The organism is Roseivivax marinus, assembly GCF_900109705.1.
Taxonomy (GTDB): Bacteria; Pseudomonadota; Alphaproteobacteria; order Rhodobacterales; family Rhodobacteraceae; genus Roseivivax; species Roseivivax marinus.
The window spans coordinates 56018-111401 of record NZ_FOAI01000004.1 but is presented as its reverse complement, the minus strand read 5'-3'; the positions used below and the strand labels follow the sequence as shown (position 1 = coordinate 111401).

Annotated in this window: 53 protein-coding genes (2 of these 53 cut by a window edge); 37 read left to right on the top strand and 16 right to left on the bottom strand. The window is 68.3% G+C overall.

Annotation, left to right across the window (positions count from 1 at the left end; translation table 11 throughout):
• A protein-coding gene (locus tag BMX29_RS06790; protein WP_043842124.1) for a DUF302 domain-containing protein crosses the window boundary here: on the bottom strand, positions 1-444 show its 5' portion. Its footprint begins 3 nt before the window's first position; only the first 444 of its 447 coding nucleotides appear in the window; it begins with the start codon at positions 442-444; the stop codon falls past the left edge of the window.
• A 145-nt stretch (positions 445-589) separates the two neighbouring features.
• Here BMX29_RS06790 and hisF point away from each other — a divergent pair, with 145 nt between their 5' ends.
• Positions 590-1357 (top strand): imidazole glycerol phosphate synthase subunit HisF, encoded by a 768-nt coding sequence (hisF, locus tag BMX29_RS06785; protein ID WP_092811419.1) that lies wholly within the window; start codon positions 590-592, stop codon positions 1355-1357.
• On the top strand, positions 1354-1665 hold the full coding sequence (locus BMX29_RS06780; RefSeq protein WP_092811417.1) for a phosphoribosyl-ATP diphosphatase: 312 nt from the start codon (positions 1354-1356) through the stop codon (positions 1663-1665). The genes hisF and BMX29_RS06780 overlap by 4 nt, the downstream gene beginning before the upstream one ends.
• 24 nt (positions 1666-1689) lie before the next feature.
• On the opposite strand, the gene BMX29_RS06775 is transcribed toward BMX29_RS06780, so the two are convergent.
• The 8 genes from BMX29_RS06775 to tldD all read right to left on the bottom strand — a co-directional run bounded on the left by BMX29_RS06775 (position 1690) and on the right by tldD (position 10902).
• Positions 1690-2088 carry an acyl-CoA thioesterase gene (locus BMX29_RS06775; RefSeq protein WP_043842550.1) on the bottom strand — a complete coding sequence of 133 codons (399 nt, stop codon included), beginning with the start codon at positions 2086-2088 and terminating at the stop codon, positions 1690-1692.
• An 81-nt stretch (positions 2089-2169) separates the two neighbouring features.
• Positions 2170-2472 (bottom strand): GNAT family N-acetyltransferase, encoded by a 303-nt coding sequence (locus BMX29_RS06770; RefSeq protein WP_240476913.1) that lies wholly within the window; start codon positions 2470-2472, stop codon positions 2170-2172.
• Positions 2465-3094, bottom strand: a complete 630-nt coding sequence (locus tag BMX29_RS06765) for a CoA transferase subunit B (protein ID WP_043842118.1) — start codon at positions 3092-3094, stop codon at positions 2465-2467. Before BMX29_RS06765 ends, BMX29_RS06770 begins: the two co-directional genes overlap by 8 nt.
• Positions 3095-3100: 6 nt before the next feature.
• Entirely contained in the window at positions 3101-4159 is a 1059-nt protein-coding gene (locus BMX29_RS06760; RefSeq protein ID WP_244889170.1) for a PAS domain-containing protein, read from the bottom strand.
• A 22-nt stretch (positions 4160-4181) separates the two neighbouring features.
• Positions 4182-4880: a CoA transferase subunit A gene (locus BMX29_RS06755; protein WP_043842117.1), complete on the bottom strand. Its 699-nt coding sequence runs from the start codon at positions 4878-4880 to the stop codon at positions 4182-4184.
• A 91-nt stretch (positions 4881-4971) separates the two neighbouring features.
• The gene (gene topA / locus BMX29_RS06750; RefSeq protein WP_092811416.1) at positions 4972-7716 is read right to left on the bottom strand and encodes a type I DNA topoisomerase; all 2745 of its coding nucleotides are present in this window, start codon (positions 7714-7716) and stop codon (positions 4972-4974) included.
• Between the two features lie 95 nt (positions 7717-7811).
• Positions 7812-9368, bottom strand: coding sequence for a DNA-processing protein DprA (gene dprA / locus BMX29_RS19890; RefSeq protein ID WP_244889168.1), 1557 nt, complete (start codon positions 9366-9368; stop codon positions 7812-7814).
• Positions 9369-9480: 112 nt separating this feature from the next.
• Entirely contained in the window at positions 9481-10902 is a 1422-nt protein-coding gene (gene tldD / locus BMX29_RS06735) for a metalloprotease TldD (RefSeq protein WP_043842113.1), read from the bottom strand.
• 195 nt (positions 10903-11097) lie between these two features.
• Between tldD and coxB the strand changes: the two genes are divergently transcribed.
• The 11 genes from coxB (at position 11098) to BMX29_RS06680 (ending at position 21335) form a co-directional block, all read left to right on the top strand.
• Positions 11098-12000, top strand: a complete 903-nt coding sequence (gene coxB, locus BMX29_RS06730; RefSeq protein ID WP_043842111.1) for a cytochrome c oxidase subunit II — start codon at positions 11098-11100, stop codon at positions 11998-12000.
• Positions 12001-12112: 112 nt separating this feature from the next.
• The gene (gene cyoE / locus BMX29_RS06725) at positions 12113-13057 is read left to right on the top strand and encodes a heme o synthase (protein WP_043842110.1); all 945 of its coding nucleotides are present in this window, start codon (positions 12113-12115) and stop codon (positions 13055-13057) included.
• Positions 13057-13251, top strand: coding sequence for a hypothetical protein (locus BMX29_RS06720; protein ID WP_043842109.1), 195 nt, complete (start codon positions 13057-13059; stop codon positions 13249-13251). The genes cyoE and BMX29_RS06720 overlap by 1 nt, the downstream gene beginning before the upstream one ends.
• Positions 13248-13835 (top strand): cytochrome c oxidase assembly protein, encoded by a 588-nt coding sequence (locus tag BMX29_RS06715; RefSeq protein WP_240476911.1) that lies wholly within the window; start codon positions 13248-13250, stop codon positions 13833-13835. Before BMX29_RS06720 ends, BMX29_RS06715 begins: the two co-directional genes overlap by 4 nt.
• 25 nt (positions 13836-13860) lie before the next feature.
• Complete coding sequence (locus BMX29_RS06710) at positions 13861-14661, top strand: cytochrome c oxidase subunit 3 (RefSeq protein WP_043842108.1); 801 nt, start codon at positions 13861-13863, stop codon at positions 14659-14661.
• 273 nt (positions 14662-14934) lie between these two features.
• Positions 14935-15621 carry an SURF1 family protein gene (locus BMX29_RS06705; protein WP_092811415.1) on the top strand — a complete coding sequence of 229 codons (687 nt, stop codon included), beginning with the start codon at positions 14935-14937 and terminating at the stop codon, positions 15619-15621.
• A complete protein-coding gene (gene thrC / locus BMX29_RS06700) occupies positions 15618-17009 on the top strand; it encodes a threonine synthase (RefSeq protein WP_092811414.1) in 1392 nt (463 codons plus the stop codon). The genes BMX29_RS06705 and thrC overlap by 4 nt, the downstream gene beginning before the upstream one ends.
• Positions 17006-18268, top strand: coding sequence for a M16 family metallopeptidase (locus tag BMX29_RS06695; RefSeq protein ID WP_092811413.1), 1263 nt, complete (start codon positions 17006-17008; stop codon positions 18266-18268). The genes thrC and BMX29_RS06695 overlap by 4 nt, the downstream gene beginning before the upstream one ends.
• On the top strand, positions 18268-18852 hold the full coding sequence (locus BMX29_RS06690; RefSeq protein ID WP_092811412.1) for a GNAT family N-acetyltransferase: 585 nt from the start codon (positions 18268-18270) through the stop codon (positions 18850-18852). The genes BMX29_RS06695 and BMX29_RS06690 overlap by 1 nt, the downstream gene beginning before the upstream one ends.
• Before the next feature lie 122 nt (positions 18853-18974).
• Positions 18975-19850, top strand: coding sequence for an MBL fold metallo-hydrolase (locus tag BMX29_RS06685; RefSeq protein ID WP_092811410.1), 876 nt, complete (start codon positions 18975-18977; stop codon positions 19848-19850).
• Between the two features lie 66 nt (positions 19851-19916).
• Positions 19917-21335: an FAD-binding oxidoreductase gene (locus BMX29_RS06680; RefSeq protein ID WP_092811408.1), complete on the top strand. Its 1419-nt coding sequence runs from the start codon at positions 19917-19919 to the stop codon at positions 21333-21335.
• A gap of 12 nt (positions 21336-21347) precedes the next feature.
• Here the strand turns inward: BMX29_RS06680 and BMX29_RS06675 are convergent, their stop codons facing one another.
• Positions 21348-22211: a lytic transglycosylase domain-containing protein gene (locus tag BMX29_RS06675; RefSeq protein ID WP_092811406.1), complete on the bottom strand. Its 864-nt coding sequence runs from the start codon at positions 22209-22211 to the stop codon at positions 21348-21350.
• Positions 22212-22577: 366 nt separating this feature from the next.
• Here BMX29_RS06675 and BMX29_RS06670 point away from each other — a divergent pair, with 366 nt between their 5' ends.
• The 12 genes from BMX29_RS06670 to BMX29_RS06615 all read left to right on the top strand — a co-directional run bounded on the left by BMX29_RS06670 (position 22578) and on the right by BMX29_RS06615 (position 33455).
• Entirely contained in the window at positions 22578-22763 is a 186-nt protein-coding gene (locus tag BMX29_RS06670) for a Flp family type IVb pilin (protein WP_092811404.1), read from the top strand.
• 139 nt (positions 22764-22902) lie between these two features.
• On the top strand, positions 22903-23106 hold the full coding sequence (locus tag BMX29_RS06665; RefSeq protein WP_043842098.1) for a hypothetical protein: 204 nt from the start codon (positions 22903-22905) through the stop codon (positions 23104-23106).
• Between the two features lie 232 nt (positions 23107-23338).
• Entirely contained in the window at positions 23339-24202 is an 864-nt protein-coding gene (cpaB, locus tag BMX29_RS06660; RefSeq protein WP_092811402.1) for a Flp pilus assembly protein CpaB, read from the top strand.
• A gap of 193 nt (positions 24203-24395) precedes the next feature.
• Entirely contained in the window at positions 24396-25811 is a 1416-nt protein-coding gene (locus BMX29_RS06655; RefSeq protein WP_092811400.1) for a type II and III secretion system protein family protein, read from the top strand.
• Positions 25812-25834: 23 nt separating this feature from the next.
• Positions 25835-26497 (top strand): OmpA family protein, encoded by a 663-nt coding sequence (locus BMX29_RS06650; protein ID WP_043842095.1) that lies wholly within the window; start codon positions 25835-25837, stop codon positions 26495-26497.
• A 290-nt stretch (positions 26498-26787) separates the two neighbouring features.
• Complete coding sequence (locus BMX29_RS06645) at positions 26788-28062, top strand: CpaE/TadZ family protein (protein WP_092811398.1); 1275 nt, start codon at positions 26788-26790, stop codon at positions 28060-28062.
• Between the two features lie 11 nt (positions 28063-28073).
• A complete protein-coding gene (locus tag BMX29_RS06640) occupies positions 28074-29522 on the top strand; it encodes a TadA family conjugal transfer-associated ATPase (RefSeq protein ID WP_092811396.1) in 1449 nt (482 codons plus the stop codon).
• 4 nt (positions 29523-29526) lie between these two features.
• Positions 29527-30489: a type II secretion system F family protein gene (locus BMX29_RS06635; RefSeq protein WP_043842091.1), complete on the top strand. Its 963-nt coding sequence runs from the start codon at positions 29527-29529 to the stop codon at positions 30487-30489.
• A gap of 10 nt (positions 30490-30499) precedes the next feature.
• Positions 30500-31459: a type II secretion system F family protein gene (locus BMX29_RS06630; RefSeq protein WP_092811394.1), complete on the top strand. Its 960-nt coding sequence runs from the start codon at positions 30500-30502 to the stop codon at positions 31457-31459.
• A 4-nt stretch (positions 31460-31463) separates the two neighbouring features.
• Entirely contained in the window at positions 31464-32024 is a 561-nt protein-coding gene (locus BMX29_RS06625; RefSeq protein ID WP_175471147.1) for a tetratricopeptide repeat protein, read from the top strand.
• 32 nt (positions 32025-32056) lie between these two features.
• Positions 32057-32935, top strand: coding sequence for a tetratricopeptide repeat protein (locus BMX29_RS06620; protein WP_043842088.1), 879 nt, complete (start codon positions 32057-32059; stop codon positions 32933-32935).
• Between the two features lie 25 nt (positions 32936-32960).
• The gene (locus BMX29_RS06615) at positions 32961-33455 is read left to right on the top strand and encodes a prepilin peptidase (RefSeq protein ID WP_092811392.1); all 495 of its coding nucleotides are present in this window, start codon (positions 32961-32963) and stop codon (positions 33453-33455) included.
• A 118-nt stretch (positions 33456-33573) separates the two neighbouring features.
• Here the strand turns inward: BMX29_RS06615 and hisG are convergent, their stop codons facing one another.
• The 3 genes from hisG to hisS are packed head-to-tail and all read right to left on the bottom strand — an operon-like array spanning position 33574 to position 36979.
• Complete coding sequence (hisG, locus tag BMX29_RS06610; RefSeq protein WP_043842085.1) at positions 33574-34266, bottom strand: ATP phosphoribosyltransferase; 693 nt, start codon at positions 34264-34266, stop codon at positions 33574-33576.
• A complete protein-coding gene (locus tag BMX29_RS06605) occupies positions 34263-35348 on the bottom strand; it encodes an ATP phosphoribosyltransferase regulatory subunit (protein WP_092811390.1) in 1086 nt (361 codons plus the stop codon). Before BMX29_RS06605 ends, hisG begins: the two co-directional genes overlap by 4 nt.
• Positions 35345-36979, bottom strand: coding sequence for a histidine--tRNA ligase (hisS, locus tag BMX29_RS06600; RefSeq protein ID WP_092811388.1), 1635 nt, complete (start codon positions 36977-36979; stop codon positions 35345-35347). Before hisS ends, BMX29_RS06605 begins: the two co-directional genes overlap by 4 nt.
• A 109-nt stretch (positions 36980-37088) precedes the next feature.
• Between hisS and BMX29_RS06595 the strand changes: the two genes are divergently transcribed.
• On the top strand, positions 37089-37292 hold the full coding sequence (locus tag BMX29_RS06595) for a SlyX family protein (protein WP_092811386.1): 204 nt from the start codon (positions 37089-37091) through the stop codon (positions 37290-37292).
• A gap of 295 nt (positions 37293-37587) precedes the next feature.
• Here the strand turns inward: BMX29_RS06595 and dnaE are convergent, their stop codons facing one another.
• The gene (gene dnaE, locus BMX29_RS06590; RefSeq protein WP_092811384.1) at positions 37588-41088 is read right to left on the bottom strand and encodes a DNA polymerase III subunit alpha; all 3501 of its coding nucleotides are present in this window, start codon (positions 41086-41088) and stop codon (positions 37588-37590) included.
• Between the two features lie 114 nt (positions 41089-41202).
• Here dnaE and BMX29_RS06585 point away from each other — a divergent pair, with 114 nt between their 5' ends.
• The 9 genes from BMX29_RS06585 to BMX29_RS19165 all read left to right on the top strand — a co-directional run bounded on the left by BMX29_RS06585 (position 41203) and on the right by BMX29_RS19165 (position 51465).
• The gene (locus BMX29_RS06585; RefSeq protein WP_043842076.1) at positions 41203-41388 is read left to right on the top strand and encodes a hypothetical protein; all 186 of its coding nucleotides are present in this window, start codon (positions 41203-41205) and stop codon (positions 41386-41388) included.
• A 225-nt stretch (positions 41389-41613) separates the two neighbouring features.
• Positions 41614-42978 (top strand): xanthine dehydrogenase small subunit, encoded by a 1365-nt coding sequence (gene xdhA, locus BMX29_RS06580; RefSeq protein ID WP_092811383.1) that lies wholly within the window; start codon positions 41614-41616, stop codon positions 42976-42978.
• Positions 42975-45440 carry a xanthine dehydrogenase molybdopterin binding subunit gene (locus BMX29_RS06575; RefSeq protein ID WP_092811381.1) on the top strand — a complete coding sequence of 822 codons (2466 nt, stop codon included), beginning with the start codon at positions 42975-42977 and terminating at the stop codon, positions 45438-45440. The genes xdhA and BMX29_RS06575 overlap by 4 nt, the downstream gene beginning before the upstream one ends.
• Positions 45430-46359: a xanthine dehydrogenase accessory protein XdhC gene (gene xdhC / locus BMX29_RS06570; protein WP_092811379.1), complete on the top strand. Its 930-nt coding sequence runs from the start codon at positions 45430-45432 to the stop codon at positions 46357-46359. Before BMX29_RS06575 ends, xdhC begins: the two co-directional genes overlap by 11 nt.
• Positions 46335-47855, top strand: a complete 1521-nt coding sequence (locus tag BMX29_RS06565; RefSeq protein ID WP_092811377.1) for an ABC transporter ATP-binding protein — start codon at positions 46335-46337, stop codon at positions 47853-47855. Before xdhC ends, BMX29_RS06565 begins: the two co-directional genes overlap by 25 nt.
• Positions 47856-47888: 33 nt before the next feature.
• Complete coding sequence (locus BMX29_RS06560; protein WP_092811375.1) at positions 47889-48974, top strand: ABC transporter permease; 1086 nt, start codon at positions 47889-47891, stop codon at positions 48972-48974.
• Positions 48974-49897: an ABC transporter permease gene (locus BMX29_RS06555; protein WP_175471146.1), complete on the top strand. Its 924-nt coding sequence runs from the start codon at positions 48974-48976 to the stop codon at positions 49895-49897. The genes BMX29_RS06560 and BMX29_RS06555 overlap by 1 nt, the downstream gene beginning before the upstream one ends.
• A gap of 153 nt (positions 49898-50050) precedes the next feature.
• Positions 50051-51130, top strand: coding sequence for a BMP family ABC transporter substrate-binding protein (locus tag BMX29_RS06550; RefSeq protein WP_092811373.1), 1080 nt, complete (start codon positions 50051-50053; stop codon positions 51128-51130).
• Positions 51131-51297: 167 nt separating this feature from the next.
• The gene (locus tag BMX29_RS19165; RefSeq protein WP_157835865.1) at positions 51298-51465 is read left to right on the top strand and encodes a hypothetical protein; all 168 of its coding nucleotides are present in this window, start codon (positions 51298-51300) and stop codon (positions 51463-51465) included.
• A gap of 384 nt (positions 51466-51849) precedes the next feature.
• On the opposite strand, the gene BMX29_RS06545 is transcribed toward BMX29_RS19165, so the two are convergent.
• Positions 51850-52833 carry a hypothetical protein gene (locus BMX29_RS06545; RefSeq protein ID WP_092811371.1) on the bottom strand — a complete coding sequence of 328 codons (984 nt, stop codon included), beginning with the start codon at positions 52831-52833 and terminating at the stop codon, positions 51850-51852.
• Positions 52834-53122: 289 nt separating this feature from the next.
• Between BMX29_RS06545 and BMX29_RS06540 the strand changes: the two genes are divergently transcribed.
• Positions 53123-53713, top strand: a complete 591-nt coding sequence (locus BMX29_RS06540) for a VOC family protein (RefSeq protein ID WP_092811369.1) — start codon at positions 53123-53125, stop codon at positions 53711-53713.
• Positions 53714-53804: 91 nt separating this feature from the next.
• Here BMX29_RS06540 and BMX29_RS06535 read toward each other — a convergent pair whose 3' ends face one another.
• A complete protein-coding gene (locus BMX29_RS06535) occupies positions 53805-54380 on the bottom strand; it encodes a YqgE/AlgH family protein (RefSeq protein ID WP_092811368.1) in 576 nt (191 codons plus the stop codon).
• 358 nt (positions 54381-54738) lie between these two features.
• On the opposite strand from BMX29_RS06535, the gene BMX29_RS06530 reads away from it, so the two are divergent.
• On the top strand, positions 54739-55384 hold the 5' portion of the coding sequence (locus BMX29_RS06530) for a protein-disulfide reductase DsbD domain-containing protein (protein WP_092811366.1). It continues 149 nt past the right edge of the window; the window shows 646 of its 795 coding nt (coding positions 1-646); it begins with the start codon at positions 54739-54741; its stop codon lies beyond the right edge, outside the window.

Here is a 55384-nt window from a genome sequence, read left to right as displayed (position 1 = left end):
CTCGGAAACTGCCTGCTCGGTCAGCCTGTTGAGCGCGCCCTCGATCTCTTCGATGTAATTGGCGTCGTCGTCGATATCGAGATCGTCGAACATGTCCTCGGGCTCCTGCCAGCCGAGATAGACCTGCCCGTCCCATTCGTAGGCCAGGACCCGCATCGGCAGCACGAGGCCCGCGCGGATGTCGTCCTGCATGGCCTGCGTGCCGAGCTGCGGGTTTCCGAAGATCAGAAGTTCCGCCGGATCCAGCTCCATGTCCGCGGACGCGGCCCCCTCGGCGTGGTTCACGCGGGCGAAGACCGTTGCACCGGCCTCCTCGACCGCGGATTCGAGACGGTCCATGGTTTCGGCGACGGAATACGGGCTTTCGACGCTGATCTGGTCGGCGAGCGTCGGGGTGGCCACGAGCGCGAAGGCGGCGGCCGCAAGGGTCGTCAGGCGGGTCATGGTCGGGGTCCTCCGGGATGGCGACGCCGGGACGGGCCGCCTCTGCCGGGGCAACGCCGGCCCCTGCCCCCGGTTCCGCCGTGCCGTCCCGGTTGCGCTGCGCGGGCGCGTTCGGATACTCCGTGACCAAGCCAAGGAGTGGACCATGCTGAAGACCCGCATCATCCCCTGCCTCGACGTGGCCGACGGGCGCGTCGTGAAGGGCGTCAACTTCGTCGACCTGCGCGACGCGGGCGACCCGGTCGATGCCGCGCGCGCCTATGACGACGCCGGGGCCGACGAAATCTGCTTTCTCGACATCACCGCCACCCACGAGGACCGCGAGACGATCCTCGACGTGGTGCGGCGCACCGCAGAGCAGTGCTTCATCCCGCTGACCGTGGGCGGCGGCGTCCGCACCGTGGAGGACGTCCGCAAGTTGATGCTCGCGGGCGCCGACAAGGTCAGCTTCAACTCGGCCGCCGTGAAGGACCCGGACGTGGTGACAGCCGCCGCCGACCGCTTCGGCAGCCAGTGCATCGTCGTGGCGATCGATGCCAAGCGGAAGGAGAACGCTCCGGGCTGGGAAATCTACACCCACGGCGGCCGTAACGCGACGGGCATCGACGCGGTGGAGTTCGCGCTCGACATGACCGCCAAGGGCGCGGGCGAGCTGCTTTTGACCTCGATGGACCGTGACGGCACCAAGTCGGGCTTCGATCTCGAGCTGACGCGGACCATCGCCAACGCGGTGCCGATCCCGGTCATCGCGAGCGGCGGGGTCGGCACGCTCGATCACCTCGTCGAGGGCATCACCGAGGGCGGCGCATCGGCGGTGCTGGCCGCGTCGATCTTCCACTTCGGCACCTTCACCATCCAAGAGGCCAAGGCCCACATGAAGGCCGCCGGCATTCCCGTGCGCGAGGCCGCATGACGCTGGAAGAGCTGGAGCGCGTGGTCGCCGCCCGCGCGGAGGCCTCGCCGGACGAAAGCTGGACGGCCAAGCTTCTGACCAAGGGCCCCGAGAAATGTGCCGAGAAGTTCGGCGAAGAGGCGGTCGAGGCGATCATCGAGGCGGTGAAGAACGACCGCGCGCGCCTGACCTCCGAAGCCGCCGACGTGCTTTTTCATCTTCTGGTGATGCTGCGCGCCCGCGACGTGCCGCTGTCGGAGGTGATGGACGAGCTGGCCCGGCGTCAGGGCACGTCGGGCATCGCCGAGAAGGCCGCGCGGCAAGGCTGACATCGGCCCGCCCTGCCCTGTATCTCAAGCCTCGGGCGGCTCTTTCACCGGGCGCGCGTTGCCCTCTTCGTCGAGCGCGACGAAGGTGAACAGGGCCTCGGTCACCATCTGCGTCAGGGTGGAACGGCGTTCCCGCCGCCATGCCTCCACGTGGATGTGCATGGAGGTGCGGCCCACGTGCCGGATCTCGGCATAGAGCGACACCTCGTCGCCGACTTTCACCGGGCTGTGGAACTTCATCCCCTCGACCGCGATCGTCGCGCTGCGGCCGCGCGCGGCGAGCGCCGCGACGGTGCCCGCGGCAAGGTCCATCTGGCTCATCAGCCAACCGCCGAAGATGTCGCCCGCCGGGTTGGTGTCGGCGGGCATGGCGATGGTCCGGATGGTTGGCTGGACCGTAGGCAGGTCGTGCCCGTCATGCATGGCCACGCGATCAGGCAAAGTGGTGTCGGTGGTCTTGTCGGTCATGCGGAATGTCTCTGCTTCGACGGCGGGCGGCGCGGTTCAGGCCGCGAAGGCGTCCGCCCAGTCCGGGTGTCGTCGCCGCATGGCGTCGACAAAGGAGCAGGCCGGCACGATGCGCACGCCCTCGGCGCGGGCATCGTCGACCAGCCGGGCGACCAGCGCCTTGCCGGCGCCCGTGCCCCCCATCTCGCGCGGGACGCCGGTATGCTCGGCGACGATCCGGTCGTCGCCCAGCGCGCGGTAGGTCAGTTCGGCCTCGTGGCCGTCACGGACGAGGACGTAGCGCCCCCGCCCGTCGCGGTGTTCGCGCGCGATGCCATTGGCGTCGGGCGCATCAGCCAACGATCGTGGCCTCGGTCTTTTCGCGGATCTCGTCCTCGGTCACATCGGGCGCGGTCTCGACGATCTTCAGACCGCCCTCGACCACGTCCATCACACCGAGATTGGTGATGATCCGGTTCACGACGCCCGTGCCGGTCAGCGGCAGCGTGCACTCCTTGAGCAGCTTCGGCTCGCCGGCCTTGTTGGTGTGGTCCATGACCACGATCACGCGCTTCACGCCGGCCACGAGGTCCATCGCACCGCCCATGCCCTTCACGAGCTTGCCGGGAATCATCCAGTTCGCGAGGTCGCCGTTCTCGGCCACTTCCATCGCGCCGAGAATCGCCATGGCGATCTTGCCGCCGCGGATCATCCCGAAGCTGGTGGCGCTGTCGAAATAGGAAGTGTGCGGCAGCTCGGTGATGGTCTGCTTGCCGGCGTTGATGAGGTCCGGATCCTCTTCCCCCTCGACGGGGAACGGCCCCATGCCCAGCATGCCGTTCTCGGACTGGAGCGTCACCTCGACCCCCTCGGGGATGTAGTTCGGCACCAGCGTCGGGATGCCGATCCCGAGGTTCACGTAGGTGCCGTCTTCCAGTTCCTGCGCCGCCCGTGCGGCCATCTCATTGCGATCCCACGGCATATTCGGTCAGGCTCCCTTGTTTTCCAAATCATGCAGGTCGACCGGAACGTCGATCATCACGACGGTTCCGGCAGCGCCCCGCGCCACGTTGATGGTCACGTCCAGCCCGTCGAGCAGGGACGCGATGAGCCGGCCACCGCGCGTGGCGGCAGACGGCCAGTCGATTTTTGCCGGGATGCCGACCCCGTCGTCCGAGATCGTCATCCGAAGTCCACCGGCGGCCAGCCGGGCAATGCGCAGCTCCACGTAGCCCCGATCCAGGCCATCGAAGGCGTGCGTGAACGCGTTCGACACGGTTTCCGAGAGGATCAGGGCAACGCGCACAGCGGTCTCGAGCGAAACCTGCATCTGATCGACCTGCTGGACGAACCTCACCCCGGGTCGCCCCTCGTGATGGGCGACATTGCTCGCGATCCGGCTCATGAGGGCGCCAAGCTCGATCCCCGCGCGGCCGGTGGCGGTGTCCTCGTCGTTCAGCCGCAGTTCCTCGTAGACAAGCTGAAGACATTCGAGACGCCGCGGCAGGGCGTCGATCTCGGTCAGCGGATCGTCGATACTAAGCCGCCGCTCCGGCTCCCCGATGCTGGACAGGATCATCGCCAGGTCCTCACGGACCCGGGACCGGATCGCATGCAGCCGCATGTCGGACAGACTGGTCTCACCGCTGGTGTCCCGAAGCTCTTTCTGAAGGCCGAGAAAGTAGATCGGGCGCCCGGTTTCGTCCGCGATTGGGGCAATGATGAGCCGATTGGTGAACGGCTCGCCGCTGGCACGGTAGTTGAGGATATCCACCGCCACGTCGTCGCCCGTCGCGATGGCCGCACGCAGCTTGTCCACGTCGCGCTTGTCGGTCCGCTCGCCTTGGAGGAACCGGCAGTTGCGCCCGATGACGGCCGTGCGCGAATACCCGGTCGTCCGCTCGAACGCGTCGTTGACGTAGACGATCGGATTGTCCGGCGCCAACGGGTTCGTGATGATCATCGAGATCGCCAGACGCGAGAACCCGTCCAGCGCATCCCGGTCATCGAGGATCGCCGACAGGGCGCGTCTCTGTTGCTCTGCCACCGTCACCGGTCCGGGACTCCGATCAGGCCGCCGGGCGCGTGGTGCGCTGCTCGATCCGCTTCTCGTGCTCACCTTCGATGAGACGATGGACGTAGATGCCCGGCAGGTGGATGTGATCGGGATCGAGTTCGCCCGGCTCGACGATCTCTTCGACCTCCATCACGCAGACCTTGCCGCACATGGCGGCCGGCGGATTGAAGTTGCGCGCGGTCTTGCGGAAGATGCAGTTGCCGGTGGTGTCGGCCTTCCACGCCTTCACGATCGAAAGGTCGGCGAAGATTCCACGTTCGAGGATGTAGTTCTCTCCGTCGAACTCCTTGACCTCCTTGCCCTCTCCGATCTGCGTGCCGTAGCCGGTCTTGGTGTAGAAGCCCGCGATGCCCGCACCCCCGGCACGCATGCGCTCGGCCAGGGTGCCCTGCGGGTTGAATTCCAGCTCGAGTTCGCCGCCGAGGTACTGGCGCATGAACTCCTTGTTCTCGCCCACGTAGGAAGACATCATCTTCTTGACCTGCTTGCTTTCAAGCAGCAGCCCGAGGCCGAAGCCATCGACGCCCGCGTTGTTCGACGCCACGGTCAGGTCCTTGGGCCCCGCGTCGCGGATCGCCTGGATCAGAAGCTCGGGAATGCCGCACAGGCCGAAGCCCCCCGACGCGATGGTCATGCCGTCGAACAGCAGTCCGTCGAGCGCCTCTGCGGCAGAGCCGTAGACTTTCTTCATGGTTCACTCCCTCGTGCGCTGGTTGCTGGATATGTGACCCGGCACAAGGGTGAAGTCAAACTTGATCGCCCCGCGAGGGAGCGTGCCACGCTCACTCGGCGGCATCGCTTCCTTTTGCCGCCGACCCCTTGGCCGCGGTGGACTTTTTCGCGGCGGGCTTCTTGGCCGCGGTAGTCTTCTTCGCGGTCGAGGCCTTGGCCGGAGCCTTCTTTGCGGCGGCCTTCTTGGCCGGGGCCTTCTTCTTGCCCTTGCCGGTCTTGGCCGCCTTTTCGTCCACCAGAGCGACCGCTTCCTCGAGCGTCACGTCCGCGGGCTCGGTCCCCTTCGGAAGGGTAGCGTTGACCTTTTCCCACTTCACGTAAGGCCCGTAGCGCCCGTCGAGGATAATAACCGGCCCACCGTGTTCGGGATGCTCGCCCAGTTCCTTGAGCGGTTTCGCCGCCGCGCCGCGCCCGCCACCGCGCTTGGCGGCCTTCTCGGCGAGCAGATCGACCGCGCGGTTAATGCCGATCTCGAAAACCTCGTCCACTTCCTTGAGGTTCGCGTAAAGGCGATTGTGCTTCACGAACGGGCCGTAACGCCCGATGCCCGCCTCGATCGGCTCCCCGTCCTCGGGGTGGATGCCCACCTGGCGCGGCAGGGACAGCAGCGTCAGCGCCTTCTCGAGGTCCATCGCGTCCGCGGACCAGCCCTTGGGCAGGCTCGCGCGTGGCGGTTTCGGTTGCTCTTCTGTCGGTTCGCCGCGCTGGACGTAGGGGCCGAACCGACCCGATCGCAGCGAAATCTCGTCGCCATTGTCGTAGCCGAGCACGCGGTCGCCCTGACCCTCGTCCCCGCCGAGGGGGCGGGTGTAACGGCATTCGGGATAGCGCGAGCAGCCCACGAAGCCGCCCGAACGCGAGGTCTTGAGGTGCAGGCTGCCCTCGCCGCAAAGCGGACAGGTGCGCGGGTCAGACCCGTCGTCGCGCGGCGGGTAGAGCTGCGGCGCCAGCGCCTCGTCCAGCACGTCGAGCACCTGCGCGATGCGCAGCTCGGAGGTCTCCGAGATCGCGGCGTGGAAGTCGCGCCAGAACTTGGCGAGCAGCTCCTTGTAGTCCATCTCGCCGGCCGAGACATCGTCGAGTTCGTCCTCCAGCGCGGCGGTGAAGTCGTATTCCACGTAGCGCTTGAAGAAGTTGAGCAGGAAGATCGTGACGATCCTGCCCTTGTCCTCGGGGATCAGGCGGTTCTTGTCCTTCCGGACGTATTCGCGGTCCTGGATCGTGGTGATGACCGAGGCATAGGTCGACGGCCGGCCGATGCCGAGCTCTTCCATCTTCTTGACAAGCGTGGCCTCGGTGTAGCGCGGCGGCGGCTGGGTGTGGTGCTGAAGCGCCAGAACCGCGTCGCCGCCCCCGATCACGGCCTTGCCGTTGCGGTCGGGCCCCGGACCGGTATCGGCCTCGAGGACAGCGCCCTCCTTTTCGCCGACCTTGTCGAACTCGGACCGCAGCCCGGCCTTCGCAAACGCGGCGGCCTCCCCCTCCATGATCTGGGGGAGGCGCTTGTCGTCCTCGTCCTGCGGCTCGTCGCGGCCTTCTTCGTAGACGCGGAGGAAACCGTCGAACAGCACCACCTGCCCGGTGGCGCGCAGGCCCACCTGCTTGTCGTCAGACGCGATTTCGACCGTGGTGCGCTCGAGCCGCGCGGCCTCCATCTGGCAGGCCAGAGTGCGCTTCCAGATCAGGTCGTAGAGCTTCTTCTGATCGGCCTCGCGCAGACCCAGCGACTCGGCGTCCTTGGTCATGTCCGTGGGGCGGATGCACTCGTGCGCTTCCTGCGCGTTCTTGGCCTTGTTCTTGTAGATGCGCGGGCTGCCGGGGACATAGTCCGCACCGTAGCGGTCCTTGATCGCATCGCGGGCAGCCTGCACGGCCTCGGGCGCCATGTCGATGCCGTCAGTCCGCATGTAGGTGATGTGCCCGGCCTCGTAGAGCCGCTGCGCCGTGGACATGCAGATCTTGGCGCCCATGCCGAACTTGCGGCTGGCCTCCTGCTGCAGTGTTGATGTCATGAACGGCGCCGAGGGATTGCGGCTGGCCGGCTTCGCCTCGACCGAAGCGATGTGCAGCTTGCGGCTGGACACCGCCTGGACGGCCATCTCGGCCTGGGTCTCATTCGACAGGTCGTAGCGCTCGAGCTTCTTGCCGGCGAGCGTGGTCAGCCGCGCCTCGAAGTCCTGCCCGCGGGGGGTGGAGAGCAGCGCCTTCACCGACCAGTATTCGCGGGCGTCGAACGCCTCGATCTCCATCTCGCGTTCGACGATGAGGCGCAGGCACACCGACTGCACGCGGCCCGCCGACTTGGCGCCGGGCAGCTTGCGCCAGAGCACCGGGCTAAGGTTGAAGCCGACGAGATAGTCGAGCGCGCGGCGGGCGAGGTAGGCCTCGACCAGCGGCGCGTCGATGTCTCGCGGGTTGGCCATGGCCTCGGTCACGGCCTGCTTGGTGATCGCGTTGAAGGTGACCCGGCGGACGTCGGTATCCTTCTTGATCGACTTGCGCTTGGTCAGCGCCTCCTTGAGGTGCCAGCTGATCGCCTCGCCTTCCCGGTCGGGGTCCGTCGCGAGGATCAGCGCGTTGTCGTCCTTGAGCGCGTCGGCGATGGCCTTCACGTGCTTCTTGGAGTCGTTGCCCACCTCCCAGGTCATGTCGAACCCCTCGTCAGGGTTCACCGACCCGTCCTTGGGCGGCAGATCGCGGACGTGTCCGTACGAGGCCAGGACAGTGTAGTCGGAGCCCAGATACTTGTTGATGGTCTTGGCCTTGGCCGGGGACTCGACGACGACGACGGGCATGTCTCGGGGCACCTCTCTGGGGGAACGGGCCTGTCTTTGGCCGCGCAGCATGTGGGGTGCAAGCCCGAATTGTCAATCGAGCCGGGGGTCGCCGGTCACGGGGCGAGCGCCAGCAGACCGCCCGGTTGGCGACGGATCCGGCCGTCGAGTTCAAGGTCGGTGAGCGCAGGCGCGACGGTCCCGCTGGGCTGGCCGAGATCGCGGATCAGCTGATCCTCGGCCAGTGGGGAGGGCCCGAGCCGGTCGAGAATCCGCGCATGAAGCGCCGCCGTCTCCGAGAGGGTGCGCGCCTCCTCTCCCCGTGCGGATTGGTCGCGCCGTGCGTCCGCCGAGGTTCCGGTGGGCGCCGTGGGCCGGCGGGCGACGCTGCGGGAGCGGCGCGGGGCTTGTCCGGACGGACCGCCTGCAGCCTCACGCCGGTCAGCACCGCGTGCGCCATCCTCCGTGAGGTTTTCAGCCTTCCCGCAGGTAGCGCCGCCGCCTTGTGTCGCAGCGTCCCCTGCGGCAGTTCCCTGAACCGTGTCCGGTCGCGTTGCGAGCGCATGGGACTTCCCTCCACCGTCGCGCTGGTGAGTAGTCTGAGCCCCATCCGGCGCGGCACCCGCCTGCATCCTGGACGTCGAGACCTGGCTGGCGACGCTATCCCCCGGCTTCGCCTGAGACGTCTCCGGCCCGGTGTGCGCGCCCCGAGCCTCGTGAGCGGCGCATGGCACGGCGTCCAGCGGCAGGTCCCCCCGCGCGACCGGACCCGGCCCCGGACCGATCGCCTCGATAACGTCGGCGGCGCCGCGCACGAGGCGCGCGCCGTCGCGGATCAGCATGTTGCAGCCCCCGGCGCGGGCGTCGAAGGGATGGCCCGGCACCGCGAACACCTCGCGCCCCTGGTCGAGCGCCGCGCGTGCGGTGATAAGCGAGCCGGACTTGGCCGCCGCCTCCACCACGACCACGGCCTCGGCTAGGCCGGAAACGATGCGGTTCCGCGCGGGAAAGTGCCGCGCCTGCGGCTGGAGGCCCGGCGGATGTTCCGACAGGCGCACCCCGCCCGCCGCGGGGATATCTTCCGCCAGCCTGGCGTTTTCCTGCGGATAGAGCACGTCCACCCCGCCCGCGAGCACTGCGACCGTGCCTGTGGCGATGCTGCCGGCATGGGCGGCCGCATCGACCCCGCGCGCCAGTCCCGACACCACGACATACCCCGCCGCGCCGAGGTCCTGCGCGAGGGCACGGGCCATGCGGGTGCCGAGCGACGAGGCATTGCGCGCGCCGACGAGCGCCACCATCGGACGGGCGAGAGCGGCGATGTCGCCGACGGCCCAGAGGAATGGCGGCGCGTCGGACAGGTCGGCGAGACGCGCAGGGTAAGCGGCCTCCCCCTGGAAGATCAGGCGTGCGCGGGCATGGGCGCCGGCGCGCATCTCGGCCAGCGCGGCGCGCTCGGTCGCGGCCTCGTAGCGGTCGAGCCCGGCGGCGCGGGCGATTTCGGGGAGGGCGTTCAGCGCCGCGGCGGCCGAGCCAAGCTCGGCAATCAGCCGGTGATATGTAGCGATCCCCACACGGCGGGAGCGCAAGAGCCGAAGCCGCGCGATGCGGTCGTCTTCCGTGGTGGGTGGGAGTAGGGGGTGAGTGGAAGAGTGGTGATGTTCGACCCTCATGCGCCCTCGGCTCCGAACTCTTGCAGAGCCTGTCTACGCACCCACCCTTAACGAAACCTGAAGGCGCACGAACATTGTGGCGGCCGGATGGCGAAAAGCCGACCGACCGGGGTCAGGACCCCGCGCCGCCCACCGTCAGTCCGCCGATCAGCACAGAGGGCTGGCCCACGCCGACCGGCACCCACTGGCCCTGCTTGCCGCAATTGCCCATGCCCGGATCGAGCGCCATGTCGTTGGCGAGCCCCCGGATGTGCTGAAGCGCCGTGGCGCCATCGCCGATCAGAGTGGCGCCCTTCACAGGCGCGCCGACCTTGCCGTCCTTTACACGGTAGGCCTCGGTGCAGGAGAATACGAACTTGCCGTTGGTGATGTCCACCTGCCCGCCGCCGAAACCCACGGCATAGATACCGTCCTTCAGCTCCGACACGAGATCCTCGCGCGTGGCGTCCCCGCCCAGCATGTAGGTGTTGGTCATCCGCGGCATCGGCGCGTGGGCGTAGCTTTCGCGCCGGCCGTTGCCGGTGGGCGCGGCCCCCATGAGGCGGGCGTTCTGGCGGTCCTGCATGTAGCCCACCAGAATGCCGTCCTCGATCAGGACGTTCTTTCCCGAGGGCGTGCCCTCGTCGTCCACGGTGATCGAGCCGCGCCGGTCGGGGATCGTGCCGTCGTCCAGCACGGTGACGCCGGGCGCCGCGACGCGCTGGCCCATCAGTCCGGCAAAGGCCGAGGTGCCCTTGCGGTTGAAGTCGCCCTCCAGCCCGTGCCCGACCGCCTCGTGCAGCAGGATTCCGGGCCAGCCGGGTCCGAGTACGATGTCGAAGACGCCTGCGGGCGCCGGTTCGGCGCGCAGGTTCACCAGCGCGATGCGCAGCGCCTCGCGAGCCTTGGCCTTCCAGTCCTCGGGATCGAGCAGCCCGTCGAGGCCCACGCGCCCGCCGCCGCCGGCCGAACCGCTTTCCCGACGGCCGTCCTCCTCGACGATCACCGATACGTTGAGCCGCGTCATCGGACGCACGTCCGTCACCAGCGAATCGTCGGCCCGCAGGATCGCGACCTCCTGGATCGAGGCGGCGACCGAGGCGGTCACCTGCACCACCCTCGGATCGAGGTCGCGCAGGAAGGCGTCGATTTCCGACAGGGTCTCGACCTTGGCCGCGAAGGGACGCCCGGCGATCGGATCGACGTCGGTATAGAGCGTCCGGTTGGTACGCGAGGGCGCGGGCGCCATGGTGCCGCCGCCGTCTCCCACGGCGAGGCGCGCGGTTTCCACCGCGCGGGTCAGGGCGCTTTCGCTGATCTCGGTCGCGTGGGCATAGCCCGCCACCTCTCCCTTTACCGCGCGCAGGCCGAATCCCTCGGCGGCATCGTAGCTTGCCTGCTTCACCCGGCCATCGTCGAAGAGCAGACCTTCGGAGCGCTTGCGCTCGAGGAACAGCTCGCCATCCTCGGCACCCGACAGCGCGTCGCGCAGGCGTCCGAGCGCAGCCTCCCGCTCGAGATGGGTGTCGAACGGACGAAAGGGCGCATCGGTCATGGAAGCTCCGGTCGGGCTGGTATTATGATCTGCATCGACAGCGAGCGGCCATCTGCCGCAAGCGAGGTTCTTTATCTGGCCCGAAGGATATGGTTAGAGACGGGGCCAAGACAACGGGGGTCCGTCCGGCGGACCGGCGAGACACGACCTCGCGACCCGCTTTTCGGAATGACGTAGAACCGCTCAGGGTGAGACATGAAACTTAAGACCATGCTGACGGGCGCCCTTGCCGCCGTCGCCGCGGCCCCGGCCTTCGCGCAAGAAGTGGCACAGGACCTGCCCGTGATCGGTGCGCCCGAGAACGGCGGGATCGGCTTCCAGCCCGCTGCGACGGAGCTCGCGCGCGATATCCACTGGCTCGACGGCATGATCACCGTCATCATCACCGCAATCGTGATCCTGGTGACGGCGCTGCTGGCGTTCTGCATCGTCCGCTACAACCGCAAGACCAACCCGAACCCCGGCACGTTCACCCACAACTCCCCGCTCGAGATCGCGTGGACCGTGGGTCCGATCCTCGTGCTGGTCTTCATCGGGGCGTTCTCGCTGCCCGTGCTGTTCAAGCAGCAGGAGATCCCCGAGGGCGACATCTACATCAAGGCCACCGGCTACCAGTGGTACTGGAACCACGAGTACATCGACGAAGGCTTCGCATTCGACAGCTACATGATCGGTTCGCCGGCAACCGGCGGCGACAACTCCTACTCGGAAGAGGTCGAGCAGCAGCTTCTCGACGCCGGCTACGAGCCCGAGCACTTCCGCCTGGCCACCGACACCGCGGTCGTGGTGCCCGTCAACAAGACCGTGGTCATCCAGGTGACCGGCGGCGACGTGATCCACTCGTGGACCATCCCGGCCTTCGGCGTGAAGCAGGACGCGGTTCCCGGCCGTCTTGCCGAGCTGTGGTTCCAGCCCGAGCAGGAAGGCGTCTACTTCGGTCAGTGCTCCGAGCTGTGCGGCATCGCCCACGCCTACATGCCGATCACGGTAAAGGTCGTCAGCGAGGAAGAGTACGAGGCCTGGAAAGCCAACATGGTCGAGGAATACGCCTCCGCCCCGGCCGCCGACGCACCGATCCAGGTCGCTTCGGCCGAGTGACCGAACACCATCTCGCGGACGACGCCCGTCGCGTCCGCGCCAACCCGGATAACGCGGCCCCCGAAGCGGGGCCGCGGCTTACGCACCCAGACCAAGACACCGGACACGCAGCATGAGCGACGCATCCCTCAATCCCACGGACCTCGAGAGCGACGCGCAGTTCGGGGACTACTTCGCTCTGCTGAAGCCGAGGGTGATGACGCTGGTGGTGTTCACGGCGCTGGTCGGCCTTCTGGCCGCGCCCGCTGAGATCCACCCCTTCGTCGCCTTCTGCGCGATCCTGTTCATCGCCGTGGGCGGCGGCGCGTCCGGCGCGCTCAACATGTGGTGGGACGCCGATATCGACGCGGTGATGCGCCGCACCGCCAAGCGCCCCGTGCCATCGGGCCGCGTCACCGGGCAGGAGGCGCTGTCGATCGGGCTTGCGCTTTCGGGCTTTTCGGTTGTCTTCCTCGGCCTCGCGACCAACTGGGTCGCGGCGGGCCTGCTGGCCTTCACCATCTTCTTCTACGTCGTGATCTACACCATGTGGCTCAAGCGCTGGACGCCGCAGAACATCGTCATCGGCGGCGCCGCGGGCGCCTTCCCCCCGATGATCGGCTGGGCTGCGGCCACGGGCGGCATCTCGGTCGAATCGCTCCTGATGTTCTCGCTGACCTTCCTGTGGACACCACCGCACTTCTGGGCGCTCGCGCTGTTCATGCGCAAGGACTACGACAATGCCGGCGTGCCGATGCTGACCGTGACCCACGGCCGTCCCGCCACCCGCCGCCACGTGCTTATCTACACCGTGCTGCTGGCGGCCCTGGCGCTCGCGACCGGTTTCACCTCGGCGGGCGGACCGCTGTACCTGTCGGTGGCGATCGTGCTGAACGTCATGTTCCTCAAGGGCGCCTGGGAAATCTGGCAGCGCGACGAGCACATGGCCGAGACCGACAACTACGCGGTCGAGAAGTCGTTCTTCAAACTGTCGCTTCTCTACCTCTTCCTGCATTTCGGCGCGCTTCTGGCCGAGGCCGCGGTCGACCGCGCCGGCATCCTGTGGGCAGGCTTCTGATGGCCCTCAAACCCACGCATGACCTGCATGACCGGCGCTATGGCCGGAACCTGGGCGTCGGCCTGACGCTGGCCGCGTTCATCGCCGTGATCTTCGGCCTGACCGTGGTGAAGGTGACCCGCGGGGACTTCGAATCGCCCCGCGCCGCCACCTCCGCGTCCGGCACGGCCGCTGAAACGGAGGACACTCAATGATGAGGAAACTCGATAGCAAGACCCGCACGGTGGCGGCGCTGGGCGGCGTGATCGTGTTCATGGGCGCGATGGCCTGGGCGTCGATCCCGCTCTACAACTGGTTCTGCGCGGTCACCGGCTACGGCGGCACCACCAATACCGCCGAGGCGGGCAGCGACACCGTGCTCGATCAGACCATCACCGTGCGCTTCGACGCCAATGTCGAGGCCGGGATGCCGTGGGAGTTCGAGGCGGTCGAGCGCGAGATGACGCTCAAGATCGGCGAGGACGGGCTGGCCTATTTCGAGGCCTACAACCCCACCGACCACCCGATCGCGGGACAGGCCGGCTACAACGTCGCGCCCTTCACCGCAGGATCGTACTTCAACAAGGTGCAGTGCTTCTGCTTCACCGAGCAGGTGCTGCAGCCCGGCGAGCGGGTCGAGATGCCGGTCTACTTCTACGTGGACCCGGCGATCACCGAGGACCGTGACGCCAAGTTCACCAAGACGATCACCCTGTCGTACACTTTCTACGAGATCGACCTGCCGCAGGACGCGCAGCAGGCCGCGCTCGACGAAGCCGAAGAAACCTCCGTCAACTGACGCCATCCGAAGAGGGACAGAACCAATGGCGCACGCCAAGAACCACGACTACCACATCCTGAGCCCGTCGATCTGGCCGTTCCTGGCCGCGGTCTTCGCCTTCATCATGCTCTTCGGCGCCGTGCCCTTCATGAAATCCGGCAGCCCCTGGATGTTCCTGATCGGCCTCGTGGGCGTGCTCTACGTCATGTTCGGCTGGTGGTCGGACGTAATCTCGGAAAGCTCAGTGGGCGACCACACGCCGGTGGTGCAGATCGGCCTGCGCTACGGCTTCATCCTGTTCATCATGTCCGAGGTGATGTTCTTCTTCGCGTGGTTCTGGTCGTTCTTCAAACACGCGATCTACCCGATGGGCCCCGAGAGCCCCGGCGTGGACGGCGTCTGGCCGCCCGCCGGAATCGAGACCTTCGACCCCTGGCACCTGCCGCTGATCAACACCCTGATCCTGCTGTGCTCGGGCGCGGCGGCAACCTGGGCGCACCACGCGCTGGTGCACGAGAACAACCGCAAGGACATGAAGTGGGGCCTGATCATCGCGATCCTGCTGGGCCTGCTGTTCAGCTTCTTCCAGGCGTACGAGTACAGCCACGCCGCCTTCGGCTTCTCGGGCAACATCTACGGCGCCAACTTCTTCATGGCGACCGGCTTCCACGGTGCGCACGTGATCATCGGTACGGTCTTCCTGTTCGTCTGCCTGATCCGGCTGATGAACGGCGCCTTCACCCCGAACAAGCACGTGGGCTTCGAGGCCGCCGCCTGGTACTGGCACTTCGTGGACGTGGTCTGGCTGTTCCTCTTCGCGGCCGTCTACGTCTGGGGCGGCTGACCCGGCCCACCCGCTCGGAATTTCCGGAACGCCCGCGCAGCCGCGCGGGCGTTTCCCGTTCCGGAGCCTGGGGCGCGCAGAATTTTACCTAAAATTCTGCGCGCGATCCGCACCGGCCTCAGGATTTTAGTTAAAATCCTGAGGCCCCGCGGGAGGCCGCCCGCACATGCCTTTGCGGTTGAACCCGCCCCCATCGACCCGCTAAAGCCGTGCAGGGCCGGAGCGCATCCGGCCCCCACCGTTCCCTTGCCACCGGCCGGACCCGCGCCCGTTGTGAAACGTCTCATCGCCCCGCTTCTGATCGGCCTCGTCGGCGCCGCCATTCTGTGTGCGCTGGGGATCTGGCAGGTCCAGCGCCTCGCGTGGAAGGAAGCGATCCTCGACGATATCACCTCGACGATCTCGGGCCCCGCGGACACCACCCTGCCCTCCGATCCGGCTCCCGAGGCAGACCGGTACCGTCCCGTGCAGCTGGCCGGCACCGTCGACGAGGGCGAACTCCACGTCCTCGTCAGCCAGAAGCGCGTCGGCGCCGGCTACCGGATCATCGCGCCGTTCACCACCGATGCCGGCCGCCGCGTTCTGATCGACCGCGGCTTCGTCCCGACCGAGGACAAGGACCTCGAGCGCCCCGCTGGTGAGGCTACGATCACCGCCAACCTCCACTGGCCGCAGGAAACCGGCAGCTTCACGCCGGAGACCGATCGCGACCGGAACATCTGGTTCGCGCGCGACGTTGCCGCGATGGCCGATGCGTTGGGAACCGAGCCGATCCTCGCCGTGGTGCGCTCGGAGAAGCCCCCGGTCCCCGGCGTCACGCCGCTTCCGGTCTCGACCGAAGGCATTCCGAACGACCACCTGCAATACGCCATCACCTGGTTCTCCCTCGCCGCCGTGTGGATCGCCATGACCGGCATCTGGCTGCGGCGCGGCCACTTCTCCAAGGACGTGCAGCCATGAAATACGTCTCGACACGCGGCCAAGCCCCGGCCCTCTCGTTCGAGGAGGCGATGCTGTCCGGTCTCGCCCGTGACGGCGGCCTCTACGTGCCCGAGGAGATTCCGCAGCTTTCGGCCGACGATCTGCGCGCCATGAACGGCCTGTCCTACGAGGAAGTCGCGTTCCGCGTCATGCGCCCTTTCGTGGGTGACAGCTTCGACGACGAGACCTTCGGCGATCTGATCGCGCGAGCCTACGCGCAATTCGACCACACGGCACGTGCGCCGCTGGTGCAACTGGCGCCCGGTCACTTCCTGCTCGAGCTGTTCCACGGGCCGACGCTGGCGTTCAAGGACTTCGCCATGCAGTTGATCGGGCAGCTCTTCGAGGAGGCGCTGACCCGACGCGGCGAGCGCGTGACCATCGTCGGCGCCACCTCGGGCGATACCGGGTCTGCGGCGATCGAGGCATTCCGTGGGCTCGACGCTGTGGACGTCTTCATCCTCTACCCCGAGGGCCGGGTGTCCGAGGTGCAGCGCCGCCAGATGACCACCCCGACGGAAGAGAACGTCCACGCGCTGGCCATCGACGGTCATTTCGACGACGCGCAGGCGCGGCTCAAGGACATGTTCAACCACTTCGAGTTCCGCGACCGCGTGCGCCTCGCCGGGGTGAACTCGATCAACTGGGCGCGGGTTTTGGCGCAGGTCGTCTACTACGTGACCTCGGCGGTGGCGCTCGGCGCGCCGGACCGCAAGGTGAACTTCACCGTGCCCACCGGCAATTTCGGCGACGTGTTCGCGGGCTACATCGCCAAGCGCATGGGCGTGCCCATCGACCGGCTCGTGGTCGCGACCAACCAGAACGACATCCTGCACCGGACCCTGGCCACCGGCACCCACACGCTCGACCGGGTGCAGCCGTCGATCTCGCCCAGCATGGACATCCAGGTCAGCTCGAATTTCGAGCGGGCGCTGTTCGACGCCTACGGCCGTGACGGCAACGCCGTGGCGCAGCTGATGGATGAGCTGAAGACCAACGGCACCTACCACGTGAGCCAGGGCGCGCTCGAAGCGCTGCGCGATCACTTCGCTTCGGGGCGCGCGTCTGAGGATGAGACTTCGGCCACCATAGCCCGGCTCTGGCGCGAAACCGGCGAATTGCTCTGCCCGCACTCGGCGGTGGGCGTGCATGTCGCCTGCGAAACCCGCGACAGGTCCGAGCCCATGGTCACGCTGGCCACCGCCCACCCCGCCAAGTTCCCCGACGCCGTCGAGGCGGCGACCGGCATCCGTCCGCCCCTGCCCGAGCGCATGGCCGATCTCTTCGAGAGGGACGAGCGGATCACCCGCGTGCCCAACGAGCTGGACGCGCTGGAGACACTGATAGAGGAGCGCATCCGAACGTGACCCCCGAGATCACCACGCTGTCGAACGGCTTTCGCGTCGTGACCGAAACCATGCCCGGCCTGCAATCGGCGGCATTGGGCATCTGGGTCTCGGCCGGCGGCCGGCACGAACGGCCCGAGCAGAACGGCGTCGCGCACTTCCTCGAGCACATGGCGTTCAAGGGCACGGCCACGCGCTCGGCCCTGCGGATCGCCGAAGAGATCGAGGACGTGGGCGGCTTCATCAATGCCTATACCTCGCGCGAGGTCACGGCCTATTACGCGCGGGTGCTGGCGGCGGATACCGGGCTCGCGCTCGACGTGATCGCCGACATCCTGCGAAATCCGGCCTTCGACCCGAAAGAGATCGAGACCGAACGCCACGTGATCCTGCAGGAGATCGGCCAGGCGCTCGACACGCCCGACGACATCATCTTCGACTGGCTGCAGGAGACCTGCTATCCCGACCAGCCCATCGGTCGCGCCATCCTCGGCGAGGCCGGCCGGGTCAACGGCTACGGCAAGGCCGACCTCGCCACCTTCGTCGAGGAGCATTACGGCCCCGACCAGATGATCCTGTCGGCGGCGGGGTCCGTCGATCACGCCACCATCGTGAAACAGGCCGAGGCGCTCTTCGGCGACATGACGCCGCGCGGTGCGGCCGTGGCGCAGCCCGCGCGCTTTTCGGGCGGCGAGGTCCGGCGGGTGAAACCGCTCGAGCAGGCGCACATGGCGATGTCCTTCGAGGGACCGGGCTACCGCGATCCCGACTTCTACGCGGCGCAGGTCTACTCGACCGCGCTTGGCGGCGGCATGTCCTCGCGCCTGTTCCAGGAGATCCGCGAGAACCGCGGCCTGTGCTACACGATCTTCGCGCAGTCCGGCGCCTATGCCGATACCGGCACCACGACAATCTACGCCGGCACCAGCGGGGAGGAGATCGCAGAGCTGACGAGCCTCACCGTGGACGAGATGCGCCGCGCCGCCGACGACCTGCGCGCCGACGAGATCGCCCGCGCCCGGGCGCAGATGAAGGCCGGGCTGCTCATGGGGCTGGAAAGCCCCTCGGCCCGCGCCGAGAGGGCCGCGCGGATGCTGCAGATCTGGGGCGGCGTGCCGCCGGTAGAGGATACCGCCGCGCGCATCGACGCGGTCACGGACGCGGACGTGCGCCGCTTTGCCGGACGCACTGCTTCCGAAGAAGCCCTGGCGGTGGCGCTTTACGGCCCGGTCGAGGACGCCCCCGACCTTGCCACCCTCGACGCGCGCCGCGCCGCCTGATGCGGATGCTGCGCCGGCGGCTTCGCATAGAGACCGAGCGTCTCAGCCTGCGCCCGCCGGTGCACGCGGACTTCACGCCGTGGACGGCCCTGCGCGCCGAAAGCGAGACCTTCCTGCGCCCGTGGGAGCCGACCTGGGCCACGGACCACCTCAGCCGCAAGGCGTTCACCAACCGGGTCTACTGGGCCAACCGCTCGATCGCCTCGGGCACGGCGGTGCCGCTGTTCCTGTTCCGCCGGGAGGACGACCGTCTGCTGGGCGCGATCACGCTGGACAACGTGCGCCGCGGACCGGCGCAGTCGGGCACGCTGGGCTACTGGATCGGCCAGCCCTTCGCGCGGCAGGGTTACATGGCCGAGGCCATCGGCGCGGTCGTCCACCACGCCTTCGAGCGCATGGACCTGAGCCGGGTGGAGGCCGCCTGCCTGCCCGAGAACGTCGCCTCGCGCGGGCTTCTGGAACGCTCGGGCTTCAAGTACGAGGGCGTCGCGCAAAGCTACCTGCAGATCAACGGGCGCTGGCGCACGCATGTCCTCTACGCCGCGCTGCGGCTCGACAGGCGCGGGCGCACGCAGGTCGGCTGAGCCCGCTGCCCGCCTCCCGGGCATCCCTGCGCGACCGCGCGCGTCCTTTCGTCCCCCCACGAGGATGTGATGGTCCGGTGCGGCCGTCCCGTTGCTAGCCTTGGGGGCGAAGGAGGACGCCCATGATCCGAACTCTCGTCGCCGCCTGCCTCGGCCTCGTCGCCCTCGCGCCCCTCGCCGGCCCCGCCGCCGCGCAGTCCGACGCACAACCGAGCCACTGCATCGCCATCGCCGACGCGGCGCCCGGCATCGAGTACCTGCACAAGGCCAGCTGGCAGGCACCGGTGCCGCGATACTCGGTCCGGCTGCACTACATTACCCACGCCTCGTTCCTGATCCGGACCGAGGAAGGCCTGAACGCGGTCACCGATTTCACCGGCTACATCGGCAACACCACGATGATCCCCGATGTGGTCACCATGAACCACGCCCATTCCTCGCACTGGACCGCGCATCCCGACCCGGCCATTCCGCACGTCCTGCAGGGCTGGGGCGAAGATTTCGGAACGGGCATAGACCACCACGTCCGCATCGGCGACATGACCGTCCGGAATGTCTCGACCGACATCCGGTCCGGCTTCGGCAACCGCGAGGAAAGCGGCAACTCGATCTTCGTGTTCGAGACGGCGGGCCTTTGCATCGTGCATCTGGGCCACCTCCACCACGAGCCGAACGAGCAGCAATATGCCGCGCTCGGCCGCGCGGACGTGCTGATGGTGCCGGTGGACGGCGGCTACACCATGCCGCGCGGCAACATGATCGAGGTGGTCGAGCGGCTGAAGGCCCCCATCGTCATCCCGATGCACTGGTTCTCGACCTATGCGCTGGAGGACTTCCTCGACGGCGTGTCCGAAATCTGGGCGGTGGAGCGCGTGGGCGGTCCGACACTGGAAGTGTCGCTCGCCGACCTGCCCGACCGGCGCACCGTCATGGTGCTGGAGCCCGGCTGGTTGACGGACGCGGCGGCCGACGAGGCCCCGGCGACACCGTCGGACTAGGCCCGGCGGCTGGACCTTCCCGCGTTGGTCGCTAGGGTTCCGCCCTGCACCACAGCGGACCGGACCATGCCCCTATCCCCAGCCGACGACGCGTTTCTCTCGGACCTGCGCGCACGCCTGCCAGACGACACGATCCGCCGGGCCGAGGCGCGCCATCTCGAAGAGCCGCGCGGACGTTGGCGGGGCGCTGACGCCCCGCTGGCCCTGCCCCGCAGCGCAGAGGACGTGTCCGAGATCGTCCGGCTCGCCGCCGAACGGCGCGTGGCGCTGGTGCCGCAGGGTGGCGGAACGGGGCTTGTCGGCGGGCAGATCATGCAGGGCGGCGCCCCCCTGATCGTCTCCTTCGACCGGATGACCGCGATCCGCGCCGTCCACCCCGAGGAATACGTCCTGACCGCCGAGGCCGGCGCCGTGCTGGCCGACGTGCAGGCCGCGGCGCAGGAGGCCGACCGGCTGTTCCCGCTGTCACTCGCCTCGGAAGGCTCGGCCCGGATCGGCGGACTGCTATCGACCAATGCGGGCGGCGTGAACGTCCTGCGCTACGGCAACGCGCGCGACCTGTGCCTCGGCCTCGAGGCGGTGCTGCCTTCGGGAGAGATCTGGCACGGGCTGCGACGGCTGCGGAAGGACAACACCGGCTACGACCTCAAGAACCTCCTGATCGGGGCGGAAGGCACGCTCGGCTTCATCACCGCCGCGACGCTGCGGCTTTTCCCCCGGCCCGCGGTCACCGGCACCGCCTTGATGGCCGTGCCCGACCCGCGCGCGGCGCTCGACCTCTACGCCCGCGCCCGCGCACGTCTCGGCGAGGGCGTCAGCGCGTTCGAGCTGATCGGGCGCACCGGGTTCGACTTCCTTGCCGAGACCCTGCCGGAGGTGCGCCGCCCCTTCGACCCGGCGCCGGAGTGGACCGTTCTGATCGATGTCGGGATGGCGCAGGGCCTCGACGCGCAGGCCGCCTTGGAGGCTCTCTTCGCCGAGGCGTTCGACGGGCGCTGCGTGACCGACGGGCTCGTGGCGCAATCCGAGGCGCAGACCCACGACTTCTGGGAGGTCCGAGAACGTATCCCCGAGGCGAACCGCTTGATCGGCGCGGTCAGCTCGCACGACATCTCGGTCCCGCTGGGTGCGATCGCCGACTTCATTCCCGAAGGCATCGCGCGGCTGAAGAAGATCGGCGACTTCCGGGTGAACTGCTTCGGCCACGTGGGTGACGGCAATCTGCACTACAACGTGTTCCCGGTCCCGGGCCGGAGCCGCGCCGACCACGAAGGCGACCGCGACGCCATCAAACGCTGCGTCCACGACCTCGTGCACGAGATGGGCGGGTCCGTCAGCGCCGAGCACGGCGTGGGCCGGCTGAAGGTGGACGACCTCGAACGCTACCAGGACCCGGCCAAGCTGGGCGCCATGCGCGCGATCAAGTCCGCGCTCGACCCTAGAGGCATCATGAACCCCGGCGCGGTCCTGCGGGCGCGTGACTAGGCCGACCGCGACTTACATGCCTGCGAAGACGCAGCCGTCCGACAGGAACATGGGCGGCGTCAGGCAGAGGCCCCGCGCCGTCTCGAACGCGGCCAGAACCTTCGGCACGTAGTCCCGCGTTTCGGCATAGGGCGGGACGCCGCCGTGCGGCTCGATCGAGTTCTCGCCGGCATTGTAGCCCGCCAGCACGAAGATCGGGTCGCCGTCGAACTTGGTCATCAGGAAGTCGAGAAAGGCCACGCCGCCCTGGATGTTGTCCTTGGGATCGAAGCTGTTGGAGACGCCGAATCGTTTGGCCGTGGCGGGCATGAGCTGCATGAGGCCCTTGGCGCCTGCACCGCTCACCGCCTCGGCCCGGCCACCCGATTCCACCGCCATGACGGCGAGCGCCAGCGCGGGCGAGACCTGCGTGCCGACGCTGGCGGCGAGGATGTCGCGGCCGTGGCGCCGCGCGATGTCCTGGAGCGTCTGGAGACGGGGTGCGGACACCGCCCCCCCGCCGCGCGGCTTCTTCAGTTCCAGCAGGGCGGGCTCCAGCCGACCGGGCCCGGCCCCGTCGAGGCCCGCGCCGACCGCGTCCCAGAACCAGCCGTAGCGTCCGGCACCCCCGGCGCGGCCCGGCGCACGTGGCGCCGCGGCGCCGGCCGCCGCTGTGGCGATGGCGCCGTCCGGCTCGGCCGTGGGTGCACGACGCTCGGGCGGTGGCAGCACGGCGGGATTGGCCCGCGGTGCGATTTGTACGGTGATGCGCTTGCCCACGCCGGATTCGGGCGGCTTCACGCGCTTGAAGGTAAACTCGGCGCTCGCGGGGGCGGCACACATCTGGATCGTCAGCCAGATCGCGGCCATGGCCCGCCATCGGGGGATCGGTCGCATGGGTTTTTCCTGCCTCGACAGGCCTCGGAGCGGGCCCTTTGTCCACAGGATGCCAGAGTGACGCCGCATCACCAAGCGTGGGCTTCGCATCCCGGTCATATGGGCGGCAAGGCTGCCACAAACGTCACGTCCCACAGGGGTGCGCACCTCATTTCGGAAATACTTTTTTAATACATTCAAACGGTTGCAGGCGCGGCCGCGTGAAACAAGGCGGTTTGCAAAAACGAACCGATCGCGTCCAACTCGTGCCGCAATCCAACGGCTAATTATACCCATACCGCGACGGGACAGGGACCTGAGAGACCCCGCCAACGGACCGGCCGGTTGGGAAAAAGAGAGCAAACTTTACATCTACGGAGAGCTTCCATGTTCAAGTTCATCAACACCTTCCGCAAAGACGAAGACGGCGCAGTCACCGTGGACTGGGTCGTGCTGACCGCGGCCGTCGTCGGCCTGGCGATCGCAGCATACGGCACCATCTCGGAAAACGCGCTGGGCCTCATCAATGCCGCCGGCGAAGAAGTGGCCGCGCAGGACACCTTCGACGAGTGATGCCTTTCGGCGGGAGGGCCCCGGCTCTCCCGCTTCGTCTGAACCGCTGCCTCCCGGGTTCCCCCGAACCGGACCAGGGCAGCCCGGGCGGCACGTCGGGTTCCCCGACGCCGCGTGATCATCAGAACGGGCCTCTACGATGAAACAGCTTTTCGGCCGGATCATTGAAGACGAAGACGGCGCTGTGACGGTCGACTGGGTCGTTCTGACGGCCGCCGTGGTCGGCTTGGCAACGGCCGCTTACGTGCAGATCAACCAGAACTCGGTGTCGCTCATCCAGAGCGCCAGCAACCAGGTCGGCGCAGAGCAGGCCAAGCTGGCGGCGATGACAGGCGGTTCCTGACGGACGGACGATCCCGAACGTGTCGCGGCCCCGCGCCGCGACCGCTCGACCCAGAGGCCCTTCGGGGCCTCTTCTCGTTCATGTGCGCCACGATCCGGGGCCGAATGCCCGCCCCTTGCCACGATCCGCGAAATCGGCGCGGTCGCGCCATGTTTTCACCCCAACGGCGGGCTAGACCCGTTCCGATAACATCCCCGCCCGCGGGGCAGAGAGAACGCCGAAAGGAACGAGCATGAGACTGATCTTCGGACTTGTCCTGATCGCCGGGCTGGGTCTGGCCGGCTTCGCGGTCTACATGGCCCAGAACTACATCGGGGCCTACGAGCAGGCACTCAAGGAGGAACGCGCGAAGGCCGCCGAGGCCGCCAGCGTCCCGACCGAACGCATCTGGGTGGCCAAGCGCTCCATCCTCTACGGTGAGCCGCTCAGCCCGGACGACGTGCGACTGGCCCACTGGCCCAAGGACGCGCTTCCGCAGGACTTCTTCCCCGAGGCCGAGCCGCCGGTGGTCGAAGGAGACCTCCCCCGCGTCGCGACCCGCCAGATCGAGAAGAACGAGGCCCTGATGAAGGTGAAGGTCAGCGAACCCGGCGGCGATGCCGGCCTGACCTCGCGCCTCGAGCGCGGCCAGCGCGCCTTCGCCATCGAGGTCAACGTGGCCACCGGCGTGTCGGGCTTCCTGCGTCCCGGCGACCGTGTGGACATCTACTGGACCGGCAACGTCCGCGCCGAGGGCGTCGACGTGCCCAAGGGCGAGGTCACCAAGCTGATCCAGACCGGCGTCGAGCTGATCGCCATCGACCAGACCGCCAACACCGATAGCACCGCAGCGGCCATCGCCCGCACCGTGACCGTCGCGGCGACGCCGCAGGTGGTCGCCTCGCTCGCACAGGCGCAATCCACCGGCCGCCTGTCGCTGTCGCTCATGGCCGCGCACGACGACACCATCGCCGAGGCGATCGAGGTCGACCAGCGCAAGCTCCTGGGTATCGAGGGCCGCGATCGCAAGGCCGAGAACAAGACGCTCGAGGTCTGCACGATTCGCACCCGGCGCGGCTCGGACGTGGTGGAAATCCCGATCCCCTGCACGAACTGATGCTAAATCAAAGCCTTATCAGAAACGGCGCGGGTCTCTCCCGCGCCGTTTTCGATTCGCGTGTTGCCGCTTGTCCACATCAGGGGTCGCGGCGAAGTCATTGATTCTTGCATGGATTCGGAAACTCACGCAGTGTGACCGCAAATGCAGGCAACAAGACCTGCACCCGAGGCGTGATCGAAAGGCAGGTCACATGAACATCGACAGGTTTCTCCGGGCGGCCCTCGCGGGGGTGGTCCTTGCCGCTGCACCCATGGCGGCGGACATCGCGAGCGCTCAGAACCTTCGCGTGGTGCAGGGCAGCATCGGGCGGGCGCTCAGCGTCCCCATGAACCGTGCCGTCGTGGTCGAGAGCGAGACTCCCTTCGCGGAGCTCTCCATCGCCAACCCCGCCATCGCCGACATCTCATCGCTGTCGGATCGCACCATTTACGTGCTCGGCAAGGCGCCCGGCACCACGACGCTGACGATTCTCGACGAGAACGGGCGACTGATCTCCAACGTCGACGTGCGCGTCGCCGCGGACGTCACCGAGTTCAAGGAACGGCTGGGGCAGATCCTGCCCGGCGAGGACATCGAGGTGCGCACCGCCAACGACGGCATCGTTCTGTCGGGCACCGTGTCCTCGATCCAGAAGCTCGACCGCGCGCTTGAACTCGCGCAACGCTATGCCCCCGAACGGGTCTCGAACCTGATGACGGTGGGCGGCGTGCAGCAGGTCATGCTCAAGGTCCGCTTTGCCGAGATGCAACGCTCGGTTTCGAAGGCGCTGCGCTCGTCGCTCTCGATCCTCGGCGACGGCTTCGGCGGTGATCTTGGCGTGCGCGCCGGCACTGGCAACTCGGTGGGCAACACGGCCGTCGGACAGGCCACGCCTAGCGGCGACTCCACCGGCGCGGCGCTTCTAGGCTTCGACGCGGGCGGCCTCGAGGTCGGCATCCTGCTCGAGGCGCTCGAGACCAAGGGCATGGTCCGCACCTTGGCCGAGCCGAACCTCACCGCGCTGTCGGGCCAGGAAGCCCAGTTCCTCGCCGGCGGCGAATACCCCGTGCCGGTCAGCCAGCAGGACGGCGCCGTCTCGGTCGAATACAAGCCCTTCGGCATCGAGCTGGACTTCGTTCCGCGCGTGGTCGACGGCGATCTCATCAACCTCGAGCTAAAGACCGCCGTGTCGGCGATCGACAGTGCCAACGGCGTACAGATCGAGGGCTTTTCGATCGACGCGTTTTCGCGCCGCGAGGCCTCCACCACAGTGGAGCTGCGTGACGGCGAGAGCTTTGCCATCGCGGGTCTGCTGCAGGACGACTTCACCGACCTGAACGGTCAGGTGCCGTGGCTCGGCGATATCCCGGTCCTCGGCGCGCTGTTCCGTTCGGCGGAATACCAACGCAGCCAGACCGAGCTGGTGATCATCATCACCCCGCACCTCGTGACGCCGACGCGTGGCGAGGCTCTGGCCCTGCCCACGGACCGGGTGCGCCCGCCGTCCGAGAAGGACCTGTTCCTGTACGGCCGCACCACCGGCGGCACCCGCCGCCCGCAAAGCGGCGCCGCGGGCGAGGTCGCGCGCCAGGACTTCAACGGGTCCTACGGCTACGTGATGGATTGAGACGGACAATGAGGAGGCCGCCGATGCGCCGCAGCACCATCCTGATCGCCGGATGCCTCCTTGGCGCCGCGGCCTGCGAGAACGCGGGACACGATCCCGTCTACACCCAGTTCCACCGCGAGAGCGGCGCGCTGATCGATACCACCGGTTTCGGCGAGGCGACCAAGCGCAACACCGCCCTGATGAAGGGTCAGGCGCGCTATACCTATGACCTCGCCCAGCGTTTCGCGGCCGAGGTCGAGACCACGGTCAACTTCGCCTTCAACTCCGCCGAGTTGAGCCCCGCCGCACGCGAGACCCTGCGCCGGCAGGCGAACTGGATCCGGCAATTCCCCGAAATCAACTTCCGCGTCTATGGTCACACCGACCTCGTGGGCGGGGACGCCTACAACAAGGCGCTCGGCCTCGCCCGCGCGCAGGCTGCCGTGGCTTATCTCGGCACGCAGGGTGTGAGCCTGTCGCGGCTCGAGGCGGTCGTCTCCTACGGTGAAACCCAGCCGCTGATCGTGACGCAGGGCCGCGAGCGTCGGAACCGCCGCACGGTGACCGAAGTGTCGGGCTTCGTGCAGGGCCACCAGAACGTGCTCGACGGCAAGTACGCGCAGATCATCTACCGCGACTACGTGGCAAGCGCGCAGGCGCCGACCACGCTGGCCTCGGGCGAGGTCTCGACCGTCGGCGACTGAGACCGGCGTCCGGCCCCGGGCGCCCCTCCCCTGCTATCGCGGCACGCTTGAAATAGGCGGCCGCCGGAGCCCACGCACAGACGCGTGAGTGTCCGACCATCGTGGACCGATACCGTACAATTACGATTTTTTGGTCCAAATGTCGCCGCCATTCGACGGCACCTTCCCCAATGACGGCCTCCGTCCCGTCCCGATCGCGGGACGTCACCCGGAGCCGCCGGGCCCCGACACGCGCGCGATTCCGCGTCCGGTCGGCCGTGCCCGGTCTGATGGAGAAGGATGAAGGGCACATGACCAGTTCCACGCCGAGTTCCGCAGAAAGCAGCCCGGTGCGCGCGTGCACGATCAGTCGTGACGTCCAGCTGTTCGACCTGCTGATCGAGGACATGGAATCGCTTCTGGGCGAGAACTGGGGCGATCTCGGCTTTGCCGAGGCGCGGATGTTCCTCGGTCAGGACGAGGCAAAGTCGCTGGAATTCGTGGCGCTGGCCATCGACGACACCGACGAGGACAATATCGACCAGATCGCGGGACTGATCACGCTGGCCAAGAGCCGCGGCGTGAAGGTCGTGCTGATCGCCGAGGACGTGACCCCCGGCGCGCTGCACACGCTCCTGCGGACGGGTGCGGACGAGTTCGTCCCCTACCCGCTGCCCGAGGGCGAGCTGGCCGAGGCGGTCGAGCGGCTGCGCCGTCCCGCGCCGACGACCGCGCTTGCGCTCGCCGCCGAAGAGGGCGGTGCCGCAGGAGAGGCCAACGGATCGGTCAAGCTGACCCGCGGCGGCGATGGCGTGACCATCGCGGTTCACGGCATGGCCGGCGGCGTCGGCGCCACGACCTTCGCGGTGAACCTCGCCTGGGAACTGGCCACTGTCGAGAAGGACAAGGAGAAGGCGCCACGCGTGCTTCTCCTCGACCTCGGATTGCAGTTCGGGTCGGTGGCGACCTATCTCGACCTGCCGCGCCGCGAGACCGTGCTCGAGATCATGACCGACATCGACACGCTCGACAGCGACAGCTTCGCGCAGGCGCTGGTGCGCTTCGACGACCGGCTCTCGGTGTTCACCGCGCCGCCCGACCTTCTGCCGCTGGACATGATCGGCCCGACCGAGGTGGGCAAGATCCTCGACATCGCGCGCGATCACTTCGACTTCGTCGTGGTCGACCTGCCGCAGGCGATCACCCAGTGGTCCGAGACCGTCCTCAACGCCGCGCAGGTCTTCTTCGCCCTCGTCGAACTCGACATGCGCTCTGCCCAGAACACCGTCCGCCTCAAGCGCGCGCTGCAATCCGAGGACCTGCCCTTCGACAAGCTGCGCTTCGTGCTCAACCGGGCGCCGAAGTTCACCGACCTGCAGGCCAAGAGCCGCGCCAAGCGCATGGCCGAGAGCCTCGGCGTCGCGTTCGACCTGCAAATGCCCGACGGCGGACGGCAGGTTCTCCAAGCCTGCGACCACGGCCTGCCGCTGGCGAGCCAGGCCGCCAAGAATCCGCTCCGCCGCGAACTCCAGAAGCTCGCGCAGTCCCTCTATGCCGTCGGCCAGACCGACGCAGACGCAGCCTGAGGAGCCGCTGAATGTTTTCCCGCTACAAGAAGTCCGGCGCGGACGCGACGCCCGTCGCCGCAGCCGCGGCTGCCGCTCCCGCTGCCGTCAAGGACACTCCCGCCCCCGAACGCGTGGCCGCCGCCCAGCGCAAGCCCTCGCCCGCCCGCGAGGCGCGCGCGGCCCCGGCGGACAAGGAAAAGAAACGCCGCGAGCGCCTGCAGGAGGTGAAGCTCGAGTTGCACCGCGCGCTTCTGGACAACCTCAACCTCGCCGCGCTCGACCAGGCGACCGAGGCAGACCTGCGCGCCGAGATCCAGTCGATCGCGCAGGAGACGCTGACCGAGAAGGCCATCGTCCTCAACCGCGAGGAACGCCAGACCCTCAACCAGGAGCTCTACGACGAGGTGAAGGGCCTCGGGCCCCTGGAGCCGCTTCTGAAGGACGACACGGTCTCGGATATCCTGGTGAACGGGCCGCACAACGTCTTCATCGAACAGGGCGGCAAGCTGCGGCTGTCCGATGTCCAGTTCAAGGACGAGCGGCACCTGATGCGGATCATCGACAAGATCGTGTCGGCCGTGGGCCGGCGCGTCGATGAATCGAACCCCTACGTGGACGCCCGCCTGGCCGACGGCTCGCGCTTCAACGCGATGGTTCCGCCGATTGCGGTGGACGGCAGCCTCGTGTCGATCCGGAAATTCAAGAAGGACAAGCTGGGCATCGACGACCTGGTCAAGTTCGGCGCCTTCTCCGAGGAAATGGCCGTCTACCTGCAGGCCGCCGTGGCCTGCCGGCTGAACGTCATCGTCTCGGGCGGTACCGGCTCGGGCAAGACGACCACGCTCAACGCGCTGTCTTCGTTCATCGACGACAGCGAGCGCATCCTGACCATCGAGGACACCGCGGAACTTCAGCTTCAGCAGTCGCACGTGGGACGGATGGAAAGCCGCCCGCCCAACGTCGAGGGCAAGGGCGCCGTCACCCCGCGCGACTGTCTCAAGAACGCGCTGCGGATGCGCCCGGACCGGATCATCGTGGGCGAGACCCGCGGCGAGGAGGTCATCGACATGCTGCAGGCCATGAACACCGGCCACGACGGCTCAATGACCACGATCCACGCCAACTCCGCCCGCGACGGCGTGAGCCGCCTCGAGAACATGATCGCGATGGCCGGGATCGAGATGCCGCTCAAGGCGATGCGCTCGCAGATCTCGTCGGCCGTAAACCTCATCGTGCAGGCCTCGCGCCTTCAGGACGGCTCGCGCCGCATGACCTCGATCACCGAAATTACCGGCATGGAGGGCGAGGTGATCTCGATGCAGGAGCTGTTTCGCTTCCAGCGCGTGGGTCTGACGCCCGAGAACAAGATCATCGGCCACTTCACCGCCACGGGCGTGCGGAGCCACTACTCCGAGCGCTTCAAGATGTGGGGCTACGACCTGCCCCCGTCGATCTACGAACCTTTCCGGGGGGACTGACGCCATGAGCGCCGAACTCATCATCTACGGCGTGATCTTCGTCGCCGTTCTCGGCCTGGTGGAGGGCATCTACCTGGTCGCGTTCGGCAAGTCGATCAGCCTGAACTCGAAGGTCAACCGCCGGCTCGAGATGCTCGACAAGGGCACCCGGCGCGACGAAGTCCTCGCCAAGCTCCGCAAGGAGATGGACCAGCACCTCGAAAGCCGGTCGATCCCGATCTACTCGCTGCTGGCCGACCGCGCGCAGAAGGCGGCGCTCGCCTTCACACCGAAGCAGCTCATCATGATGATGGTGGGTCTGTCGATCGTCGCCTTCGTCGGCCTGTCCGTCGGCACCGAGGCATCGCTGCCGGTGCGCATCGTGATCGGCATCGGCATGGGGGTCGGCGGCGTCTTCACCTGGCTCAACATGAAAGCCAAGAAGCGCATCGGCATGATCGAGGAACAGCTGCCGGACGCGGTCGAGCTGATGGTCCGCAGCCTGCGCGTCGGTCACCCGTTCTCGTCCGCGATCTCGATCGTGTCGAAGGAGATCAAGGACCCGCTGGCGACCGAGTTTGGCATCATCGCCGACGAAAGCGCCTACGGCCGCGACATCGGCGAGGCGCTCAAGCACATGGCCGAGCGGCTCGACCTTCAGGACCTCCGCTTCCTCGCCGTGGCCGTGACTATCCAGCAGCAGTCGGGCGGCAACCTTGCCGAGATCCTCGAGGGCCTCGCCAAGGTGATCCGCGCCCGCTTCCGCCTGTTCCGGAAGGTCAAGGCGATCACCGCCGAGGCGCAGTGGTCGGGCAAGTTCCTGTCAGGCTTCCCGGTGGGCGCGCTGATCGTGATCCAGCTGACCGACCCGCACTACTACGACGACGTGCTGGACCACCCGTGGTTCATCCCCGCCTGCTTCATCGTCGGCATCTTCCTGGTCCTGAACCTCTTCGTCATGAAGATGCTCACCAACATCAAGGTCTGAGGTCCCACGCATGCTCGACCAGTTCAACGCGCTCCTCGTCGATACGCTCGGCCCCGCAGGCCCGCTGATCGCGGTGGGGGGCCTCGCGCTCCTGCTGCTGCTGGCCTGCATTCCGCTGCTGCTGTCGCAGAAGCCCGATCCCTACGACAAGCTCAAGCAGACCAACCGCGACCGCATGGAGGCCGAGACCCGCGCCGTTCTGCGCGACAAGCGGCGGGGCGAGAAGCTCAACAAGTACGCCCACTTCCTCGAGCCCCAGGACGCGACCGAGCTGTCCGAGATCCGCATGAAGCTGATGCAGGCGGGATACCGGTCGAAGGAGGCGGTGCGCTACTACTACCTCGCGCAGTTCGTTTTCGGCATCGGCCTGCTGTGCTGCGGTCTCGTCTATTACCTGCTGTTCATGGGCCCCGATGCGACGCCCAAGCAGATGGCGATGTACGTCCTTGGGCCGGGCCTCGTCGGATATTACGGACCGAAATACTGGATCAACAAGCGCCAGCAGGAACGGCAGCAGGAAATCCAGGACGGCTTCCCGGACGCGCTCGACATGATGCTGGTCTGCGTGGAGGCGGGTCAGTCGATGGACCAGGCGATCGTGCGCATCGCCAAGGAACTGCGCCCGTCCTATCCGCACCTTGCCGCCGAATTCCAGCTGGTGAGCTACGAGATGAAAGCGGGCAAGGACAAGTCGAGCGTGCTGGACGACATGTCCGAGCGCTGCGGCGTGCAGGACGTCTCCTCCTTCGTCACCGTGCTCAACCAGTCGGCGACGTTCGGCACCTCGGTGGCCGACGCGCTGCGGGTCTACGCCGCCGAAATGCGTGACAAGCGCGTGATGCGCGCAGAGGAGAAGGCAAACAAGTTGCCGACCAAGATGACATTGACCACAATGATGTTCACGGTCCCTCCGCTCCTGATCATTCTCGTCGGTCCGTCCGCGGTGGGCATCACGCAACTCGGCAAGTGAGGCCATGCGCACAGCGCCCATCGCGCTCCTGATCGTGATCCTCGGACTGGCCGCCTGTTCATCGGGCGGCTTTTCCGAATCCGGCGACCGCCTATTCGCCCCCACCGCCGACCCGCGCGGCGACGCGGTGGACGGCCTGCTTGTGGGCCATCGCCTCATGGACGCGCGCGAACCCGAACTGGCGCTGCAAGCCTATATCCGTGCCGCGGGGGTCTACGGACTGACCGGAGAGGTGCTGTCGGCCATCGGCTCGGCGAACCTCGCGCTGGGCCGCCTGAACCAGGCGGAGGACCAGCTGCGTCGCGCCGTGGACAGCGACACCGCCAACCCCGAGGTCTGGAACAACCTTGGCGTCGTGCTCATGGAACGGGGCAAGACCTCCGAGGCGGCGCAGATTTTCCGAAAGGCCTACGCGCTCGACAGCGGCCAAAGTGACGCAATCCGCGACAATCTGCGCTTGGCTCTCGCAAAACAGGACGAGTCCTTCTATGCTGACGCCGAGGCAAATGAACTGAGGCTCGTGCGACGCGGCACAGGGGAATACCTGATCCGCAACAACAGATAAGCGGGCCCGAGAGCAGTGAAGGACGCACCACGATGCGCCACTCCATTCTTGCCGTCCTCGTTCTGGCGGGGGCGACGGGCCTTGCGGGATGCGAAAAGCTCCCCTTCGGCAAATCCTCCGCGCAGGAGACGGTCGACCGTGCGTTCCAGGGCGTGAATGCCGTGGACGGCACCGGGCTCAACGACGTCATGCTGCAATCGGCCGATCCCGACGAAGCGGTGCGCTACTTCCAGCGCTCGGCCGGGCAGGAGCCCGACCGCATCGAGTTCCAGCGCGGGCTCGCGACCTCCCTGGTCCGCGCCGACCGCACCACCGAGGCGATTGCCGCGTGGGACAAGGTCGTGGCGCATCCAGACGCCGCTCCGGATGACGGGGTGGCGCTGGCCGACGCGCTGATCCGCGCCGGCGAGTGGGAACGCGCGCAGGCGACGCTCAATGCCGTCCCGCCCACCCACGAGACCTTCCGCCGCTACCGGCTCGAGGCGATGATCGCCGACGTGAACGAGGACTGGTCGAAGGCCGACAGCTTCTACGAGACCGCCGTGGGGCTCACCACGACGCCGGCCAACGTGCTCAACAACTGGGGCTTCTCGAAGCTGACCCGGGGCGAGCACCGCGAGGCCGAGCGCCTGTTCACCGATGCGATCCGGCAGGATTCCTCGCTCTTCACCGCCAAGAACAACCTGATGCTGGCGCGCTCGGCGCAGGGCAACTACGCCCTGCCCCCGATCCCGATGACACAGGAGGAGCGGGCCGAGCTTCTGCACACTCTGGGCCTCGCCGCGATCAAGCGCGGTGACGTGGCGCTGGGCAAGGGGCTTCTGGAAGACGCGCTCGAGACGCATCCGCAGCACTTCGAGGCCGCCGCGCGCGCGCTCGACGCGCTGGGCCAGGTCGCTTCGGCGCGCTGAGCGCCGTAGGTGGAGGGGCCTCGTCATGGACATCGCGTCGGCCACCGCGCTGTGGTTTTTGCCCGTCGTGGGGCCGATCTGCCTGTGGGTGATGTACACCGACATGAGCCGGATGAAGATCACCAACAACGCGGTGGTCTGTCTCGTGGCGGTCTACGCGGTGCTGGGTCTTCTCGCGCTGCCTTTTGACATCTGGGCCTGGCGCTGGACGCACCTTCTGGTCGTGCTGGTCGCGGGGATCGCGCTGAACGCGGGCGGGGCGATGGGCGCGGGTGACGCCAAGTTCGCCGCGGCGGCGGCGCCGTTCATTCATCTCGGCGACCTGCGCTTCCTGATGGTGCTGTTCGCCGCGACGCTGCTGGCGGCCTTCGCCGCCCACCGCCTGGCCCGGGCGACGCCGCTGCGGCGGCTCGCTCCGAACTGGGTGAGCTGGTCGTCCGGAGAGCGGTTTCCCATGGGGCTTGCCCTCGGCGGGACGCTGGCACTCTACCTCGCGCTCGGGGTCGCCTACGGCAGTTGAGCCTCGCGGCAGAATTTTATCTAAAATTCTGCGCCCTGCCCCGACCGTCCACGCAGCCTCCAGCCGACGCCAAACTGCCCGCCTACGCAATTTTATCTAAAATTGCGTAGGCCCGCGTTCACAGACCGATCCGCTCCAGCAGCCCGGCCAGCGTCGCGCGCTGCCGTTCATCCTGCACGGCGCTGCGCGAACGGAAAAGCGTCGCCTGGCTCCGCAGTATGGGCTCCTCGTCCAGCACCTTCAGGTGGTTCGCACGCAGCGTCTCGCCCGTGGAGGTGATGTCGGCAATCGCCTCGGCGGTCAGGTTCTTCACCGTGCCCTCGGTCGCCCCCTGGCTGTCCACCAGCCGATAATCCGCCACGCCCCCGTCGCGGAGGTAGTCGCGGACGAGCCGGTGATACTTAGTCGCGATCCGCAACCGCATGCCGTGGGCCGCCCGGAACGCCGCCGCCGCCGCGTCGAGATCGTCGAGCGTGTCCACGTCGACCCAGGCCGCCGGCACCGCCAGCACCAGATCGGCATGGCCAAAGCCCAACTCCGCCAGCGGCTCGACCTTCTGGTCCCACTGTACCAGCGTCTCGCGCACGAGGTCGGTGCCGGTCACGCCAAGGTGGATACGTCCCCGTGCCAGCTCCCGCGGGATCTCCGATGCCGACAAGAGCACCAACTCGACGCCCTCCACGCCCTCGACCGCGCCGGCGTATTCGCGCTCGGACCCCGTGCGCGTCAGCGTCACGCCACGCTCGGCGAACCAGTCGAAGGTCTTCTCCATCAGCCGGCCCTTGGAGGGCACACCAAGCTTCACGGTCATCCCCGGTCCTCCGTGAGCGCGAGCAGCAGGTCGGGCCGGATCACGCCGCCCACGGCGGGCAGCGTCCGCCCCTGCCCCAAGCGCTCGGTCAGCGCGTCGTAGCGTCCGCCGGTGGCCACCGGCGGCAGGTCGGGACGGCGGACCGCGGAGAAACCGAAGACGAAGCCGTCGTAATACTCCATTGAGGTGCGGCCGTAGGAGGCCTCGAAGTCGAGGGTGTCGACGTTCACGCCCTGGGCCGCCAGCCGGTCGCAGCGACGGGCAAACCGGTCCACGGCGGGGCGCAGCGCCGGCAGGTCGACCTCCATGTCGCGCAGATGCTGCAGCGCGTAGGGGCAGGTCTCGGACACCTTCAGGAGCGTCTCGATCAGATCCACCTGCCCGTCGGACAGCGGCGGCTCGGCCGCGTCCTCGCGCAGCGCGACGAGCCGGTCGCTAATCTCGGCCTCGGTGCGGCGCCCGATCATCGGCCCCGCGGCGGCCATCGGGTTCGCAGCCTCGAGCAGCGCCGTCCGGGTCGCGGGCACCGGCGTGCGGCCGGCATAGCGGTCGAGGAGCGCGCGGAACCGCCGCGGCCGCCAGATGTGGCGCAGGAGGGCGGAGCGGCGGCGCTCGGACGTCTCGAGCCCGCGGATCGCCGCGCTGAGAATGCCGATGTCGCCGGTGGCGGGCGTCAGCTCCCACTCCGCCAGAAGCTCGGCGAAGCGCGCGAAGACGGCCGCGTCGGCGTCCTCGGCATCGCGGCCGTCGAAGATCTCGTAGCCCGCCTGGATGTATTCCGGCGCGCGCTCGGGGTCGTCCTCCTGCCGGCGGAAGACCTCGCCGGCATAGGTATAGCGCGCGGGCTCGGCGCCGTCGCGCATGTGCGCCTCGACCACCGGCACCGTAAAGTCCGGGCGCAGCATCCGCTCGCCCAGCGCCGGGTCCTGCGTGACGTAGGCGCGGCTGCGGATGTCCTCTCCGTAAAGATCGAGCAGCGTCTCCGCCGATTGCAGGATGTCGCAATCCACCGGCACGGCGCCGGCCGTCTCGAACGCCGCGCAGAACCGCGCGGCCAGATCGCGGGCCTCGGCGCGGCTCATGCCTCGCCGTCCACGATGGCGCGCACGCGCTCGACCATGTCGTCCAGCGTGCACTCGAACTGCGAGGGCCGCTCCTTCCACTCATCGAGCGTCGCGGTCTCGGCGATCTGCGCGCCCAGCACGAGGTCCTTGATCTGCACCACGCCGCGCTCGAACTCGTCCGAGCCCGCGATGACCGCGGCGGGCGATCCGCGCCGGTCGGCGTACTTGAGCTGGTTTCCGAAGTTCTTGGGGTTGCCGAGATAGACCTCGGCCCGGATCCCCGCCTGCCGCAGCCGGGCCACCATCGCCTGGTAGTCGGCCATGCGCGCGCGGTCCATCACGGTGACCACGACCGGCCCCTCGGCCTGCCCGCCGACGCGGCCCGTCGCGCGCAGCGCCGCCAGAAGACGGTCGACACCGATCGACACCCCCGTCGCGGGCACCGCCTGCCCGGTGAAGCGCTTCACCAGGTCGTCATAGCGCCCGCCGCCCGCGACCGAGCCGAACTGGCGCGGCCGGCCCTTCTCGTCGGTGATCTCGAAGGTCAGCTCGGCCTCAAATACCGGGCCAGTGTAATAGCCTAGACCGCGCACGACGGAAGGGTCGATACGGATGCGGTCCGCGGCGTAGCCCTGCGCCGCCAGAAGGTCCGCAATTTCTGTCAATTCCTCGACGCCTGCGAACCCAACTCCGGAGTCACCGATAATGGTACGCAGATGATCTAAAACGCGGGTATTCCAGATGCGCGCTGCTTCGGCATTTGCTGCAATTTCTGGATGATTCTTGAATTCTGGAGCGACGCAGTGACGAGCACTTTCGAGCTTTCTTCCTCTCGCTTCATCGCCTTCTTGAAACGCTCGAGAAGCCTCTTGGGCAAGTTTGTCCTGAACAACAGCGAATGAATTCAAGAAACCCATCACAGGTTCGATCTGCGTTTTGCCGAGTCCCACGCCGTCGATGAACGCGCCCGACTGATCCTTGCGCCCCGCACCGAGCAGTTCGCGCACGCCCGCCTCTCCGACCTTGTCGAACTTGTCGATGGTCCGCAGCACGGCGTCCTTCTGGGTGTCGTCCTCGAGCCCCATGGCCTCCAGAACCCCGTTCAGAACCTTCCGGTTGTTCACGCGGATCAGGTAGTCGCCGCGCGGAATGCCGACCTCTTCCAGCGTATCCGCCAGCATCGCGCAGATCTCGGCGTCGGCGGCCACCGACGGCGCCCCCACGGTGTCCGCATCGCACTGGTAGAACTGGCGGAAGCGCCCCGGTCCCGGCTTCTCGTTGCGCCACACGGGACCCATCGCGAACCGGCGATAGGGCGTCGGCAGGTCGTTGCGGTGCTGGGCGTAAACGCGGGCGAGCGGCGCGGTCAGATCGTAACGCAGAGCCAGCCAGTCGCCGCGGCCGTCGTCATCGGCCTCCTGCCAGGCGAAGACCCCCTCGTTCGGGCGGTCCACGTCGGGCAGGAACTTGCCCAGCGCCTCCACGGTCTCGACCGCCGAGCTTTCCAGCGCCTCGAACCCGTAGCGATGGTAGACCGCCGCGATCTTGGCGAGCATGTCGCCGCGCTCGGTGACCTCCGCGCCGAAATAGTCGCGGAAGCCCTTGGGCGTCTCGGCCTTGGGACGGGGCTGTTTCTTCGGCTTGGCCATGTGCCTGACCTGTCTGAGAGGGAAGTGCGCGGCCCCTTTAGCCGCTCGGTCCCGCCGGGGCAAGCAAGCCGCCATTGCGCGGCCGCGCGCGGGGCGCTATCGCGGATCCATGTCAGACACCGATCGCCTCGAGTCCCACATCGCCGAACTGACCCGGCAGGTCGACGACCTGTCCGAGGTGGTGGCGCGGCAGGACACCGAGATCGCCCGCCTCGCCGCCCGCGTGGACATGCTCCTGCGGCGCGAGGCCGAGCGCGAGGCCGACGGCTCGGGCAGCCAAGTCTACACCAACGAGCGCCCGCCGCATTACTGACGGCCGGTCCGCCGCCGCCCGGTACAGGGCCGCGCGATCCGCCTCACATCCCGGATTTGCCGTTTCCGTCGCAGGGCGCGGATCGACGGGCGTGGCCGGCAGCGCACGGTTAATCTTTCCGCCCCTAACACCTGACGCCCCGCGACCGGGATGACGGCCGCACATTCGCCGTTCGCTCGGATCTGGCCCGCTCCGCGTCACGCGACGTCCGGCGCGCCAGCGGCGGACAGGGGGTCCGGGGGCCTGCCCCCGGGGCGACGTGCGCGCGGCCCGCGCAGGGCCGCGCCCCGGCGGATCAGACCTCCTCGACCGCGAGAACGCCCGAGAGGGATTTCACGGCCCCCTTGATCTCGGGGGTGACCGGAAACTCCTCGCCCAGATCGATCTCCACCTCGCCCGGCAGTGCCGCGTCGCTCAGCAGCACACTGACCGGGCCGCGGCCCGCGCGCGGCAACTGGTCGGAGGCGCGGCTCAGGACCGAGGCGATGTGGCTGACCGCCAGTGCGTCCTCGATGTAGATCCGCATGCCGGCCGTCCCCGCATCGGCCACCGCCACGTCCACCGGCGCGACCGAACGGCCCAGCAGTTTCAGCTGGTCGCTCTCCATCGTCGCCTCGACGGTGACCATGACCTTCGATCCGGTCTCGAGGAAATCACGGCTCTTTTCCAGGGTCTCCGAGAACAGCGTCACCTCGTAGGCGCCGGTCGGGTCCGAGAGCTGCGCGAAGGCGAAGCGGTTGCCGCGGGCGGACTTGCGCTCCTGCCGGCCGGCCACGACACCCGCCATCTTGGCCACCAGGGGCGCGCCCTCGGCCTTCTTCATCACCTCGTCGAGGGTCATCACCTGCTTGCGCTTGAGCGGGCCCATGTAGTCGTCGAGCGGATGGCCCGAGAGGTAGAAGCCCACCGCCTTGAACTCTTCGGCCAGCCGCTCGGCGGGCAGCCAGTCGTTCGCCGGGGGCATCCGGGGTTCGGGCAGATCGTCGCCCGCCTCGCCGAAAAGAGACACCTGGTTCGAGTTCTTCTGCTCGTGCACCGCGGCCGAGTAGGCGACCAGCGCGTCGAGCCCGTCGAACACCCGGCGCCGGTTGCGGTCGAGCTGGTCGAAGGCTCCGGCCCGCGCCATCATCTCGAGCGGACGCTTGCCCACGCGCTTCAGGTCGACGCGCCGGGCGAAGTCGTAGATCGTCGCGAAGGGCTTGCCGGCGCGGCCCTCGACCACCAGCCGCATCGCGTCGAGGCCCACGTTCTTGAGAGCGCCCAGCGCATAGACCAGCTCTCCGTCCACCACGTCGAAGGTCTCGATCGAGCGGTTCACGCAGGGCGCGACCCACGGCAGCTTGAGGCCCTTGCGGACCTCCTCGAAATAGATCGCCAGCTTGTCGGTCAGGTGGATATCGCAGTTCATCACGCCGGCCATGAACTCGACCGGGTGGTTCGCCTTGAGCCACGCCGTCTGGTAGCTGACCACCGCGTAGGCCGCCGCGTGCGACTTGTTGAAGCCGTAGTTGGCGAACTTGTCGAGCAGGTTCCAGACCTCGAGCGCCTTGTCGTCGTCGACGCCGTTGGCCTTGGCGCCGTCGATGAACTTGGGCCGCTCGGCGTCCATCGCCTCCTGGATCTTCTTGCCCATGGCGCGGCGCAGCAGGTCGGCGCCGCCAAGGCTGTAGCCCGCCATCTCCTGCGCGATCTGCATCACCTGTTCCTGGTAGACGATGATGCCCTGCGTCTCGTCGAGAACGTGGTCGATGGAGGAATGGATGCCCGCCCGCTCGCGCTTTCCGTTCTTGACGTCGCAGTAGACCGGGATGTTCTCCATCGGACCCGGACGGTAGAGCGCCACGAGCGCCACGATGTCCTCGATGCAGGTGGGCTTCATGCGCTTGAGCGCGTCCATCATGCCCGAGCTTTCCACCTGGAACACCGCGACGGTCTTGGCGCGAGCGTAGAGCTCGTAGGTGATCGGATCATCCAGGGGGATCTGCCCGATGTCGTTCTCGGCCCCCTCGAACGGCTCGTAGATCGTCGCGCCGTCCTGCGACACGTGCAGGTCGCGGCCGGACTTGTGAATCAGGTCGATGGCGTTCTGGATCACCGTGAGGGTCTTGAGGCCGAGGAAGTCGAACTTCACGAGGCCCGCCTGCTCTACCCACTTCATGTTGAACTGGGTCGCCGGCATGTCCGAGCGCGGATCCTGGTAGAGCGGCACCAGCTCGTCGGTGGGCCGGTCGGCGATGACCACGCCCGCCGCGTGGGTCGAGGCGTTCCGCAACAGGCCCTCGACCTGCTGGCCGTAGGTCAGCAGACGGTCGACGACCTCCTCGTTGCGGGCCTCTTCCTTCAGGCGCGGCTCGTCGCGAAGCGCCTGCTCGATCGAGACGGGTTTCACCCCCTCCACCGGGATCATCTTGGACAGGCGGTCCACCTGGCCGTAGGGCATCTGCAGCACGCGCCCCACGTCACGCACAGCGGCCTTGGACAGCAGCGCGCCGAAGGTGATGATCTGCGCCACGCGGTCGCGACCGTACTTGCCCTGCACGTACTGGATGACTTCCTCGCGCCGGTCCATGCAGAAGTCGATGTCGAAGTCCGGCATCGAGACACGTTCGGGGTTGAGGAACCGCTCGAACAGCAGCGAGTAGCGCAGCGGATCGAGGTCGGTGATCGTCAGCGCGTAGGCGACAAGGCTGCCCGCGCCCGAACCACGCCCCGGCCCCACCGGAATATCGTGCTCCTTGGCCCACTTGATGAAGTCGGCCACGATCAGGAAGTAGCCCGGAAAGCCCATCCCCTCGATGATGCCAAGTTCGAAGTCGAGCCGCTTCTGGTAGTCCTCGACAGGCACCGCATGGGGGATCACGGCAAGTCGCTTCTGCAGGCCCTCGTTGGCCTGGCGGCGCAGTTCCTCGACCTCGTCGTCGGCGAAGCGCGGCAGGATCGGCGCCCGTTTCTCGGCCTTGTAGGCGCAGCGCTTCGCGATCTCGACCGTGTTCTCGATCGCCTCGGGAAGGTCCGCGAACAGGGTGACCATCTCCTGCGGCGACTTGAAATAATGCTGCGGCGTCAGGCGCCGACGTTCGTCCTGCTGGTCGACATAGGCACCGTCGGCGATGCAGATCAGCGCGTCGTGGGCCTCGTACATGTCCGACTTGGGGAAGTAGACGTCGTTCGTGGCCACCAGCGGCAGGCCCATCTCGTAGGCCATCTCGACGAAGCCGCGTTCGGTCAGACGTTCCGATTGCGGCTGGCCCTCCTCGCCGGGGTGGCGCTGTAGCTCGACGTAGAGCCGGTCGCCGAAGGCCGCGTGCAGGCGCACGAGCATCGCCTCGGCCGCGCCCCGGCTGCCCTGTCGCAGAAGCATCCCCGCGGGCCCGTCCGGACCGCCGCTGAGGCAGATCAGCCCCTCCGCGTGGGCCTCGAACTCTTCGAGCGTCACGTGCGCGAGTTCGCCGTCACCGCGCAGGTAGAGACACGAGTTGAGCTTCATCAGGTTGAGATACCCGGCCTCGTTCTGCGCCAGCAGCACCACCGGCGCCGGATCGCGCGGCCGCTCGCCCGGCTGCGGGTCGACGTAGCGCACGTCGACCTGGCAGCCGATGATGGGCTGAACGCCCGCGCCCGACGCGGTCACCGAGAATTCGAGCGCCGAGAACAGGTTGTTGGTGTCGGTCACCGCGACCGCCGGCATCCCCATCGCCTCGCAGAGGCCGGGCAGCTTCTTGAGCCGCACGGCGCCCTCCAGCAGGGAATATTCGGTGTGAACGCGCAGGTGGATGAATCGGGGATCGGCTGTCATGGCGCCACATTATGTTGTGGCTCCGGCGGGCGAAAGCCTCGGATGCGGGGAGGGGAACACGGATCGCCCAATCGGCGTTTGATCCGCGTCCCTGCCCCTCACGGAGTATTCCCGATGCGCACCCTTCTCGGCCTTGTCATCCTCATCGTCGCCGTGATCGCCGTGCTGATCTTCTTCGGGTTCCTGCAACTCAGCCCGGAGGGCGAACAGGCCATCGACGGCGCGCAGGACAGCGTCGGCGAGGCGCTCGAGAACACGGGCGAGGCGATCCAGGACGGTTCCGAGCCGGCCACCGAGTGACGCGAGCGGGCGCCCGCACGCCCGCCTGACCCTCCCGACGACCGCCCGTTTCTCGGGCATCGACGCGCCGTCGGCCGGCGCGGCCTCCGGTTTTTTCTTGCCAAGCCCGGCCCCCGCCCCCTAGCGTCGATCCCCGGAACACATCACGACCGGCCCGCCGCCTTCTACGCCGCATCGAGGGCGCGCACGACCAACGGGCGATCGGTAACGCGGCAGGCTTTCATCATGGACATCGACTTTCTTCTGAACGGAGAGAGGATCACGCTGCGCGACGCCGCGGCGACACAGACCCTGCTGGACTGGCTGCGGCTGGACCGCGGCCTGTGCGGCACCAAGGAGGGCTGCAACGAGGGCGATTGCGGCGCCTGTACCGTCATGGTCACCGACGAGGACGGTCCCCGCGCCCTCAACGCCTGCATCCTGTTCCTGCCCCAGTTGCACGGCAAGGCGGTGCGCACGGTCGAGGGTATTTCGGGCCCGGATGGTGCGCTGCACCCGGTGCAGCAGGCGATGATCGATCGGCACGGCAGCCAGTGCGGCTTCTGCACACCGGGCTTCGTGGTCGCCATGGCCACCGCCCATGCCCGCGGAGACCGCGGCCACGACGACGCGCTCGCGGGCAACCTTTGCCGCTGCACCGGCTACGCGCCCATCGTGCGCGCCGCCGAGGACGCCGCCGACGCGCCGGTGCCTGCCTGGATGCGCGACGCGGCGCTGCCCTCGGTCGAGGCCGCGCGCTACGCGCCCGCGACGCTCGAGGCCCTGCTGGAAGAGACCGCCGCCCGGCCCGAGGCGACGCTGATCGCCGGAGCCACCGACGTGGGCCTCTGGGTGACCAAGGACCTGCGTGACCTCGACGACGTGATCTTCCTCAACCGCTGCGCCGATCTTCAGCGGATCGAGGACGACGGCGAGCGGCTTCGCATCGGCGCGGGCGTCACGATGGACCGCGTGCATCGCCTGATGGTCGAGCACCACCCGGACTACGCCGAGATGATCCGCCGCTACGGCTCGGCGCAGGTGCGTGCGGCGGCGACCATCGGCGGCAACATCGCCAACGGCTCGCCCATCGGGGACAACCCGCCCGCGCTCATCGCACTCGGCGCGATCCTGCACCTGGCGCACCGCGACGGACGCCGCGAGATGCCCATCGAGGACTTCTTCATCGACTACGGCAAGCAGGACCTGCGCCCCGGCGAGGTCGTCGAGGCGATCAGCCTGCCCGCCCGCGCGCCGCGCCTGAAGGTCTGGAAGCTGTCCAAGCGTTTCGATCAGGACATCTCGGCTGTCTGCGGCGCCTTCGACATCGGCGTGGACGACGAGGGCCGCGTCGGCTGGGCGCGCATCGCCTTCGGCGGCATGGCCGCGATCCCCAAACGCGCGCGCCACGTGGAAGAGGCGCTTCTGGGCGTGCGCTGGGGCGAAGAGGCTATCGCCGCTGCGTGGGAGGCCTGGGAGAGGGACTTCCAGCCGCTATCGGACATGCGCGCCTCGGCCGGCTACCGGCTGAACGCCGCCCGCAACCTGCTGTCGCGCTACCTGCTCGAGGATCTGGGCGCGGCGGTCGACGTTCTGGAGGTGGCACCATGAGCATCGCCAAGCCCCTGCCCCACGACGCCGCGCGCCTGCACGTCACCGGCGCCGCGCGCTATGTCGACGACATCCCGGCGCCGCGCGACTGCCTGCACCTCGCCTTCGGCCTGTCGCCCATCGCGGCGGGGCGCATCGCCTCGCTCGACCTCGCGCCCGTGCGCGCCGCGCCCGGCGTGATTGCGGTGCTGGAGGCCGCCGACCTGCCACACGCCAACGACGTCTCCCCCTCGGTCCACGACGAGCCGCTGCTGTCGGGCGGCACCGTGCATTACCTCGGCCAGCCGGTGTTCCTCGTGGTCGCGACCTCGCACCTCGCCGCGCGCAAAGCCGCGCGGCTCGCCGGGTTCGAGACCCGCTCGCGCGATGCCATTTTCGACGTGGACGATGCGCTGGACGCCGAATCGCGCTTCGAAGAAGGCCCCCGCATCTGGGAGAAGGGCGACGCCGGAGAGGCCATCGACGGCGCGCCGCACGTGGTGTCGGGCCAGATCACCATGGGCGGGCAGGAGCATTTCTACCTCGAGGGTCAGGCCTCGCTCGCGCTGCCGCAGGAAGGCGGGGACATGATCGTCCACGCCTCCACCCAGCATCCGACCGAGATCCAGCACAAGGTGGCCGAGGCCCTGGGCATCCCGATGCACGGCGTCCGGGTCGAGACCCGGCGGATGGGCGGCGGCTTCGGCGGCAAGGAAAGCCAGGGAAACGCGCTGGCGGTCGCCTGCGCCGTGGCCGCGCGGATCACGGGACGCCCCTGCCGGATGCGGTACGACCGCGACGACGATTTCGTCATCACCGGCAAGCGCCACGATGCGCGCATCGAGTATCGCGCGGGCTTCGATGACGAGGGCCGCATGCTCGGGGTGGAGTTCGAGCATTACATCCGCTGCGGCTGGGCGCAGGACCTCTCGCTGCCGGTGGCCGACCGCGCGATGCTGCATGCCGACAACGCCTACAACCTGCCCGCCGCGCGGATCGAGAGCCACCGGCTCAAGACCAACACCCAGAGCGCCACCGCCTTCCGCGGTTTCGGCGGCCCGCAGGGGATGCTGGGGATCGAGCGGGTGATGGACCACGCCGCCCACGTGCTCGGGCTCGATCCTCTCGAGCTGCGCCGGCGGAACTACTACGCGGAGGCCGACGGAGGGGGGCTGTCCGCCCCCCGCGCCTCCGGCGCCCCCCCGGAGAGTATTTCCGACGAGAAGAAGCCGGGGGACGGCGCGGACGCCACCGCCGGGCTGCCCGGAGACGACGCGCTGGACGTGGCCTCGCGCGGGGCGGTGGGCTCGGTGCCCGAGGGCGGCGCGCCCGCTGCGCCCGCGGGCGTGCAAACCACCCCTTACGGCATGGCGGTGGAGGATTTCATCCTGCACGGCATCACCGAACGCCTCGCGGAGAGCTGCGACTATGCCGGGCGGCGCGCCCGCGTCGCCGAGTGGAACGCGGCGAACCCTATCCTCAGGAAAGGGCTCGCGCTGACGCCGGTGAAGTTCGGCATCTCGTTCACGCTGTCGCATCTCAACCAGGCGGGCGCGCTGGTGCACGTCTACCAGGACGGCTCGATCCACCTGAACCATGGCGGCACCGAGATGGGACAGGGCCTGTTCCAGAAGGTTGCGCAGGTGGCGGCGGCGCGCTTCGGCGTGGGGCTGGAGCGGGTGAAGATTACCGCGACCGACACCGGCAAGGTGCCCAACACCTCGGCCACCGCGGCCTCGTCGGGCTCGGACCTGAACGGCATGGCGGTGAAGGCCGCCTGCGACACCATCCGCGACCGCATCGCCGCGCATCTCGCCGAGCGCCACCAGACCGACCGGTCGGTGGTGCGCTTCGAGGGCGGGCGCGTTCACGTGGGCGGCGAGAGCTACGCCTTCGACGCGGCGGCGAAACTTGCCTACGAGGGGCGCGTGTCGCTGTCGGCCACGGGCTACTACCGCACGCCCAAGCTGCAGTGGGACCGCATCCGGGGCCAGGGCCGGCCGTTCTACTACTTCGCCTACGGCGCGGCCTGCACCGAGGTGGTGATCGACACGCTGAGCGGCGAGTACAAGCTCTTGCGCACGGACATCCTCCATGATGCGGGCGCCTCGCTGAACCCGGCCATCGACATCGGGCAGATCGAGGGCGGTTTCGTGCAGGGCGCGGGCTGGCTGACGACCGAGGAGCTGGTCTGGGACGGCGACGGCCGCCTTCGGACCCATGCGCCGTCGACCTACAAGATCCCCGCCTGTTCGGACCGGCCACGGGTGTTCAACGTCGCGCTCTGGGAGGGGTCCAACCGGGAAGAGACGATCTATCGCTCGAAGGCGGTTGGCGAGCCGCCCTTCATGCTGGGCATGTCGGCCTTCCTCGCGCTGTCGGACGCGGTGGCGTCCTGCGGCCCGGGTTACCCGGCGCTCGACGCGCCGGCGACGCCCGAACGCGTGCTGGAGGCGGTGAGCCGGGTGCGCGATGGCGTTTGACCGCGAGGAAATCGCCGCGGCGGTGGCCGCCCACGGCCACGTGGCCCGGGTCGTCGTCGCCGAGGTCGCGGGCTCGGCCCCGCGCGAGGTCGGCGCGTCGATGCTGGTGTGGCCGGGCGGTCAGTCCGGCACCATCGGCGGCGGCGCGCTGGAACTGGAGGCCGCGCGCCTCGCCTTCGACCGCGACGGGCTGACCCGGCATCCGCTGGGGCCTTCGCTTGGCCAGTGCTGCGGCGGGGCGGTGACGCTTCTGACCGAGCGCTGGGACGCCGCGCGCCTCGTCGCGCTCGATGGGCCCGTGGTGGCGCGGGGGGCCGGAGAGATGCCGCTGGCGGTCGCGCGGATCGTGGACGCGGCGCGGTCGACCGGGGCCGCGCTGGCGCCGCAGCTCGTGCAGGGCTGGTTCGTGGAGCCCTTGGCGCACGACAGTGTTCCGCTCTGGCTCTGGGGGGCGGGCCACGTCGGACGCGCCATTGCCGGCGCGCTGGCTCCCCTGCCCGACTTCGCGCTGACCTGGATCGACACCGCACCCGAGCGTTTCCCGGACACGGCCCCCGACGGCGTGCGCTGCCTGCCCGCTGCCGATCCGGCGCGCGCGGTCGCGCTGGCGCCGAGGAACGCCTGGCACCTCGTGCTGACCTACAGCCACGAGATCGACCTCTCGCTCTGCCATACGCTGCTAGCCCACGGGTTCGGGCACGCGGGGCTGATCGGGTCGGACACGAAGCGGGCGCGCTTCGCGTCGCGGCTCCGGGCGCTCGGCCACGCGGATGCCGCGATCGCGCGCATTCAGTGTCCGATCGGTCGCAAATCTCTCGGCAAGCACCCGCAGGCCATTGCACTCGGCGTGGCCGCCGACCTACTCGACCGGAAAAACGACAGGGACAGATCACAGTGGCCGATGCGCTCCTCCGCCTGACGGGCCTGACCAAGGCCTATCCCGGCGTCGTCGCGAACGACGACGTCTCGTTCGACATCGGCGAGGGCGAGATCCACGCGCTCTTGGGCGAGAACGGCGCGGGCAAGTCGACGCTGGTCAAGATGATCTACGGCCTCGTCACGCCCGATTCCGGCGCCATGCAGCTGCGCGGCAAAACCTTCGCGCCGTCCGAGCCATCGGAAGCCCGGCGCGCCGGCGTGGCGATGGTGTTCCAGCACTTCTCGCTTTTCGACGCGCTGTCGGTGGCCGAGAACGTCGCGCTCGGGATGGAGGCGCCGCCGCCGACCCGCGACCTTGCGCGCCGCATCCGCGAGGTTTCCGAGGAATACGGCCTGCCGCTCGACCCGTTCCGCACCGTGGGCACGCTGTCGGCGGGCGAGCGTCAGCGGGTCGAGATCGTGCGCTGCCTGCTGCAGGAGCCGCAGCTTCTGATCATGGACGAGCCGACCTCTGTGCTGACGCCGCAGGAGGTGGAAATCCTCTTTGCCACGCTGCGCCAGCTCAAGGACGAGGGGCGCTCGATCCTCTACATCTCGCACAAGCTCGACGAGATCCGGGCGCTCTGCGACACCGCCACGATCCTGCGGCAGGGTCAGAAGGTCGACACCTGCACCCCGTCGGAGCAGACCGCGCGGGCGCTGGCCGAGATGATGGTCGGCTCCTCCTTCGAGATGCCCGAGGGCCGCGCCCACAGCACCGGTGACGTGCTGCTCGAGGTCACCGGCCTGTCGCTGGCCGCGCCGGGCGCCTTCGGCACGCCGCTGCGCGACGTATCGCTATCGGTGCGCCGGGGCGAGGTGCTGGGCGTCGGCGGGGTCGCCGGCAACGGGCAGGACGAGCTTCTGGCCGCGCTTTCGGGCGAGCGGCTGGCCCCGGCGGGCACCATCGCCTTCGCCGGCCGCGACATCAGCCGCGCGGGACCGATGGCGCGGCGCGACGCGGGTCTTCTCTGCGCGCCCGAGGAACGGCTGGGCCACGCCGCCGCGCCGGACATGAGCCTGACCGAGAACGCTGTCCTGACCGGCGCGCGGCGCGAGGGGCTGGTGTCGCGCGGGCTGATCGACTGGTCCGCCGCGCGGGGCTTTGCACAAAAGGTCATCGACGCCTTCGACGTCCGCACGCCGGGCACCGGCACCGCCGCGCGGGCGCTGTCGGGCGGCAACCTGCAGAAATTCGTCATCGGGCGCGAGATCCTCCAGCGGCCTGACCTTCTGGTGGTGAACCAGCCGACCTGGGGCGTCGACGCTGCAGCCGCCGCCGCGATCCGGCAGGCGCTTCTGGACCTGGCCGCGGAGGGCGCCGCGATCCTCGTCATCAGCCAGGATCTCGACGAGCTGATGCAGGTCGCGGACCGCTTCGCCGCGCTGAACGAGGGGCGGCTGTCGCCTGCCCGCCCGGTCTCCGAGCTGAGCCTCGAGAAGATCGGCCTGATGATGGGCGGCGCCCACGACATGGAGGCGGCCCACCATGCCTGATCCGACGCCCCCCGCCATCCGGAGAGCCCGCCCATGATCCGGCTCGAGAAACGCCGCCAGCCCTCCACCTTCTGGTCCGCGATGGCTCCGCTGATGGCGGTGCTGCTGACCATGATCGTGGGTGGTGCGATGTTCGCCGCGCTCGGTGTCGACCCGGTGGCCGCGATCCGCACGATCTTCTGGGACCCGCTCTTCAATCCGCAGTTCGCGTCCTATTCGCGGCCGCAGCTGCTGGTGAAGGCCGGGCCGCTTATCCTGATCGCCATCGGCCTGTCGCTGGGCTTCCGTGCCGGCGTGTGGAACATCGGCGCCGAGGGCCAGTACATCATGGGCGCGATCTGCGGCGCGGGCGCCGGTCTGATCTTCTACCCCTCCGAGTCGGTCCTGATCTTTCCGCTGATGGTGATCGCAGGCGGACTTGGCGGCTGGGTCTGGGCGATGATCCCCGCACTCTTCAAGACGCGCTTCGGCACGAACGAGATCCTCGTGTCGCTGATGCTGGTCTACGTGGCCGAGTCGATCCTCGCTTCGGTCTCGTCGGGTCTGTTGCGGAACCCCGAGGGCATGGGCTTTCCCGGCTCGCGCAACCTCGCGCAGTGGGACGCATCCGCGAACCGCGAGCTGATTTCGGGCACGGGGATGCACTGGGGCGTGGTCGCGGCCTTCATAGCGGTGATCCTGGCTTACGTTCTGCTGTCGCGTCACATCCTCGGCTTCCAGGTCCGGCTGTCGGGCGCGGCACCGAAGGCGGCCCGACTCGCAGGCGTCAGCCCCGCGCGCATCGTGATCTTCTGCCTCGGCACCGCCGGGGCGCTCGCGGGCGCGGCGGGGCTCTTCGAGGTCGCGGGCCCGGCGGGCCAGATCTCGATCGACTTCAACTCGGGCTACGGGTTCACGGCGATCATCGTGGCGTTCCTCGGGCGGCTGCACCCAGTGGGCATCCTGTTCGCGGGCCTGCTGATGGCGCTTACCTATATCGGCGGCGAGCTCGCACAGCTCATGCTGGGCGTGCCCGGCGCGTCGATCCAGCTGTTCCAGGGGATGCTGCTGTTCTTTCTGCTGGGCGTCGACGTGTTCACTCATTACCGGCTGAGGCCGACTGCGCGGGAGGCGGCGTGATGGATTTCGGCTCGATCAACCCGGTCCTGCTTCTGGCGTCGGTCATGGTCTCGGCGACACCGATCCTGTTCGCCGCCATCGGCGAGCTGGTGGTGGAACGCTCGGGCGTGCTGAACCTCGGGGTCGAGGGGATGATGGTCACGGGCGCCGTGGTGGGCTTTGCCGTTGCGGTGAACACCGGCGCGCCGCTGCCGGGCTTCGCCGCGGCGGCGCTCGCCTCGGCGGTGCTGTCGCTGACCTTCGGCGTGCTCACGCAGGTCTTCCTGTCGAACCAGGTGGCCACCGGGCTTGGCCTGACGCTGGTGGGGCTCGGCCTCTCGGCGCTGATCGGCAAACCCTACGAGGGCATGAAGTCCCCCACCCTGCCGCGCATCGACCTCGGACCGCTGACGGACCTGCCGGTGGTCGGCCGGCTGGTCTTCGGCCACGACATTATGGTCTACGTCGCGCTGGCGCTGGTGGCGGGCGTCTGGGCCTTCCTGCGTTACACCCGCGCTGGCCTGATCCTGCGCGCGGCGGGCGAAAACCACGACGCGGCCCACGCCCTCGGCTACAAGGTGATCCGCATCCGGCTGGCGGCGATCTTCTTCGGCGGCGCCTGCGCGGGTCTCGGCGGGGCGTATCTCAGCCTCGTCCGGGTGCCGCAATGGACCGAGGGCATGACCGCCGGCGCGGGCTGGATCGCGCTGGCCATCGTCGTCTTCGCCTCGTGGCGGCCGTGGTGGGTGCTGGTCGGCGCCTACCTCTTCGGCGGCGTCACGGTGCTGCAGCTGAACCTTCAGGCCGCGGGGGCGCAGGTGCCCGTCGCGCTGCTGTCGGCCTCGCCCTACCTGGTGACGATCCTCGTGCTGGTCGTGATCTCGGCCCGCGGCCACCACGGCGCGCCCGGCTCGCTCGGCCGGCCGTTCCACGCCAGCCAGTGACCCGCGACGCCTGCCCAATCCGCGCGCACATGCCTACGCAAACGGCAGTGTGACGTCGCGCAGAGCTTGCCCTCGGCCCGGTTCCATGTCGATGATCCGGGCCGACGCAAAGCCGACACCGATAACCAAGCAGACCACCAGGGGAGACTTTCCATGAACCGCAGAACCCTTCTGGCCAGCGCCGCGATCCTCGCCGCGACCGCCGCAGCCCCCGCCTTCGCCCAGGACGACCCCGTCAAGGCCGGCTTCATCTACGTCGGCCCGATCGGCGACGGCGGCTGGACCTACGAGCACGACCAGGCCCGCCTCGCCGTCGAAGAGGAATACGGCGATCAGGTCGAGACCGTCTACCAGGAGAGCGTGCCCGAGGGCGCCGACGCCACCCGCGCAATCACCCAGATGGCGCTTTCGGGCGCGGACATCATCTTCACCACCTCGTTCGGCTTCATGGACCCCACGGTCGAGGTCGCCGCGCAGTTTCCGGACGTGAAGTTCGAGCACGCCACCGGCTACAAGACCGCCGACAACGTCTCGACCTATTCGGCGCGCTTCTACGAGGGCCGCGCGATCCAGGGCCATATCGCGGGCTCGATGACCGAGACCAACAAGGTCGGCTACATCGCGTCGTTCCCGATCCCCGAGGTCATCCGCGGCATCAACGCGGCCTACATCCACGCCAAGAAGGTGAACCCGGACGTCGAGTTCAACGTCGTCTGGGCCTACACCTGGTTCGACCCCGCCAAGGAAGCCGATGCCGCGCGTGCCCTGATCGAGAACGGCAACGACGTGATCCTTCAGCACACCGACTCCACCGCGCCCCAGGCCGCCGCACAGGAGGCCGGCGACGTGATCACCTTCGGCCAGGCCTCGGACATGTCGGAATACGGTCCCGAACCGCGCGTGTCGTCGATCATCGACAACTGGGCGCCCTACTACATCGACCGCGTCGGCGCGGTGATCGATGGCACCTGGGAAAGCCAGCAAGTCTGGCACGGCATCGACGAGGGCATGGTCGAGATCGGCGAGATTTCCAGCGCCGTGCCGGAAGAACTGAAGGCCGAGGCGCTCGACCTCAAAGAGCGCATCGCGTCGGGCGAGTACCACCCCTTCACCGGCCCCATCAATCGCCAGGACGGCTCCGAGTGGCTCGCCGAGGGCGAGACCGCGACCGACGAGACCCTCCTCGGTATGGATTTCTACGTCGAGGGTCTGACGGGCGAGATCCCCAACTGATCCGCTTTCCAAGGACATGACGGCGCAGGCCCGGACCTCGAAGGAGGCCCGGGCCTTTTTTCGTTCGAATGCAGCGCATTGCTTGAACGCTCACGAACCTGTCAGGTCGGTGCCGGAACTCTTTTGTGTCGCGCGCGATATGATAACACGCGTCCAAGGAGTGAATGATGCCCGATCCGAAAACACGTCTGCGCGCCGGCCGCTTCGCGATGGCCGGAGCATTCGTCGCCGGCCCCGGTCCGGCGCCGATGCGCGCGGAGCCTGCCCTCGGTCGCGACGCAGCCGAGCCGGACGCTGACCAGACGCGGGACGGCACGACGACCGGACCGACCTGACCCCTGCAGATCCTTTCATCGCGAGGTTTGCGTCGCCCGCACCCCAATCGGAGCGGCGCAGGCCCGGCGGTCCCCCACGGGCCGCCGGGGAGCGGGCGGTGCCGCTTGGCCGGTGCCGCCCGTTTCGCGTAAGTACATTAGGACGGGAGCCCGTGGGGAGGCTTGACGCTTTGGGCACGCGCAATCTCACTGGTGACGTTTGGCGCGTCCCGATCTCCCTTGCCGTAGTCTCACAGCCAAGCAAGATCGGCCCGCCGGAACCGTGCATCACCGCCCCCGATAGAACCAGAATCTACGTGCGTTGCCGCGATATCGGGAACACCACGTGATCCGCTCCCTTTCGCGGCGCGTGGGCTTGCCCGAAACTTCATCCCACCGGGCGGGTCAGGACTCCGCCGCGCGGTCGGTTTCGCCGGCACCGCGCGCCGGCGCATCGGCCCGGGCACGGCTCCGGGCGGTCATCGCCTCGGCGTGACCGTTCAGAAGGTTCGGCACCAGCCGCTCGGAGAAACCCGCCAGCACGCACACGAAGCTCAGCCAGTAGGGATCGAAGCGGCCCGGTCCGACCGTGAGTCCGTCGCCCGGCGGCTGGAACAGCCCGGTCAGAACGCCGGACCGGAACCCGAAATAGATGATGAGCGCCCCCATCGCCCCCACCAGCACGCGCTGCGCGCCGTAGATCCAGTGCATGGTCTGGGTGACCGTCGGATCGACCTCCATGCTCTGCAGGCTGACCGTGGTCGAGAACAGCGCACCGACCGCGCCCATCATCACCGCGAGCGAGAACTCCTTGACGTCGAAGGCGAACGCCGACGTGTAGCCCGAGCGCGCGAAGATCAGCGCGCCCGCGATGGCAATGGCCACGAGGATCACGTTGATGAGCAGGTGGACCACCCGGGCATGGTTGCGGATCCGCGCGCTCAGCCGGTTGCTGAGATTGGCGAGCGAGGCGCGCGCCTGCTCCGGCTGGCCAAGCAGCGCCTGCGCGATGCACCGCGCCAGTTCTCGCTCGTAATGGATGATGTTCGCGCAGCGCTTGGTCCGGCCGGGCAGGCTCAGGCGCGGCCTCAGGATGTGGATGAGGTGGTTGAACTCGGCGATGTCGGCGCCGAGGCCAAGGTAGATGTGTTTCTGCTGCGCGGCGGTCTTGTCGTCGTCGGAGAAGAATGGCGAGATCCCCGCCTCCGTGCGGTAGATCTTGAACTCGTCAACGGCCCAGAGAATGTCCTGCACCTCCCGCCCCCGCGGATCGAGCCCGCCTGCATGAAGGTCGGCCAGCCGGAAGGTGCCGCGCTCGGAGCGGGCGGCGCCTTTCGTGGTCGCCGGTGCGGAAGCCGCGGACGCGGGAACGACGTCGCCGTCGGGCATGGCTGAATTCCTTGCGTGGCTATCGAGTTCAATACAATGCATCGAACTATACCATGGAGTGCATGCCCCCGGAAGCGTTGCACGCGTCGGGTGTTCCTGACTTGCCGGGGCCTGCGTCGCCGTCTACACGCGGATCGCGATTGTGCACACCAATACGCACTATCCTCATTACCGTGCATTCATGCACCACGTCTCCGCGCGCGTGCGGCCTCGCAAGCCACGCGCCTGCCGCTATCTAAAAGGGCATCATCGCGACGTGGCCAGACATCGACACAGGAGAAGATCGATCATGCGGAAATTGCAGGTGCAGGGCGTGCACCACATCACCCTGACCGGCGCCGACCGGCAGACCTCGATCGACTTCTGGGAGGGCGTCCTCGGCATGCCCTTCGTGTTCGACCAGCCCAATCTCGACGATCCCGACGAGGGCCACCTTTACTTCGACCCCGGCGACGGGCGGCTGATCACGATCTTCACCAACGAGAGCCGCAAGCCGATGCACTCCCGCACGCCCACCGATCCGGGCTGCGTGCATCACCTCGCCTTCAACGTCAGCCGCGCCACGTGGCTGCAGGTGACCGAGCGGCTCGAGGCCCGGGGGATCGGCCATTCCGGACCCAAGGACCGGGGCTTCATGGATTCGATCTACTTCAAGGACCCGCTCGGCCTGCTGATCGAGCTCGCGACCTACAAGTTCGAGCCGCCGATGGGGGCGAGCCATGCCGACGTGATGATCGAGGCGCACCGCATCCGCGTGGAAGCCGGCGACCACCACATCGCCGAGGTGCATCTTGCCGACGCCATCGAGCGGCTGGTGGAGCGGCGGCAGTCGACGCTCTCCGACGACCGGGCGCCGAAGGATCCCTACCGGAAGGGGTGAGGTCTCGTGTCTGCACGGAAGGGCCGCGCAGGCGGTTGCCTCCGCCAAGCACGGCAACGAGAAAAAGCGCGGCGGCGCCGGGTCGGCGCCCTCAGGCGCGGCCGCCCTCCGAGGACAGCGACACGGCGTTGACGCCGAGGGTCGCAAGCGCAGCGCCCCACTTCTCGTCGTCGGGTGTCGAGAAAACCAGGTCGCGCGTGGCCTCGCAGACCAGCCAGCCGTTCTCCGCGAACTCGGCTTCGAGCTGGCCCGGCCCCCAACCGGCGTAGCCCAGGCACATGATGCGGTCGGCCGGGCCGGTGCCGCGGCCGATTTCCTCGAGGATGTCGAGCGTCGCGGTCATGTGGAACGCATCGGTGACCTCCAGCGTGGTCACGACCGAGGTGTAGTCCGGCGAGTGAAGCACGAAGCCGCGGCCGGTCTCCACCGGGCCGCCGAAATGCACCGGCTCGCCCTCGACCGGCTCGTCGGTGTCGATCGACAACTGCTCGAGCAGCATTCCGAGGTCGATCTCGGGCGTGGCCTTGTTGATGATCAGGCCCATCGCGCCTTCGTCGGAATGGGCGCACACGAACACGACGCTGTTTGCGAAGCGCTGGTCGCCCATGCTCGGCATGGCGATGAGGAGTTTCCCGGCAAGATCCGTGGACGGCACGGCTGTATTCATATGGTGCGGCTTTCCGGTGCGGTCCCCGTGAACATGGCCGCTTGCCGGGAAGCGTGCAAGGGCGGGCCGGGTTGTCCGAACGGCACCGGGCGGACGGCGGTCTTGCGTGAGCGCTACGGCGGCCCGCTTGCCACGGCAATGTCCGGCAAGACGTCGGGTCGCCCGCCTGGCCACGGAACGGGCGTGCAGCGGACCCGCTGAGCCGGGCGGGCCGCGGGACGCTTCGCCTTCTGCCCTTCACTTGGCAGGCACGGCACGTGGGCCCTGCATTGCGGCTTCGACGCAGACGGCCGCGCCGACGCCGACTTCCCTGCAACGTGACTTTTCATTTCACGGAACCCGCGCGATGAGTCGTGCCATGATGCATCGACTTCTCGCAGCTCTCGCCCTCGTCGCCGCGCCCGCCATTGTCGCGGCGGAGGTGCCCTCCGATGTCGTATCGGGCACCCTGCGTCCGGGCTGGCGCACCGCCGACGGCACCCACGTCGCCGCGCTGGAGCTGCGGCTCGCACCGGGGTGGAAAACCTACTGGCGGGCTCCGGGCGACGCCGGGATTCCCCCGCTGTTCGACTGGTCAGGATCGAGCGGACTGCGCGGCGTAAACGTGACCTGGCCGGTGCCCCACGTCTTCCGGCAATCGGGAATGCGCTCGATCGGCTACTCGGACCGCGTTGTGCTGCCGCTGACGGTGGCGACCGATGGTGGTGATGCGCGGCTCGACGGTGAGGTCGAGATCGGCGTCTGCCACGACGTCTGCCTGCCGGCGACACTGAAGGTGTCCGGCACGCTCGACGCCACCACGACGACACCGGACCCGGTGATCGCAGCCGCGCTTGCCACCCGTCCCTTCACCGCGGCCGAGGCCGGCGTGTCGTCGGTGCGCTGCACCGTGGCACCGGAAGACGACGGGCTGGCGCTGACCGCCGAGATCGCGATGCCGCGGCTGGGCGCCGACGAGGAAACGATGATCGAGACCGCGAACCCGGCGGTCTGGGTGTCGGAGC

What these genes read in the sequence shown, in the direction of transcription:
- BMX29_RS06650 (WP_043842095.1), top strand. Translation starts at nt 25,835, where the DNA reads ATGCGCCGCAGCACCATCCTGATCGCCGGATGCCTCCTTGGCGCCGCG.
- BMX29_RS06625 (WP_175471147.1), top strand. Translation starts at nt 31,464, where the DNA reads ATGCGCACAGCGCCCATCGCGCTCCTGATCGTGATCCTCGGACTGGCC.
- hisF (WP_092811419.1), top strand. Translation starts at nt 590, where the DNA reads ATGCTGAAGACCCGCATCATCCCCTGCCTCGACGTGGCCGACGGGCGC.
- BMX29_RS06670 (WP_092811404.1), top strand. Translation starts at nt 22,578, where the DNA reads ATGTTCAAGTTCATCAACACCTTCCGCAAAGACGAAGACGGCGCAGTC.
- BMX29_RS06555 (WP_175471146.1), top strand. Translation starts at nt 48,974, where the DNA reads ATGGATTTCGGCTCGATCAACCCGGTCCTGCTTCTGGCGTCGGTCATG.
- BMX29_RS06690 (WP_092811412.1), top strand. Translation starts at nt 18,268, where the DNA reads ATGCGGATGCTGCGCCGGCGGCTTCGCATAGAGACCGAGCGTCTCAGC.
- hisS (WP_092811388.1), bottom strand. Translation starts at nt 36,979, where the DNA reads ATGGCCAAGCCGAAGAAACAGCCCCGTCCCAAGGCCGAGACGCCCAAG.
- xdhC (WP_092811379.1), top strand. Translation starts at nt 45,430, where the DNA reads ATGGCGTTTGACCGCGAGGAAATCGCCGCGGCGGTGGCCGCCCACGGC.
- cpaB (WP_092811402.1), top strand. Translation starts at nt 23,339, where the DNA reads ATGAGACTGATCTTCGGACTTGTCCTGATCGCCGGGCTGGGTCTGGCC.
- BMX29_RS06765 (WP_043842118.1), bottom strand. Translation starts at nt 3,094, where the DNA reads ATGCCGTGGGATCGCAATGAGATGGCCGCACGGGCGGCGCAGGAACTG.
- coxB (WP_043842111.1), top strand. Translation starts at nt 11,098, where the DNA reads ATGAAACTTAAGACCATGCTGACGGGCGCCCTTGCCGCCGTCGCCGCG.
- BMX29_RS06680 (WP_092811408.1), top strand. Translation starts at nt 19,917, where the DNA reads ATGCCCCTATCCCCAGCCGACGACGCGTTTCTCTCGGACCTGCGCGCA.
- BMX29_RS06720 (WP_043842109.1), top strand. Translation starts at nt 13,057, where the DNA reads ATGGCCCTCAAACCCACGCATGACCTGCATGACCGGCGCTATGGCCGG.
- dprA (WP_244889168.1), bottom strand. Translation starts at nt 9,368, where the DNA reads ATGAGGGTCGAACATCACCACTCTTCCACTCACCCCCTACTCCCACCC.
- dnaE (WP_092811384.1), bottom strand. Translation starts at nt 41,088, where the DNA reads ATGACAGCCGATCCCCGATTCATCCACCTGCGCGTTCACACCGAATAT.
- BMX29_RS06665 (WP_043842098.1), top strand. Translation starts at nt 22,903, where the DNA reads ATGAAACAGCTTTTCGGCCGGATCATTGAAGACGAAGACGGCGCTGTG.
- BMX29_RS06535 (WP_092811368.1), bottom strand. Translation starts at nt 54,380, where the DNA reads ATGAATACAGCCGTGCCGTCCACGGATCTTGCCGGGAAACTCCTCATC.
- BMX29_RS06620 (WP_043842088.1), top strand. Translation starts at nt 32,057, where the DNA reads ATGCGCCACTCCATTCTTGCCGTCCTCGTTCTGGCGGGGGCGACGGGC.
- tldD (WP_043842113.1), bottom strand. Translation starts at nt 10,902, where the DNA reads ATGACCGATGCGCCCTTTCGTCCGTTCGACACCCATCTCGAGCGGGAG.
- BMX29_RS06560 (WP_092811375.1), top strand. Translation starts at nt 47,889, where the DNA reads ATGATCCGGCTCGAGAAACGCCGCCAGCCCTCCACCTTCTGGTCCGCG.
- BMX29_RS19165 (WP_157835865.1), top strand. Translation starts at nt 51,298, where the DNA reads ATGCCCGATCCGAAAACACGTCTGCGCGCCGGCCGCTTCGCGATGGCC.
- BMX29_RS06630 (WP_092811394.1), top strand. Translation starts at nt 30,500, where the DNA reads ATGCTCGACCAGTTCAACGCGCTCCTCGTCGATACGCTCGGCCCCGCA.
- BMX29_RS06585 (WP_043842076.1), top strand. Translation starts at nt 41,203, where the DNA reads ATGCGCACCCTTCTCGGCCTTGTCATCCTCATCGTCGCCGTGATCGCC.
- BMX29_RS06715 (WP_240476911.1), top strand. Translation starts at nt 13,248, where the DNA reads ATGATGAGGAAACTCGATAGCAAGACCCGCACGGTGGCGGCGCTGGGC.
- BMX29_RS06755 (WP_043842117.1), bottom strand. Translation starts at nt 4,880, where the DNA reads ATGAAGAAAGTCTACGGCTCTGCCGCAGAGGCGCTCGACGGACTGCTG.
- BMX29_RS06655 (WP_092811400.1), top strand. Translation starts at nt 24,396, where the DNA reads ATGAACATCGACAGGTTTCTCCGGGCGGCCCTCGCGGGGGTGGTCCTT.
- BMX29_RS06615 (WP_092811392.1), top strand. Translation starts at nt 32,961, where the DNA reads ATGGACATCGCGTCGGCCACCGCGCTGTGGTTTTTGCCCGTCGTGGGG.
- BMX29_RS06710 (WP_043842108.1), top strand. Translation starts at nt 13,861, where the DNA reads ATGGCGCACGCCAAGAACCACGACTACCACATCCTGAGCCCGTCGATC.
- BMX29_RS06640 (WP_092811396.1), top strand. Translation starts at nt 28,074, where the DNA reads ATGTTTTCCCGCTACAAGAAGTCCGGCGCGGACGCGACGCCCGTCGCC.
- cyoE (WP_043842110.1), top strand. Translation starts at nt 12,113, where the DNA reads ATGAGCGACGCATCCCTCAATCCCACGGACCTCGAGAGCGACGCGCAG.
- BMX29_RS06775 (WP_043842550.1), bottom strand. Translation starts at nt 2,088, where the DNA reads ATGCATGACGGGCACGACCTGCCTACGGTCCAGCCAACCATCCGGACC.
- BMX29_RS06595 (WP_092811386.1), top strand. Translation starts at nt 37,089, where the DNA reads ATGTCAGACACCGATCGCCTCGAGTCCCACATCGCCGAACTGACCCGG.
- BMX29_RS06575 (WP_092811381.1), top strand. Translation starts at nt 42,975, where the DNA reads ATGAGCATCGCCAAGCCCCTGCCCCACGACGCCGCGCGCCTGCACGTC.
- BMX29_RS06675 (WP_092811406.1), bottom strand. Translation starts at nt 22,211, where the DNA reads ATGCGACCGATCCCCCGATGGCGGGCCATGGCCGCGATCTGGCTGACG.
- BMX29_RS06550 (WP_092811373.1), top strand. Translation starts at nt 50,051, where the DNA reads ATGAACCGCAGAACCCTTCTGGCCAGCGCCGCGATCCTCGCCGCGACC.
- BMX29_RS06780 (WP_092811417.1), top strand. Translation starts at nt 1,354, where the DNA reads ATGACGCTGGAAGAGCTGGAGCGCGTGGTCGCCGCCCGCGCGGAGGCC.
- BMX29_RS06605 (WP_092811390.1), bottom strand. Translation starts at nt 35,348, where the DNA reads ATGAGCCGCGCCGAGGCCCGCGATCTGGCCGCGCGGTTCTGCGCGGCG.
- BMX29_RS06635 (WP_043842091.1), top strand. Translation starts at nt 29,527, where the DNA reads ATGAGCGCCGAACTCATCATCTACGGCGTGATCTTCGTCGCCGTTCTC.
- BMX29_RS06540 (WP_092811369.1), top strand. Translation starts at nt 53,123, where the DNA reads ATGCGGAAATTGCAGGTGCAGGGCGTGCACCACATCACCCTGACCGGC.
- hisG (WP_043842085.1), bottom strand. Translation starts at nt 34,266, where the DNA reads ATGACCGTGAAGCTTGGTGTGCCCTCCAAGGGCCGGCTGATGGAGAAG.
- BMX29_RS06545 (WP_092811371.1), bottom strand. Translation starts at nt 52,833, where the DNA reads ATGCCCGACGGCGACGTCGTTCCCGCGTCCGCGGCTTCCGCACCGGCG.
- BMX29_RS06685 (WP_092811410.1), top strand. Translation starts at nt 18,975, where the DNA reads ATGATCCGAACTCTCGTCGCCGCCTGCCTCGGCCTCGTCGCCCTCGCG.
- BMX29_RS06645 (WP_092811398.1), top strand. Translation starts at nt 26,788, where the DNA reads ATGACCAGTTCCACGCCGAGTTCCGCAGAAAGCAGCCCGGTGCGCGCG.
- topA (WP_092811416.1), bottom strand. Translation starts at nt 7,716, where the DNA reads ATGCCCGTCGTCGTCGTCGAGTCCCCGGCCAAGGCCAAGACCATCAAC.
- thrC (WP_092811414.1), top strand. Translation starts at nt 15,618, where the DNA reads ATGAAATACGTCTCGACACGCGGCCAAGCCCCGGCCCTCTCGTTCGAG.
- xdhA (WP_092811383.1), top strand. Translation starts at nt 41,614, where the DNA reads ATGGACATCGACTTTCTTCTGAACGGAGAGAGGATCACGCTGCGCGAC.